At 40.4% G+C, this 57,671-nt stretch carries 50 protein-coding genes, 1 tRNA gene, 1 pseudogene and 1 riboswitch (1 of these 53 only partly in view); of the genes and pseudogenes, 26 read left to right on the top strand and 26 right to left on the bottom strand.

Annotated features, from left to right (window positions below; all coding sequences use genetic code 11):
- The 5 genes from tgt to queA all read right to left on the bottom strand — a co-directional run.
- A protein-coding gene (tgt, locus tag F991_RS05415; protein WP_004669594.1) for a tRNA guanosine(34) transglycosylase Tgt crosses the window boundary here: on the bottom strand, positions 1–463 show its start. It extends 665 nt beyond the left edge of the window; 463 of the gene's 1,128 nt are visible here — the first part of the coding sequence; its start codon is at positions 461–463; its stop codon lies beyond the left edge, outside the window.
- A 126-nt stretch (positions 464–589) separates the two neighbouring features.
- On the bottom strand, positions 590–1,159 hold the full coding sequence (locus F991_RS05410; RefSeq protein WP_004669592.1) for a LemA family protein: 570 nt from the start codon (positions 1,157–1,159) through the stop codon (positions 590–592).
- An 89-nt stretch (positions 1,160–1,248) separates the two neighbouring features.
- A complete protein-coding gene (locus tag F991_RS05405) occupies positions 1,249–2,277 on the bottom strand; it encodes a hypothetical protein (protein WP_004669590.1) in 1,029 nt (342 codons plus the stop codon).
- Between the two features lie 105 nt (positions 2,278–2,382).
- Entirely contained in the window at positions 2,383–3,369 is a 987-nt protein-coding gene (locus F991_RS05400) for a hypothetical protein (RefSeq protein WP_004669588.1), read from the bottom strand.
- A gap of 62 nt (positions 3,370–3,431) precedes the next feature.
- The gene (gene queA, locus F991_RS05395; RefSeq protein ID WP_004669586.1) at positions 3,432–4,466 is read right to left on the bottom strand and encodes a tRNA preQ1(34) S-adenosylmethionine ribosyltransferase-isomerase QueA; all 1,035 of its coding nucleotides are present in this window, start codon (positions 4,464–4,466) and stop codon (positions 3,432–3,434) included.
- 180 nt (positions 4,467–4,646) lie between these two features.
- On the opposite strand from queA, the gene F991_RS05390 reads away from it, so the two are divergent.
- The 7 genes from F991_RS05390 to F991_RS05360 all read left to right on the top strand — a co-directional run bounded on the left by F991_RS05390 (position 4,647) and on the right by F991_RS05360 (position 13,115).
- Positions 4,647–4,733, top strand: a tRNA-Leu gene (locus F991_RS05390).
- 274 nt (positions 4,734–5,007) lie between these two features.
- Positions 5,008–5,370, top strand: coding sequence for a hypothetical protein (locus F991_RS05385; RefSeq protein WP_004669585.1), 363 nt, complete (start codon positions 5,008–5,010; stop codon positions 5,368–5,370).
- Positions 5,371–5,813: 443 nt separating this feature from the next.
- Complete coding sequence (locus F991_RS05380) at positions 5,814–7,085, top strand: sensor histidine kinase (RefSeq protein WP_004669584.1); 1,272 nt, start codon at positions 5,814–5,816, stop codon at positions 7,083–7,085.
- A gap of 86 nt (positions 7,086–7,171) precedes the next feature.
- The gene (gene glnE, locus F991_RS05375; protein ID WP_004669583.1) at positions 7,172–9,919 is read left to right on the top strand and encodes a bifunctional [glutamate--ammonia ligase]-adenylyl-L-tyrosine phosphorylase/[glutamate--ammonia-ligase] adenylyltransferase; all 2,748 of its coding nucleotides are present in this window, start codon (positions 7,172–7,174) and stop codon (positions 9,917–9,919) included.
- A 25-nt stretch (positions 9,920–9,944) separates the two neighbouring features.
- On the top strand, positions 9,945–10,871 hold the full coding sequence (locus tag F991_RS05370; RefSeq protein WP_004669582.1) for a branched-chain amino acid transaminase: 927 nt from the start codon (positions 9,945–9,947) through the stop codon (positions 10,869–10,871).
- A gap of 156 nt (positions 10,872–11,027) precedes the next feature.
- Positions 11,028–12,188 carry a nucleotide sugar dehydrogenase gene (locus F991_RS05365; protein WP_004669581.1) on the top strand — a complete coding sequence of 387 codons (1,161 nt, stop codon included), beginning with the start codon at positions 11,028–11,030 and terminating at the stop codon, positions 12,186–12,188.
- Positions 12,189–12,359: 171 nt separating this feature from the next.
- The gene (locus tag F991_RS05360; RefSeq protein WP_004669580.1) at positions 12,360–13,115 is read left to right on the top strand and encodes a hypothetical protein; all 756 of its coding nucleotides are present in this window, start codon (positions 12,360–12,362) and stop codon (positions 13,113–13,115) included.
- Positions 13,116–13,226: 111 nt separating this feature from the next.
- Here the strand turns inward: F991_RS05360 and F991_RS05355 are convergent.
- Positions 13,227–14,356, bottom strand: a protein-coding gene (locus F991_RS05355; RefSeq protein WP_100222370.1) for an IS3-like element ISAcsp5 family transposase whose coding sequence is annotated in 2 segments (ribosomal slippage) — positions 13,227–14,104 and positions 14,104–14,356 — 1,131 coding nt in all. Because the reading frame shifts where the segments join, the coding sequence is not laid out codon by codon here.
- Positions 14,357–14,444: 88 nt separating this feature from the next.
- Here F991_RS05355 and F991_RS05345 point away from each other — a divergent pair.
- The 3 genes from F991_RS05345 (at position 14,445) to F991_RS05335 (ending at position 17,185) form a co-directional block, all read left to right on the top strand.
- The gene (locus F991_RS05345) at positions 14,445–15,437 is read left to right on the top strand and encodes a Stealth CR1 domain-containing protein (protein WP_081398949.1); all 993 of its coding nucleotides are present in this window, start codon (positions 14,445–14,447) and stop codon (positions 15,435–15,437) included.
- 14 nt (positions 15,438–15,451) lie between these two features.
- The gene (locus F991_RS05340; RefSeq protein ID WP_004669578.1) at positions 15,452–16,210 is read left to right on the top strand and encodes a glycosyltransferase family 25 protein; all 759 of its coding nucleotides are present in this window, start codon (positions 15,452–15,454) and stop codon (positions 16,208–16,210) included.
- Between the two features lie 63 nt (positions 16,211–16,273).
- Entirely contained in the window at positions 16,274–17,185 is a 912-nt protein-coding gene (locus tag F991_RS05335; RefSeq protein ID WP_004669577.1) for a glycosyltransferase family 32 protein, read from the top strand.
- Positions 17,186–17,264: 79 nt separating this feature from the next.
- Here the strand turns inward: F991_RS05335 and F991_RS05330 are convergent, their stop codons facing one another.
- Both F991_RS05330 and F991_RS05325 read right to left on the bottom strand, forming a co-directional pair.
- Positions 17,265–18,152: a hypothetical protein gene (locus tag F991_RS05330; protein ID WP_004669576.1), complete on the bottom strand. Its 888-nt coding sequence runs from the start codon at positions 18,150–18,152 to the stop codon at positions 17,265–17,267.
- 189 nt (positions 18,153–18,341) lie between these two features.
- The gene (locus tag F991_RS05325) at positions 18,342–19,250 is read right to left on the bottom strand and encodes a glycosyl transferase (RefSeq protein ID WP_034595447.1); all 909 of its coding nucleotides are present in this window, start codon (positions 19,248–19,250) and stop codon (positions 18,342–18,344) included.
- A gap of 288 nt (positions 19,251–19,538) precedes the next feature.
- On the opposite strand from F991_RS05325, the gene F991_RS05320 reads away from it, so the two are divergent.
- Entirely contained in the window at positions 19,539–20,381 is an 843-nt protein-coding gene (locus tag F991_RS05320) for a glycosyltransferase family 25 protein (RefSeq protein ID WP_034595446.1), read from the top strand.
- Positions 20,382–20,407: 26 nt separating this feature from the next.
- Here the strand turns inward: F991_RS05320 and F991_RS05315 are convergent, their stop codons facing one another.
- From F991_RS05315 to F991_RS05300, 4 genes are all read right to left on the bottom strand, one after another.
- Positions 20,408–21,283: a lysophospholipid acyltransferase family protein gene (locus F991_RS05315; protein ID WP_004669573.1), complete on the bottom strand. Its 876-nt coding sequence runs from the start codon at positions 21,281–21,283 to the stop codon at positions 20,408–20,410.
- Between the two features lie 5 nt (positions 21,284–21,288).
- The gene (locus tag F991_RS05310; RefSeq protein ID WP_004669570.1) at positions 21,289–21,510 is read right to left on the bottom strand and encodes a hypothetical protein; all 222 of its coding nucleotides are present in this window, start codon (positions 21,508–21,510) and stop codon (positions 21,289–21,291) included.
- Positions 21,511–21,616: 106 nt separating this feature from the next.
- On the bottom strand, positions 21,617–23,395 hold the full coding sequence (gene aspS, locus F991_RS05305; RefSeq protein WP_004669569.1) for an aspartate--tRNA ligase: 1,779 nt from the start codon (positions 23,393–23,395) through the stop codon (positions 21,617–21,619).
- 127 nt (positions 23,396–23,522) lie between these two features.
- Positions 23,523–24,290: a DUF4184 family protein gene (locus tag F991_RS05300; protein WP_034595402.1), complete on the bottom strand. Its 768-nt coding sequence runs from the start codon at positions 24,288–24,290 to the stop codon at positions 23,523–23,525.
- Between the two features lie 135 nt (positions 24,291–24,425).
- Here F991_RS05300 and znuD point away from each other — a divergent pair, with 135 nt between their 5' ends.
- Complete coding sequence (gene znuD / locus F991_RS05295) at positions 24,426–26,498, top strand: zinc piracy TonB-dependent receptor ZnuD (protein WP_004669565.1); 2,073 nt, start codon at positions 24,426–24,428, stop codon at positions 26,496–26,498.
- Between the two features lie 117 nt (positions 26,499–26,615).
- Complete coding sequence (locus F991_RS05290; protein WP_171063399.1) at positions 26,616–28,079, top strand: phospholipase D family protein; 1,464 nt, start codon at positions 26,616–26,618, stop codon at positions 28,077–28,079.
- Between the two features lie 35 nt (positions 28,080–28,114).
- Here the strand turns inward: F991_RS05290 and F991_RS05285 are convergent, their stop codons facing one another.
- Entirely contained in the window at positions 28,115–28,561 is a 447-nt protein-coding gene (locus tag F991_RS05285; RefSeq protein ID WP_171063398.1) for a hypothetical protein, read from the bottom strand.
- A 169-nt stretch (positions 28,562–28,730) separates the two neighbouring features.
- Here F991_RS05285 and F991_RS05280 point away from each other — a divergent pair, with 169 nt between their 5' ends.
- A complete protein-coding gene (locus F991_RS05280; RefSeq protein WP_004669559.1) occupies positions 28,731–29,222 on the top strand; it encodes an RcnB family protein in 492 nt (163 codons plus the stop codon).
- A 152-nt stretch (positions 29,223–29,374) separates the two neighbouring features.
- Positions 29,375–29,740 carry an RcnB family protein gene (locus F991_RS05275; protein ID WP_004669556.1) on the top strand — a complete coding sequence of 122 codons (366 nt, stop codon included), beginning with the start codon at positions 29,375–29,377 and terminating at the stop codon, positions 29,738–29,740.
- A 39-nt stretch (positions 29,741–29,779) separates the two neighbouring features.
- Here the strand turns inward: F991_RS05275 and F991_RS05270 are convergent, their stop codons facing one another.
- The 4 genes from F991_RS05270 to F991_RS05255 all read right to left on the bottom strand — a co-directional run bounded on the left by F991_RS05270 (position 29,780) and on the right by F991_RS05255 (position 34,883).
- Positions 29,780–30,277 (bottom strand): phosphate-starvation-inducible protein PsiE, encoded by a 498-nt coding sequence (locus F991_RS05270; RefSeq protein ID WP_004669554.1) that lies wholly within the window; start codon positions 30,275–30,277, stop codon positions 29,780–29,782.
- Between the two features lie 127 nt (positions 30,278–30,404).
- Complete coding sequence (locus F991_RS05265; protein ID WP_004669552.1) at positions 30,405–32,186, bottom strand: acyl-CoA dehydrogenase C-terminal domain-containing protein; 1,782 nt, start codon at positions 32,184–32,186, stop codon at positions 30,405–30,407.
- Between the two features lie 160 nt (positions 32,187–32,346).
- Entirely contained in the window at positions 32,347–34,149 is a 1,803-nt protein-coding gene (locus F991_RS05260; protein ID WP_004669550.1) for an acyl-CoA dehydrogenase C-terminal domain-containing protein, read from the bottom strand.
- 335 nt (positions 34,150–34,484) lie between these two features.
- Entirely contained in the window at positions 34,485–34,883 is a 399-nt protein-coding gene (locus F991_RS05255; RefSeq protein WP_034595444.1) for a hypothetical protein, read from the bottom strand.
- A 130-nt stretch (positions 34,884–35,013) separates the two neighbouring features.
- Here F991_RS05255 and baeS point away from each other — a divergent pair, with 130 nt between their 5' ends.
- Together baeS and F991_RS05245 are read left to right on the top strand one after the other, a co-directional pair.
- Complete coding sequence (gene baeS / locus F991_RS05250; RefSeq protein WP_004669547.1) at positions 35,014–36,684, top strand: sensor histidine kinase efflux regulator BaeS; 1,671 nt, start codon at positions 35,014–35,016, stop codon at positions 36,682–36,684.
- Between the two features lie 45 nt (positions 36,685–36,729).
- Positions 36,730–37,422, top strand: coding sequence for a response regulator (locus F991_RS05245; RefSeq protein WP_004669546.1), 693 nt, complete (start codon positions 36,730–36,732; stop codon positions 37,420–37,422).
- A gap of 121 nt (positions 37,423–37,543) precedes the next feature.
- On the opposite strand, the gene F991_RS05240 is transcribed toward F991_RS05245, so the two are convergent.
- The 3 genes from F991_RS05240 to F991_RS05230 form a co-directional block, all read right to left on the bottom strand.
- Entirely contained in the window at positions 37,544–38,140 is a 597-nt protein-coding gene (locus F991_RS05240; RefSeq protein ID WP_004669545.1) for a L,D-transpeptidase family protein, read from the bottom strand.
- 15 nt (positions 38,141–38,155) lie between these two features.
- Positions 38,156–39,598 carry a protein adenylyltransferase SelO gene (locus F991_RS05235; protein ID WP_004669544.1) on the bottom strand — a complete coding sequence of 481 codons (1,443 nt, stop codon included), beginning with the start codon at positions 39,596–39,598 and terminating at the stop codon, positions 38,156–38,158.
- Between the two features lie 174 nt (positions 39,599–39,772).
- Positions 39,773–40,942, bottom strand: a complete 1,170-nt coding sequence (locus tag F991_RS05230) for an acyl-CoA desaturase (protein ID WP_004669543.1) — start codon at positions 40,940–40,942, stop codon at positions 39,773–39,775.
- Between the two features lie 211 nt (positions 40,943–41,153).
- On the opposite strand from F991_RS05230, the gene F991_RS05225 reads away from it, so the two are divergent.
- Positions 41,154–41,681, top strand: a complete 528-nt coding sequence (locus F991_RS05225) for an META domain-containing protein (RefSeq protein ID WP_004669541.1) — start codon at positions 41,154–41,156, stop codon at positions 41,679–41,681.
- Positions 41,682–41,711: 30 nt separating this feature from the next.
- Here the strand turns inward: F991_RS05225 and F991_RS05220 are convergent, their stop codons facing one another.
- The 3 genes from F991_RS05220 to F991_RS05210 form a co-directional block, all read right to left on the bottom strand.
- A complete protein-coding gene (locus F991_RS05220; RefSeq protein WP_004669539.1) occupies positions 41,712–42,431 on the bottom strand; it encodes a glycerophosphodiester phosphodiesterase in 720 nt (239 codons plus the stop codon).
- 20 nt (positions 42,432–42,451) lie between these two features.
- A complete protein-coding gene (locus tag F991_RS05215; RefSeq protein WP_004669538.1) occupies positions 42,452–43,039 on the bottom strand; it encodes a cob(I)yrinic acid a,c-diamide adenosyltransferase in 588 nt (195 codons plus the stop codon).
- 91 nt (positions 43,040–43,130) lie between these two features.
- The gene (locus F991_RS05210) at positions 43,131–44,987 is read right to left on the bottom strand and encodes a TonB-dependent receptor plug domain-containing protein (RefSeq protein ID WP_004669536.1); all 1,857 of its coding nucleotides are present in this window, start codon (positions 44,985–44,987) and stop codon (positions 43,131–43,133) included.
- Between the two features lie 36 nt (positions 44,988–45,023).
- A riboswitch (cobalamin riboswitch) is annotated at positions 45,024–45,237 on the bottom strand.
- Between the two features lie 118 nt (positions 45,238–45,355).
- On the opposite strand from F991_RS05210, the gene F991_RS05205 reads away from it, so the two are divergent.
- Positions 45,356–46,015, top strand: coding sequence for a phosphoribosylanthranilate isomerase (locus F991_RS05205; RefSeq protein ID WP_004669534.1), 660 nt, complete (start codon positions 45,356–45,358; stop codon positions 46,013–46,015).
- The gene (gene trpB / locus F991_RS05200; RefSeq protein ID WP_004669532.1) at positions 45,996–47,240 is read left to right on the top strand and encodes a tryptophan synthase subunit beta; all 1,245 of its coding nucleotides are present in this window, start codon (positions 45,996–45,998) and stop codon (positions 47,238–47,240) included. Before F991_RS05205 ends, trpB begins: the two co-directional genes overlap by 20 nt.
- 69 nt (positions 47,241–47,309) lie before the next feature.
- On the opposite strand, the gene F991_RS05195 is transcribed toward trpB, so the two are convergent.
- Complete coding sequence (locus tag F991_RS05195) at positions 47,310–49,085, bottom strand: bifunctional metallophosphatase/5'-nucleotidase (RefSeq protein ID WP_004669529.1); 1,776 nt, start codon at positions 49,083–49,085, stop codon at positions 47,310–47,312.
- Positions 49,086–49,293: 208 nt separating this feature from the next.
- On the opposite strand from F991_RS05195, the gene F991_RS05190 reads away from it, so the two are divergent.
- Positions 49,294–50,289 carry a DUF2804 domain-containing protein gene (locus F991_RS05190; protein WP_004669528.1) on the top strand — a complete coding sequence of 332 codons (996 nt, stop codon included), beginning with the start codon at positions 49,294–49,296 and terminating at the stop codon, positions 50,287–50,289.
- 60 nt (positions 50,290–50,349) lie between these two features.
- Here F991_RS05190 and F991_RS05185 read toward each other — a convergent pair whose 3' ends face one another.
- Entirely contained in the window at positions 50,350–51,225 is an 876-nt protein-coding gene (locus F991_RS05185) for a metal-dependent hydrolase (protein ID WP_004669526.1), read from the bottom strand.
- A gap of 114 nt (positions 51,226–51,339) precedes the next feature.
- On the opposite strand from F991_RS05185, the gene F991_RS05180 reads away from it, so the two are divergent.
- Positions 51,340–52,362: an AraC family transcriptional regulator gene (locus F991_RS05180; protein ID WP_004669525.1), complete on the top strand. Its 1,023-nt coding sequence runs from the start codon at positions 51,340–51,342 to the stop codon at positions 52,360–52,362.
- Between the two features lie 36 nt (positions 52,363–52,398).
- Here the strand turns inward: F991_RS05180 and F991_RS05175 are convergent, their stop codons facing one another.
- The gene (locus F991_RS05175; protein ID WP_004669523.1) at positions 52,399–53,730 is read right to left on the bottom strand and encodes a Na+/H+ antiporter NhaC family protein; all 1,332 of its coding nucleotides are present in this window, start codon (positions 53,728–53,730) and stop codon (positions 52,399–52,401) included.
- A 273-nt stretch (positions 53,731–54,003) separates the two neighbouring features.
- Here F991_RS05175 and trpA point away from each other — a divergent pair, with 273 nt between their 5' ends.
- The 4 genes and pseudogenes from trpA to F991_RS17810 form a co-directional block, all read left to right on the top strand.
- Positions 54,004–54,807 (top strand): tryptophan synthase subunit alpha, encoded by an 804-nt coding sequence (trpA, locus tag F991_RS05170; protein WP_004669521.1) that lies wholly within the window; start codon positions 54,004–54,006, stop codon positions 54,805–54,807.
- On the top strand, positions 54,804–55,706 hold the full coding sequence (accD, locus tag F991_RS05165; RefSeq protein WP_004669519.1) for an acetyl-CoA carboxylase, carboxyltransferase subunit beta: 903 nt from the start codon (positions 54,804–54,806) through the stop codon (positions 55,704–55,706). The genes trpA and accD overlap by 4 nt, the downstream gene beginning before the upstream one ends.
- Entirely contained in the window at positions 55,703–56,989 is a 1,287-nt protein-coding gene (gene folC, locus F991_RS05160; protein WP_004669517.1) for a bifunctional tetrahydrofolate synthase/dihydrofolate synthase, read from the top strand. Before accD ends, folC begins: the two co-directional genes overlap by 4 nt.
- A pseudogene (locus F991_RS17810) lies at positions 56,980–57,671 on the top strand (SPOR domain-containing protein); the annotation flags it as partial. The gene folC and the pseudogene F991_RS17810, both read left to right, overlap by 10 nt.

Here is a 57,671-nt window from a genome sequence, read left to right as displayed (position 1 = left end):
CTTCTTCATGGGTTGCAGGGTAGGGCGTGCACTCATCAAAGATCATAACGATATCTGAATTGAGGACTTGTTGAATTTCCATGGAAATTTCAGGAGATAAGAAGACTTTTGAGCCGTCAATTGGAGAACGGAACGTCACGCCTTCTTCTTTAATTTTACGCATTGCACCCAAGCTAAACACTTGGAAGCCGCCTGAGTCGGTCAAAATTGGTTTATCCCACTTGATAAACTCATGTAGACCGCCATGCTCTTTAATCACTTCTAAGCCAGGACGTAAATATAAATGGAAAGTATTGCCTAAGATAATCTGTGCTTGAATTTCTTCAAGATCACGAGGCAACATGCCTTTAACCGTACCATAAGTACCGACAGGCATAAACACTGGTGTTTCTACCACACCATGTTCTAGAGTGAGTCGACCACGACGGGCGCGTCCCGACTGGCCTAATTTTTCAAATTTCATGTCATAACCCGAGCAAGATCGAAGTACCTTTAAGGAGTACTAGGAGGCGAAAAAACAGTTCGCTGATCAAAAACGGCTATTTTCCTTGATTATGGCGCGCAGTTCTACTACTAAATGTAGCTGGCGTTAAAAATTCGGTTTATAGTCAAAATTACGATCAATCACGGGATCACGGAAAGGGCGAATCGCTTTCTTTGCTAAGGTGATGGTGTTGACCAAATTGTTTGGAAAAACTTGAATGTGATTATTAAACAATTCGACATTGCGGTTAAAGATGGTAATCGCAGCACCGACATTTTCATTCTGTTCTTGAATATCATCCATCATCTTGCTGTATAGCGTATCTGCTTTCAGCTCAGGATAATTTTCAACCACAACATTTAAACTACGCATCAAATCGCTATTTAATTTTTCGATGTGTTGTAACTTGGCAATATCGGTATCATTGATATTGAGATTCATGATCTGCTGACGTAATGCAGTTACTTGCTCTAGGGTAGATTTCTCAAAGACTGTGTACTTACTTAGCGTATCTTCGAGCGCTTCCAGTGTTTTGACTTTCTGGCGCTCAAAATTGGCAACTTCTGCCCAAGCACGTTTGGTGGCATTGAAATACCGCACGATCGTGTTGCGGATATGAATCCCCCAAACGATGAGTACAACAAAAATCCCCAAGAAAATGAGTAAACCTGTCATTGCCATTCCCCTTTATTATTTACCTAGTCGAACTTTTATCGTTCCTCATCCCTTATGCCGTTTTAGTTGTGGATCAGGGCTAGGATGAGTTATTTAATTAAATTAAGCATCATTTCTTGAAATCTTTGATATTGAGGCATGGTCATGGTACGAAGATGGCCACGTAGTGCTGGAATATCATTGATTTGATCACGCTTACTCGTTGTTTGTAATAGGTTTTGTTCACCAACATAACAAAGAATTTGCTCTTGATGATGATAGATTAAATCGCCTTTAAAATGTTGAAAAAAATCATGTAATTTTAAGGTCATACTTGGGCTAATGCTTTTAGCGAGTTCATGTTGGCTTCGCCCAAAAATTTTAAGATTACGATTGACTGAGATATCACTACTTTCCCACGCATGAGCATAAGGTTCAAAAAAACGAGAACGTTGGTTACTGACAGCAATTCCTAAAGCAGGCATTTGAAAAATAAATGCGCCCCATAAGTCTTTATGTATTTCTTTACTGATCTGTTGATTCTTATCCCCATTTCTTAGAATTGGTAGTTCACTGACATAATGATATTGGAAGATCAGCACCTGATGTTCCGTGACACCATCATGCCATGTTGTGGAGGCGTATTGCGTAATGTCATTAGATTCCGTGCCACGATGAAACAATGGGAAAAATTGTTTAAGTCGACTGATCACCAGTGTTGGTTGCGCCTGAATCGGAAGATATGCGGGGAGTTGCTGGAAGTTTAAGTGATAACGTAGGGTCATCAAGCGTTGTTCTAGATATTCTGTTACTTGTATCAAAGGCTGTTTCGGTTCATAAAGCAAATAGGCTAAAAATCCAGAAAGAAATGCGCCTAAAAAGCTCCAGATAAACTGAATGTGTGGATGAATAAAATAGCCGAAGACCAAACAGCATGCACTGACAATCGCAAGGAGTAGGGGTAGTATATTAAAGAAATGCAAGCTATGCGCTTCACCCCAAGGATGTAGTTTGTCGAGCAGTTCTTGATCGGTTGTTGATTTATTTCCAATATCCCAAAGCCGAGCAATATTGCGAAAAACTTGAGCGTTTTTTTTGCGTCTTATATGGAGTGCTTGTTGTACAGTGTCGATCGGCATGGCGATGATCAATTCATTATATTAGATTGATGAGGTATAGATTATGCTTTAAATTTCAGAAACTAAGAAGTGCCTTGTGGGCTATTTTAATCAGTCTGGATGGAATTAGAGAGTCTTGAGCAGACTGGCGAGTGCTTCTTGTAAACGTTGAAGTTTTGGCATTTGAAGTTGTTCCAGCTTTTCAGCAAGTTTATTAACCGTGATTGCTTGAAATAAATAATTATTCTCCGCTAAAGGGGATTCATTGAATAGCCAGCACATCACACTAGTTTGTGGGTGTACATAAAAATCTCCATAAAAAGTCTGCATCATTTTTTCCAATGACAATACTCTTTCTGGCGTTAAAAACTTAACGAGCTCATATTCATTTACGCCAGTTTGCTGATGCTTTTTATTAAAGAGAATATCACTAGATTTCCACTCGATACCTAGATGACATTGATGTTTATAGCGAGCTGAGATACTGATGCCTTTGAATGGAAAATTGTCCATGAATACGCCCCACAGATCACAATGGGTCGTTTCAAAGAACTCTTTGCCTTGTTCATCGGTTGTCCTTGTTTGATAGGTGTAGTGATAGTTAAAAACAGAATAATCATATGTTTTTTGTTTAATCACTAATTGCCCATCTAGCAATATTTTAACAGTATTGTCTTTATTACCTAATTGAAATAAGGGATGATCCAGTAAAGCAGGATTTAAGGGGGTGCTATCAGCATGAAACTTAACCTGATAGGTCTGCTCCAGAACATAGATTCTTAATTGTTCTTTTAGGCTGTCTAATTCAGTTGTCGGAATACGATAACGCACACCAATACTAAACAGAACAACACAAACAATTAGATAGTAGGCAGAGAACAAAAGGCCTGCCAATAAAAAAATCAGACTCAGCGTGCACATTGTCCAGTATAGGGAATTCTTGATATACAGGTTTTGCTCGCCATCCCAGTGTTTTAAGGTATTAATTAAAAGTTCTGGTGAGGGTTGTTTCTCTAGCAATTGGCGAATGGCCTCAATATTTTTTAAGGTCGACTGATTGTGAGTAGATTGATTTTGAAAAGTTTTTTTAATTTTATTGGATATGAATGGCATAGTTTTTTAGATAATCATTCTGAAAAAATAGGCTAAACCATGATTTAGCCTATGAGTGATATTTATGCGAGTTGATCAATCAACATCGCATCGCCATAGCTAAAGAAGCGATAGCGTTGTTCAACTGCATGCTGATATGCCGCCAAAATATTATCCCGATTTGATAGTGCTGAAACGAGCATCAATAGCGTGGATTCAGGTAAATGGAAATTAGTAATCAAACGATCCACCATGCAGAACTGATAACCTGGGTAGATAAAGATTTGGGTGTCGCCTGTCCAAGCTGCAATCTTACCACCATTTGCTTGCGCTGCACTTTCTAAGGCACGTGTCGCGGTTGTGCCAACGGCAATCACTTTATTGCCTCGTGCTTTGGTTGCTAAAATTAAATCAATCGTCGCTTGCGGTACATCACACCATTCACTGTGCATAATATGGTTACTAATGTCTGTGGTGCGAACTGGCATAAATGTTCCAGCACCTACATGCAAAGTGACAAAAGTTTTTTGAATGCCTTTTTCTGCCAATTTTACTAACAAATCTTGGTCGAAATGTAAGCTTGCAGTCGGAGCTGCTACACTGGCAATTTTTTCAGGGTCATGAAAAACCGTTTGATAACGTTCAGTGTCAATCTCTTCAGCTTCACGATTGAAATAAGGTGGAATCGGTAACTGACCGTATTGATCCAACACCGACAAAATTGGCTGTGAAAATTTCACCACAAATAGATTTTCGTGGCGACCTTGTACCGTCACAGGAACTGCATCTTCACCAATATACAGTTCTGCGCCTGCTTTAAGTGAGTTGCTCGATTTGATATGGCAATGTGCTGTATGCGTATCCAACATACGTTCAACCAAAACTTCGATAGCACCGCCAGTGGCACGTTTTCCTTTTAATCGTGCTTTCATGACTTTAGTGTCATTTAGAACCAGTAAATCACCATCTTCCAATAAATCTAAAATATCGGTAAAAGCATGGTCGTGATACTGACCTGCTGCATCAATATGCAATAAGCGTGATGCGCTACGGCTTTCTAGTGGGTAGCGAGCGATAAGTTCATCTGGAAGATCAAAAGAAAAGTCGGAGAGTTGCATACATCTAAAACATTGCAAAAAATTGGGCGTAGTATAGTCTTTTTTGTGTTTTTTCGCTGAGCTTGATGTTTATAGCTAAAAAAATATCTGAATGATTTAAAAGTGAGCAATAAGTGATAGATGGGGTTTGACAATAAAATCAAACAGGTTATCATACGCAACACAAAGCATCGCACTCTTCCCGAGGTGGTGAAATTGGTAGACGCGGCGGACTCAAAATCCGCTGTCAGAGATGACGTGTCGGTTCGAGTCCGACCCTCGGGACCAAGATTCAAAGACCCCAAGCTGGTATTAAAGGCTTGGGGTTTTTTTATGGCGATTAAAAATGTTAGTCTAAGAAGCTTGTTTAATTTTTACTCTAGTTTAGGTCGTGGTTACTTTATAGCCATAGGCGTAAATTTTTTGAAGAATAATCAGGATTTGTTGTCATTTTAATCGATCATTATGTTATGCCTTGTACTGTTTAAGATTGCTTAAGTCGAAAGCACTTAAGTCGCCAGTATTTGTGTAATGTCAGCAGATCCTATGAAAAGGATAAATAATGAAGCCGTATCAAAGAGCCGCACTTGCTTTGGCAGTACTAAAGCTGGAAACCAATAACACAAAACGCAATATCTATGATTATACTCAGTCTTGTTATCCTCGTATTTCAGGTCATGCCGATAAGGAGTGCATAAAGTTTTTTGATTACGATCGAAATACCTATTTTGAGGGACGGTTTAATGACGGTGAATATCGTCTTTATGACTATGGGCATGGTGAATACATCTCGATAAAACAAAAATCTGCTGGTTGTTATGAGGGATATCATTATGGAAGCGGTCGTTATTATTCGATTGCATGTCAGGGAAATAATGTGAGTTTTTATGACTATGGCACTGCGCTTTATTATAACTTTGCATAAAAATATTTTTATTACCTCATCTTTTATAAATTAATAATTTTCAATTGCTTGTCGTTAAATAATTTTTAAACAAACATGAATGGCGAAGAGCAGTGGTCTATGACTGCTTCTTTGCTCATTGATGATATGTGTTATCTGCTTTATTCGTCTGCAAGTTTTAGTGGACTTCTTTCATACATCCCTTGCGGAACTTCAATCGTTCCTCATTCTCTCTATGGGGAAATACAAAGTGGCTAAAAACGATAGAAGAGCGCTTGTGTGATACGGTTCTCTTTAATCAAATGTTCATGTTAAAATTTAATGAAATTTCACGTTTTGTTTCGAAATAATGAGAAGCGTTTATTGCCTTTTATGTTAAACTTTGTTAATACTAAGTGATAGTTGTCACATTTTTCTTAATAAAACGTAAGCAACCGTATAATGATAATATTCGAGAGGCGGGCATGGCTATTCAACTATTAGAATTACAGCAGGCCGAAAAGTTAAGTGCTTGTAAGATATCTTTGTCTTTAGGCATAAACACTGAACAGAACTTGATTGAACATTTCCTGCAATTTAATCGTAAATTGATGCAGGCCAGTACAGCATTGCTCGCTTTTCACCAAGAACCTTATCTTTGGCACCGTTGCCCTGAAAAATTACAAGCAGTTGATTCTACAAAGATTGCAAAAAGTTTAAATACATTATTTGTCAATGATGATCTGATCGATAGTGAGCACCCGCGCTATCCAACCTTGATTGCCTTTTTAAATACGTTCAAGCGAAAAGTTCAAAGTGCCATTGCATTGCATCTCAGACATCCAGATCAAACCTCATTAGGATATGTGGTTTTATTTGATGAGGATGCCCAAGCATTTAGCGAGTTACAAAAACAGCTCTTACAGGCACACTGTGTTAATTTTATGCAACAGCTAGAGTTGAAATTCAATCATGATGAATTAAAAGAATTGTACGAACAAGAAGCGGCTTTGAATGTCAGTAAAACCAAATTCTTTTCGATCATTTCACATGATTTACGCGCACCTTTTCATGGCTTACTTGGCTTTTCTGAAATATTGGCGAAAGAGCGTGATACTTTAGATGAATCCAGTATCCAAAATATCGCAGACTATCTCCATGATACTTCGCAATCGACTTATAACTTATTGGAAAGTTTGCTGAATTGGGCAATGGCTGAGGGTGGCCGTTTCGTTTATCACCCAATTAATTTTAAGTTGCGGCAGATTACCAACATTGTCACTGATATTTTGAAAACGTTGGCTTTGAAAAAACATATCGAACTGGTCAATGAAGTCGATGAGAATCTTAAAGTTTATGCCGATATGAATATGATCACTTCGGTGATACAGAACCTCGTTTCAAATGCATTGAAATTTACCGATGTTGATAGCGCTGGAAAAGTCTTTATTCGAGCGAAAAACAACGGTGACTTTGTGGAAATCCATGTCAAAGACACAGGGTTAGGTATGACTCAAGCACAGATAAAGGAACTATTTCAGCCTCGGATTACCATGAGTTTAAAAGGGACGGCTGGGGAAAAAGGCGCTGGTTTAGGGCTGGCTTTGTGTAAGCGGTTTGTTGAAATGAACCTTGGTGAAATTAGTGCCAGCTCGAAAGAAGGGGAAGGTACGCTCTTTACTGTACGATTGCCTATAGCACGTGAACATGTGGATTCATGTGTTGAACAGCATAAAAGTCAAGAAAAATTAGCCTAAAGAGATTTTAAAGATAAGGGTGTAACTGATATAACTAGAAAGGTCTACAGACCTCATTAAGATGACATCAAGTCGAGCTTTTTTATATGAATGCAGCACAGCTACAAAGAACTTTAGTTGCCAGTCAGTATGCAGAGCAAGTTTTAAATTTATATACATTACAATTAGAACAAGATTATGCTGAAGATCAATTTCTTGGTCCACTTTCGACGGAAAGTATTTTTCAAAAAGTTCAACAGGCCATTGCAGATTTAAGTGATGAACAAGCTTGGATGAAAGCTTTGCGTATCTTGCGTGCCAAACTGATGTTTCGCTGGATTTGGCAAGATGCCAATCAACTGACCGATGTGGTTACCCTGACTCGTGAGCTTTCCGACTTTGCGGATGCCAGTATTTGTGCTGCGAAAGCTTTCGCACGTGTTCCATTAATTGCCAAACATGGTGAACCAATTGGTTATTCAGGTCAGGTGCAAGATCTCATTGTCATCGGTATGGGCAAACTTGGTGCTCAGGAGCTTAATCTTTCTAGCGATATTGATTTGATTTTTGCTTTTGATGAACAAGGCGAAACCAATGGTCGTAAATGTATTGATGTTCAGCAGTTCTGTATTTTGTGGGGACAAAAACTGATTTATTTGCTGGATCAAATTACCGCAGATGGCTTTGTGTTTCGCGTGGATATGCGGTTACGTCCGTGGGGAGATGGTTCCGCGCTTGCGATTAGCCACATAGGTTTAGAAAAATATTTAAGTCAGCATGGTCGGGAATGGGAACGCTATGCGTGGATTAAAGCACGGGTAATTACTGGTGGCAAAGAGGGTGCAGATTTGATGGCGATGGCACGTCCTTTTGTGTTCCGTCGCTATGTCGATTATTCCGCATTTGCTGCAATGCGTGAAATGAAAGCCATGATCGAACGTGAGGTGATGCGTCGTAATATTGAGGATGATATTAAACTGGGCGCAGGCGGGATTCGTGAAATTGAGTTTATTGTCCAAGTTTTTCAGTTGATTTATGGTGGATCAAGACGCGAACTGCATGATCGTCAGTGCTTGGTCAATTTACAGCATTTGGGGCAGGCCGAATTACTTGATCAGCAGGCAGTGACTGACCTAGAGGATGCTTATTTATTTTTAAGACGAGTCGAACATGCGATTCAAGCACTCAATGATCAGCAGACACAATCCTTACCGACTGAACCTGAACTCAGACAACGTATGTTGGATACCTTGGGTTTTACGGATTGGTCATCATTTTTAAATGTGCTGAACCAGAAGCGCGATAAAGTTAAAGTCCAATTTAAACAATTGATTCAAGAAAACGAATTTTCTGAACCTGTTGATGATTTTGAGCAGTTGGAACAGCAACTGAATACAGTATTGGATGATGATGCACAAAAACTGATTCAGAACTTCTGGCATGGACAGGCCTTAAAGAAAATTCCTGCAAGCGCACTCGAACGGCTAAAGAAATTTTGGCCACATTTGATTGAAGCGATTTTACAGTCTGATCGACCACAAATGGCATTGTTACGTTTGATGCCTTTGGTGGAGTCTGTACTGCGCCGTACCGTGTATTTGGTCATGTTGATGGAAAGCCGTGGTGCTTTGCAACGCTTGGTGAAAATGGCAACGGTGAGCCCGTGGATTTGTGAAGAATTAGCACAATATCCAGTGTTGCTCGATGAGTTCTTATCAATGGACTTTGGTTTGCCCTTACGTAAAGACTTAGAGGATTCTCTACGCCAGCAATTACTGCGTATCGAGATTGATCAAGTTGAAGATCAAATGCGTGTGTTGCGTTTATTCAAAAAGAGCAACGTTTTAACCGTGGCTGCCAGTGATGTATTGGCTGAAAGTCCATTGATGAAAGTTTCAGATGCCCTAACCGATATCGCGGAGGTCAGTGTACAAGCCACCTTAAATCTGGCCTATCAAGCGGTTGCACAACGACATGGTTATCCGATGGGGAGCAATGGACAGCGTTGCAGTCTAGATGTGAAAGGCTTCACCGTGATTGGCTATGGCAAGCTCGGCGGAATTGAACTGGGTTATGCCTCTGATTTGGATTTGGTGTTTATTCATGCCTTTGAAGAACAAAGCGAAACGGATGGCAGAAAGCGTATTAGTGGTGCTGAGTTTGCCATTCGTGTGGCGCAGAAATTTATGTCACTCATGACCACGCAAACGCTAGATGGGCGCGTCTATGAAATTGATACTCGTCTAAGACCGTCAGGCGAGGCAGGCATGTTGGTTACTAGCCTAAAGGCCTTTGAACAATATCAGCAAAAACATGCATGGTTATGGGAGCATCAAGCTTTGGTGCGCGCTCGTTCGATTGCAGGTGATACACAGCTTTGTCAGCAGTTTGAAACGGTTCGGTGCAAAATCCTTACTCAAGTTCGTGATGAAAACGTAGTACGTGACGAAGTGATCAAAATGCGCCAAAAAATGAAAGATCATTTGGGTTCATCTTCTGAGCAAAAAAAACATGGCATTTTTCATTTAAAACAGGATGCGGGTGGTATCGTTGACATAGAATTTATGGCACAGTATGCAGTGCTTGCATGGAGTGGGACGAATACAGATCTCGCCCATTTTTCCGACAATGTGAGAATTTTAGAGGATGCTGCTAAAGCAGGCTGCTTATCAAGTGAAGATGCCACAGCATTAATACAAGCTTACCTCCGTGAACGAGCTGAGAGTCACCGTTTAGCGCTTGCAAATCAATCTATGCAAGTCAATGCTGCGGATTGGCACGATACCCGCGAGATCGTTTGCAAGTTATGGCAAAGATTAGTTGATCCAAATGCAATAGCATTGGAAAGTGAATAATAGTGAAAAAAATGGAGTATGTGCGATGAGTTTGGCTGATCGTGATGGTTTTATTTGGCAAGATGGAAAAATGGTTGATTGGCGTGATGCAAAGATTCACGTCTTAACACACACACTACATTATAGTATGGGTGTGTTTGAGGGTGTACGTGCCTATGAAACTCCGAATGGTACAGCAATCTTCCGTTTGCAAGATCACACCAAACGCTTATTAAATTCAGCAAAAATTTATCAAATGAAAGTTCCATTTGATCAAGCGACTTTAGAACAAGCACAAATTGATGTCGTGCGTGAAAATAAATTGGTGTCATGCTATTTACGTCCATTGATTTGGATCGGTTCTGAGAAGTTAGGCATCGCGGCAACGGATAATACCGTTCATGCAGCGGTTGCGGCATGGTCTTGGGGAACGTATCTTGGTGACGAAGCAATGGCACACGGTATTCGTGTAAAAACGTCTTCATTTACGCATCATCATCCAAACGTGACCATGTGTAAAGCAAAAGCTTGTGGTAACTACACAGTATCAATCTTGGCACACCAAGAAGTTGCTCGTGCGGGTTATGACGAAGCGATGCTGCTTGACCCACAAGGTTTTGTTTGCCAAGGCGCTGGTGAAAATGTCTTCTTGATCAAAGATGGCGTGTTACATACCCCAGATTTAGCAGGCGGTGCACTTGAAGGGATTACTCGTCAAACAGTGATGACCATTGCTAAAGACCTTGGCTATGAAGTCGTAGAGCGCCGTATTACTCGTGATGAGTTTTATATTGCTGACGAAGCATTCTTTACTGGTACTGCTGCTGAAGTAACCCCAATTCGTGAATATGATGATCGTGAAATCGGTTGTGGTTCACGTGGTCCGATCACCACTGAAATTCAAAAGACTTTCTTTGATGCTGTTCAAGGCCGTAATGATAAATATGCGCATTGGTTGACTTATGTGAAATAAGTAAATAACCATCGATTAAGCGAAGCTCAGGCTTCGCTTTTTTATTAGCTGCTTTTTAATAGTGAAGCTGTCAACAGATTGCAATCAAAGCATCATCAATCCTTAATTAAACTAGGCTACGTTGATCTCTAGGCACAATTAAAAAATAGAGAAACAATGAAAATTACCGTGGTCGGCGCAGGTTATGTGGGTTTATCCAATGCCTTGTTATTTTCCAAACAACACGATGTGATCGTACTAGATATTGACCAAACAAGAATTAAGCAGATCAATCAAAAGATATCCCCAATCAGTGATGCCTGTATTCAAAGCTACTTAGCCGAATCGCATATTGAAGCCACCAGTGATAAAGAACTGGCTTATCAACAGGCAAAATTGATTATTATTGCCACCCCAACCAATTACAATCCTGAAACCAATTACTTTGATACTTCAAGTATTGAAAGCGTGATCGCAGATATTCAAAGCATCAATCCCAAAGCACTCATGTTGATTAAATCCACCGTACCCGTTGGCTATACTGCTGAAATTTCTAAAAGACTCAAGTTAAAGAATCTGATCTTTTCGCCTGAGTTTCTTAGAGAGGGGCAGGCATTGCAGGATAATCTATATCCATCACGAATTATTGTCGGTGAAAAATCCAAACGCGCAGAAAAAATAGCCAAATTGTATCTCAAAGCAACGATTAAAAAAGATGCTGTGTTGCTCTGTGTCGACTCGACCGAAGCTGAAGCGATTAAGCTGTTTTCGAATACTTATTTGGCGATGCGAGTGGCTTTCTTTAATGAACTTGATACCTATTGTTTGAAGAATAAATTGAGTGCTTTAGATATTGTTACTGGTGTTGCTTTGGATCAGCGTATCGGAGATCACTATAACAATCCATCCTTTGGTTATGGTGGCTATTGCTTGCCGAAAGATACCAAGCAACTGTTAGCCAATTATTACGATACGCCACAAGAACTGATTTCAGCGATTATTCGTTCTAACCAGACGCGTAAACAGGCGATTATTGAAGATATTTTGAGTCGAAAAGTATCCTGTGTCGGGGTTTATAGACTAACCATGAAAGCTGACTCAGACAATTTTAGAGAGTCGGCTGTGCATGATGTGTTGCAAGGTTTGGCTGAGCAAGGTATCAACATTGTGATTTATGAGCCGACCTTGGATGTAAAGGAATATTTAGGTCATCCGATTGAATCAAGCCTACAAAAATTTAAGAGCAAATCTGATTTAATTATTGTGAACCGAATGGTTCCTATGTTTAGTGATGTAATGGAAAAAATTTATACACGGGATTTGTTTGGAGTGAACTAGCTTTTGTAGCAAAAACAAAATGAAATAATCCTAATCGTTTGACGAATTTATAATAATCAATTTAATCATGCCTATGCTAAGATAGCTCAATATTCGGTGCGTACTATTTAAGGCTTGCGATATCGGACGCGCAACGCAAAAAATATTATTTCAGGCATTCAAGGTTATCAAATGGTCGACATTCAACAAAGCTCAGCAACACACGAAGAAAATATCATTTTGTGTATGAAATGGGGAACCAAATACGGTGCTGAATACGTCAATCGTTTGTATAACATGGTCAAACGCCACCTGACTCTACCTTTTAAAATGGTCTGTCTCACTGATCGTACCGAAGGGATTGACCCCAATGTACAATGTTTCCCAATCCCACCTTTAGATTTACCAGCAGGTGCGCCTGAACGTGGTTGGAATAAACTTTCTACCTTTGAGCCTGATTTATACGGCTTGAAAGGTAATGCACTTTTTCTTGATCTTGATGTTGTGATTATTGATAACATTGATTGCTTCTTTCAAGAATCAGGTGAGTTCCTGGTTATCCATGATTGGAAACGTCCTTGGCGTGTCACAGGCAATAGCTCAGTTTATCGTTTTAAGTTGGGTGCTTTTTCTGGCATTTTGCCGTATTTCCGCGAAAACTTTGATGAAATCAGTCATAAATTTAGAAATGAGCAAGAATACTTATCTTGGTTTGTGCATAAAGAAGGTAAATTAAGCTACTGGAATAAAGAATGGTGTAAGAGCTATAAATACCATTGCTTAAGAAAAGTACCATTTGCTTATTTTCAGCCACCAATCAAACCAAAAGGTGCAAAAATTATTATTTTCCACGGTGAGATTAATCCGCCTGATGCAGTCAGCGGCGGCGGTGGGAAATGGTATCGTTATGTATTGCCATCGGATTGGATTAAAGACGCTTGGCAGTAAGTGTAACTGCGATAAGGACAAAAGAGTTTGATTTATGATAGTAATGTGGTTCCGTTAATTAGACCACTCAATTCAGTTTTATAAGTGATAAATCCGCTCTAAATATTTAAATTATGCTGCCATTACTTTTAGTAAATGTTGATCATAAAATTCATCCGGTGTTGCCTTATTCAAACTTGAATGAGGACGTATCATGTTATAAAAATCCAAATATTCAGCAATTGATTGTTTCGCTTGTTTAACCGTATCGTAAGCCTTCAAATAGACTTCCTCATGCTTCACGCTGCGCCATAAACGCTCAATCATTACATTATCCATCCATCGTCCTTTCCCATCCATACTGATACGGATATTTCGCAATTTTAACTCATTCAAAAATGCCTCGCTTGTGAATTGACTGCCTTGGTCTGTATTAAACACCTCAGGACAACCATATTTCACAATTGCTTCTTGCAACGCATCTATGCAAAAGCCTGTTTCCATACTGATCGATACACGATGAGCCAGTACTTTACGACTATGCCAATCTATAATTGCACACAGATAGACAAAGCCTTTAGCCATAGGAATGTACGTGATATCTGTACACCAGACTTGATTAGAGTGATCGATGACCATGTTTTTCAACAGATATGGGAAAATACGGTGTGCAAGATTAGGCTTACTGGTATTGGGTTTTGGATACAAGGCATGTATTCCCATCAAGCGCATTAAACGTCGGACTTTACGCCGACCTATTTGATGCCCTTGACGCTGTAGCATATCTCGTATCATTCGACTGCCCATAAATGGGTAGTCGAGATGAATTTCATCGATCAGGCGCATCAAACTCAAATCAGTTGATGAAATCTCTTTGGACTTGTAATACAACGTACTGCGATTGATTTGAATCAATTGCGATTGTTGTCGTACCGAAAGTTGATGGGTCTTATCGATCATTTTTTGCCGCTCAGCTGCCCTATTTTTCTGAGCGCACCTTCTAAAAAATCAATTTGCAATGCCTGATGTCCTATCTTGGCATGTAGAGCTTTGAGGTCAATCTCTGGTTCTTGTTGTGCTGTTGGTCGTGAAAAAATATTGACTGATTGCTCAAGCAGTTGATTTTTCCAATCGATGATTTGGTTTTGATGTAAATCGAATTGAGTAGAAAGTTCAGCGAGTGTGTGGTCGCCTTTAATTGCTGCGAGAGCAACTTTAACTTTAAACTCTGCTGAATGATTACGACGTTTTCTTCGTGTCATGGTTGACTCCAAAAACAAGCATTTCCCATGCTTATTGGGGAGTAGATTATCACTTATAGGCGTGGTCTAAAATCCTAGAACCACATCAATAGATACCATACAACCTATTGATATCGTGATTGCTTGGGTTGATGGGAGTGATCCTAAGTTAAAAAACAAGCGTCAACAATTTATAAATCCATCTGCACCATCAAATGCTGTAGAAGCCACCCGTTTTGCCAGTAATGATGAAATTTATTTTTGCATTGCCTCAATTCTAAAATATGTGCCGTATTGTGGAACAATCTATGTGGTGACAGATCAACAGTCACCACAATGGTTAGATCAATTTGAACAACAAAATCTTTGTGAAAAAGGTAAAATTAGAATCGTCGATCATACCGAATTATTTGAAGGCCATGAGTCTGCACTGCCGACGTTTAATTCATTGAGCATAGAAACGATGCTTTGGAATATCCGAGGGCTATCGGAGCGTTTTATTTATCTAAATGATGATTTCTTTTTTAATCGTATCTCTAATATCCATGATTTTTTAGATGCAGACCGTATGGTGGTCTATGGTCATTGGCAAAGTAATTTTATAAAAAAAATGAAATACATCATTCGTCGATTTCTCCAAGAAAAAATGGGGAAAATCGCGCAACCGAAATATTCAATTGCACAGATGTTAAGTGCAGATATGCTCGGTTTACCTAAATATTATGAACTACACCACCGTCCGCATATTCTCGATAAAACAATTTTAACTCAGTATTTTCAACAACATCCTAGTGTTTTAGCAAAGCAAATAAGTTTTAGATTTAGACATATCGACCAATTTTTGCCTGTAGGCTTGTCAAATCATTTAGCTATTCAGTCTAATCAAACGATTTTAAATGATGACGTTGAAATTGCCTATTTGAAAGATGGTCGTGATCTAGAACGGTTTATGCAGCAACTGAAAAAAGGCGAAACCAAGTTTGGCTGTATCCAAAGTCTAGATCAGTTAGAGCCAAATGCAGAGCAAACAGTACGTTCAGCATTGATCGATAAATTTAATGATGTTTTGCCGAGTCAGATTCGAGCAAATGTCGCAGTATAAGGTAGAGATCTCATATGAAAGTCGTAACTTATCTGATCAATCTTGAAGGTAGTGACCAACGCTTAGCCAATGCAACAGCCCAATTACAAAAAGAAAATTGGGCGTTTAGTCGTTTCCCCGCATACGATGGTCGAGGCAAAGCACTCACTGAGTTTGAAAATTATGATGATCAAAGCGCTCAAAAAATCTTAGGGCGTAGTTTGATCAGTTCAGAGCTCGGTTGTTATTTGAGTCACTATGGTTGTGCTGAAAAATTTTTAGAAACTGATGCTGATTATCTCGTAGTACTCGAAGATGATATTGATGTTTTACCGAACTTTAAGCAAAATCTAAACTCACTTTTAAGTTATCTCGATCAGCATAAAGAACTTGATTGGTATGTGGTGAACCTTGCTGCGAAAAAGAAAAAACTCGCAAAAGATATTGTTCAAATCCATGAATATACACTCTGGCATGCCTATTATTTCCCGATTCGCGGTGTGGGATTGGTTTGGTCAAGACAGGGGGCAGAAGCGTTTGTTCGACTTGGTAAAACGATGCAAGTTCCTGTCGATATTTTCTTCCAAAGTTGGTTAAGTAAAAATGGTAAAGGATTGGGAGTATGGCAACCCTTTGTGCAGCCGGCGGGTATAGATAGTGATATTTTAGGTACTGTTGCGACACAGGGTATCAAACGTAAAGATTTAGAAAACCGCAGTGCGTCTCATGGTTTAAAGAAGCAGAAGCGAATGTGGCGTGATCGTTTTTATGCTATTCGACATTTGATTTCTTAAAGGTTAGTCACTTGAGTGGATCACAATGCACCACATTATATTTATTTATAGCTGAGTATTTTGATGAAAATTTTTAAAAAATTATTCTATTTAGCAAAATTTCATTTGATGTATTCCTATAAGGTTAGGCATAAGAATAAAAAAATCGACAATTATGCGGGGATGCTCATATTTAACCCAACCGAGAAGAATATTGTTCTACCGAAAAAAATATGGATGTATTGGGAAAATGACATTCCCGAATTCGTTGAAAAGTGTATTGATCGGATGCGTGAGAAAAACCCTGATTATGAGGTTTTTGTGCTCAATCCAGATAATGTCAAGCAATATAGCCAAATTGACTTTAGCCTACTTAAAGATGCAACAGCCCAGCAAAAAGCTGATTTACTTAGATTTGATCTGATGTACCAGCACGGTGGTATTTGGTTAGATGCCAGTATTATTTTGTATGATAGCTTGGATTGGATATCGGATATTATGCAAAAAAATAAGACAGAGAACTTCGCATATTATCGACGGAAAAATACAACAAATTTGAGTTATCCTGTTTTAGAGAACTGGTTATTGGCCAGCGTTGGAAATCATCTTTTCTTTAAACAGTGGTATGATGAATTGTATTTAGCAATTCAACAGACACCCAAAAAATATATACAGCATATTAAAGCAACGGAATCAAATACTAAGGATATATTTCAACAGATCAGTAATCTAGAATACTTGGTGGCCTATGTTGCATGCCAAAAAATTATGAGAAAAAATTTCCCTAGTATTACTTTGATTGATTGTGATGAAAATGCATTCTATTACCAAGTCAAAAATAGATGGGTGAAAGAAAAAATATTAATCAATATGGCAATTAATTATCCAGCAGATGAATACCCGAAATTGATAAAACTGGCAGGGAAAGAGCGTAACTATTTATGCCAGTTTTATAATAAAGGTATGTATTTCGAAGGCTCGTTGATTGATATTTAGTCAGATGCGGTGGATTCTCATTTAATTTGGCTTAAATAGTTCCTGTTGGGTGAGCAGTATTGTATTTGGATGTTTAATTTTAGAATTGTATCTTTTTAAAGGACTCTATCGCACTCTGAGGCGAAAGGTTATAGACTTGAACATTCTGCTCTGAAAGGAATGTTGCGGCTGCATCAAATGCAGGAAAGATTAAATGTAAATATTGGTCTAGCATGGTCGGTTGCTTATTTTCGCTATTTTCATAAAAACGTGGTTGTGAGAAATTGTTCATATCTAGCCCAGCGATATAAATTTCTTTGAAACCAATAGCATAACAAACTTGCAGAGCAACGTAAGGTACAGTCAAATAGTCAAAAACAGCATTAAATATATTGGTTGAGAAGCCAAATTTGTCATATAAATGGAAATATGGTTTTGTTGGGTCAATCTTTTGCTTTTTACCCATAAAAGGTTCTATCGTGTCATCTTGAAGTATGGTCTCGATGATTTTGATTTGACACTTAATCTGACTCGGATCTATTTTATTTAAGATAATACCTAAACAGCGCGGTGTGGTAAAAAAAATACAATCACTTTCAAGTACTTTTAAGACAAGATCAAAGCGTTTAGTTGTAAAGTTAAAATCAATAATTACATAATATTTAAAATGAATATAATCGAGTGAGATGGCACCATTGACACCAATATAGTCATAATTAGGGTTTGAAAAAAAACGATGATCTATCTCTTTGATTGAAGGTCCTGTTGCAACCAATACACAGGTTTTTTTGTCGCTCTTAAATGGTTTTGTATGGTCGGCGATCAATCTTTTGTTGAAGAATAATTGCTCTAGGTCACCCTCGTCATTGCGAATGGCTTTGTAATACGGCCAATAACGTCGATTATGTTTATATGCTTTGGAATGAAAAGACTTATATAGGAATTTGAGAATATTCTTGGTGATGTGATTAAAAAAAAACTGTTGCATTGAGGATACCCAGTAATAAGTTTATCGCTGTAGCAATGGAGGCGAACCATGACTAACAGGTTAATTATATTATATCTTTAATGCAAAGAGTGCTCAGCGTGTCAAAAAATCTATATTGAATATTTTTCAATCGATGAACGGTACTCAGACATATATGGTCAACAGTACCGTTTTAAAGTGTGGGTTCACTCAATCATCTAAAGAAAACTTCTTCTTTTCTTTAAACGTAGACTTAAGATATTTGATCGATCGGCTGAACCAGTTCCCGTCATCTTCAGGGCGAGTTACCTTGTTACCCTGATAGTTAACTTGGGTGGCTTTTTGAAATGCGCCAAAAGGTTCCACTAGATAGTTTTCAGGTTTAAAACCATGATCCAAAGCTTCTTGATAGTATTGATCAAATAGCTCAACTAAATCCTGTCTTGGATGAGGCATGATTTTACCATCAAACCAATGTTTTTGGCCCGCAGCTTCAAGACGTGGTAGCGCATATTTGTGGCTAAATTGCGTCCCCATATCTGAGTAATGCAAAATTTTAATCTGTTCAATAGTTAAGCCTTCACCATCAATATTATTATAGGAATCTTGATAAGGTTGAACTAACTCAGGTTTGTCTTTCAAAAGTTGCATTAATTGTTTGTGGCTATTTGGATCTGCTTGGATCGCTTTCAAGGAAGGGAGGTATTGCTTTGCTTTTTCACAATCCCAAACACATGTACAAAGACGAGCTGTGCTTTTACCGCCTTTGGCAATCACGATGGCATCATGATGCATTGGGTGAGACCATAATTCAGCAATATCACAGAGTACAATGACATCAGCATCCATATAGATCGAACGACCTTCAAAGTTTGATGACTCCGCAACAGCCCAGCGGAAACCAGAAAAGGGTGTTGCCCATTTCTCAGTATGCCAGCCTTCATCGGCTTGTGGGTTGGTATACCATGGGCTTTGTGGATCGTGACTGAGTTGCATCCAAACAATTTCGACTTGATGTTGAGTATGTTTACGAATGCTGTAATCAAGCACCATCATTTGCTCGAGATCACAGTTATTGGGATCACAGCCCACAAAAATTTTAATTACTTCACTATTCATATCTGCAATACACTTCATAATATATAAATCAATGCAGTAGATAGAAATGGATCTCTAAAAATGCACTGCATGACGAATTAAAGCTAACATTGTAAGTCTATATTTTCAACATGACTAGGGTTGATGTGTGTTGAAACAAATTAGTCTAGAGGTTTCATATGGGGCATGGTTTTTAGGTAATACAAATGAGATATAGTTTGTGGTTGAATTTACAATATATAATATGAATAATACGTTAGATTTACTGCCTTAATATTGTGACCTGTTGTGGTTGATGAAGATTATACTATGAAAAATTTTGTGATTAGTCTCACGTTTGCTAATCAGCGTCGCGATCATATTCTCTCTATTTTTGAAAAACAATCGATCGAATTTAGTTTTTTTGATGCGATAACACCAATCACTCTGGAACAAGTTGCCAAGGATCTAGATTTAGATATTACAAAAACAGACTTAGCAAAAAGTGAAATAGCTTGTTTATTAAGTCATGCGGCATTGTGGAAAAAGGCAATTGATGAAAACCTGAGCTACATTGCTATTTTTGAAGATGATATACATTTAGGTGAAAATGCTGATCGCTTCTTGACGAAAAGTGATTGGATACCTGAAAACTGTTCAATTGTTAAACTAGAAGCTTTTTATCCCAAAGTTGGCGTGGCTTCATCCTCCTTTAGACCATTGCCAATGGAACGTAATCTATCATCATTAAAAACGGTACATATGGGCTGTGGTGGATATATTTTATCTCAGCAATCAGCTCGTGAATTACTATCACTATTAAAACAGTACGATAAGTTAATTCCTGTCGATCATATTGTTTTTAAAGATTATATGATGAAATTCCCTGATGGTATTTTTCAAATGTTACCTGCTCTCTGTATCCAAGATCACCTATTGGCGATGAGATATAATCTAGAGAACGAGCATAATAATTTCTCAAGCTTTTTAGAGCAAGACCGAAATATTCGTAAAGGTGAATATGAATATAAGGCTAAAAATAAGATGAAACGTAGTCTAACGCATAAAATACGAAGAGAAGGATTGCGCCCTGTTATCCAAATCATGAAGTGCTTTAAAGTGTTAGCGCGAAAGTTGAGAGGGGAGAGACTGGTAAAAGTTACATTTAAATAATTGTGTAACTTTTGGGTTTTAAGTAATCAGCTCTTTTTATAGAGGTCCTTAGAGCCTTTACCACCCTTAAACCGTTTATATCCCCACATATATTCACTAGGAAAACGGTTGATCATCTGTTCAACTGCTTTATTCAATGCTGTCGTTGCAATCTCGATATCTCGATCATAAAGTTGAGGATCATTTAGATCATCACAATACACCTCAAAACCTTCGCCATCTTCACGACGGAAGCAGCTTAATCCAACTAAACGACATTGAGTTTTTTGTGCCATTTTGCTGGCAAGGGTACTGGTCAAACACGGGATACCGAAAAACGGAACCACGACACCACCTGAAGGCTGAGGCACATGATCAGGCAGAATCACGCTAAAGCCACCCTGTTTGAGGTTTTTAAACAGCGCCTTCACACCATTGGCATCAGTAGGAACAAGTGTTGCATTGAGCCTCTGGCGAGCATGTAAAGCAAATGAATTAAAGCCACTATCTTTCATTGGCTTATACATGATGGTTGGGATGCCGTATTGATGTACCCACGCATTCATCATTTCCCAAGTTCCGAGATGCGGTGTAATGATCAATGCGCCTTTAGGGTCTTTTAAGGCATCTGTTAAGACATCTAATTGATGAACTTTCTGGATTTGTTGGATGCTCCATTCGGGCGACATAGCCCAACATTTTCCTGATTCGATATAGCTTAGACATTGTTTGACCACACTTTCTCGAGCCAGTTGTTCTTGTTGTTCAGGAGTTAATTCAGGATAAGCTAAACCTAGATTGATTCGCGTTTTCCACAACATGCTTTTGTTGGGATTTTGATTGATCAAATACGCTGCCACTTTTGCAATATTACGCAAAAATGGCAAAGGTAAAAGACGAAGCAGTGCGCTATAAAAGGACATTTGAATTAGTCTTTTTTATCTGCATTGCCTTTGAGCACCATGTATATCAGTGCGGCAAAAATCACTAATGCACCTGCTAGACTGCTGACGCAAAAATATAAAATTCGTTGATAGGTAGTCATATTGAAGAGTTCATTCGACAAGATGTAACGCATAAGAAACCATTGCGCAAGTGAAAACACAATAAGGACAATTGTGTGTCGACGCACATCTGGACGCATGGCCATGGGCAGATACCTTCAATAAAAAACTGGTTTATTATGCCATTAAAGAGAATCAATCTCAATTTACAAAAAAGGCGCTGTAAACAGCGCCTTTTCCTTGCTTAACGTTTTAAGCTTCTTTCTTTTGTTGTTCGCGTAAACGAATACCCAAATCACGCAATTGATTTGCTTCAACTGGTGCAGGTGCTTGAGTCAATGGACATTCAGCCGTTTTGGTTTTCGGGAATGCAATCACATCACGAATCGAAGATGCGCCTGTCATTAACATCACCAGACGATCTAAACCAAATGCTAAACCGCCATGTGGAGGTGCGCCATAACGTAATGCATTAAGCAAGAAGCTGAATTTTTCTTCTGCTTCTTCATCAGAAATACCTAAAGCTTCAAAGATCGCTTTTTGCATTTCTAAGTTATAAATACGTAATGAACCACCACCGACTTCAGTACCGTTGAGCACCATGTCGTAAGCAACCGAAAGTGCAGCACCTGGGTTATTCTTCACTTCTTCAACACTTGATTTTGGTAGTGTGAACGGGTGGTGAACCGAGGTCCATTTACCATCATCCGTTTCTTCAAACATTGGGAAGTCTACAACCCAAAGAGGAGCCCACTCACACGTCGCAAGATTCAAGTCATGACCGATCTTGACACGAAGAGCACCCATCGCGTCATTGACGACTTTAGCTTTATCCGCACCAAAGAACACGATATCGCCATCTTGAGCGCCGACACGTTCTAACAGTTCAAGTACGATTGGCTCGATGAATTTAACGATTGGAGATTGAAGACCTTCAATACCTTTTGCCAATTCATTGACTTTGATATATGCCAAACCTTTCGCGCCGTAGATGCCGACGAATTTGGTATATTCATCAATCGCACTACGTGGTAATGATGCTGCGCCTGGAACACGTAAAGCAACGATACGACCTTTAGGGTCTTTAGCAGGCCCCGCGAACACTTTGAACTCAACTTCTTGCATCAGATCAGCAACATCGATGAGTTTCAACGGAATACGCATATCAGGTTTGTCTGACGCATAATCACGCATTGCATCCGCATAAGTCATACGTTGGAATTTATCGAATTTAACACCAAGAAGTTCATCGAACATCTTCACTGTTAAGACTTCCATCAAATCCATGATGTCATCGTCACTCATGAACGATGTTTCAACGTCGATTTGGGTAAATTCAGGCTGGCGATCAGCACGCAAGTCTTCATCACGGAAGCATTTAGCGATTTGATAGTAACGATCAATACCACCGACCATCAGTAATTGTTTAAACAATTGTGGTGATTGTGGCAGAGCGTAAAAGCTACCATTTGAAACACGACTAGGCACGAGATAGTCACGCGCACCTTCTGGTGTTGCACGAGTGAGAATCGGTGTTTCAACGTCCAAGAAACCATTGTCTTCGAAATAGTTACGAATTAAGTTGGTTAATTTAGAACGGAAACGCAGACGGTCTAACATTTCTGGACGACGAATATCCAAGAAACGATATTTCAAACGAATTTCTTCAGAAATATTGGTATTTTCATCATTCAAAGGGAAAGGCGGCGTTTCTGAAGCAGCAAGTACTTCAATCTCTTTCCCTAAAACTTCAATTTGACCACTCACCATATTGGCATTTTCAGTGCCTTCATAGCGGCGACGAACGCGACCAGTAATTTTTAAAACAAATTCTGAACGTGCTTTATCCGCAGTCGCAAAAGCTTCTGGAGTATCTGGATCAATGACCACTTGCACGAGACCATCGCGGTCGCGCATATCAAGGAAAATCACACCGCCATGGTCACGGCGACGATGAACCCAACCACATAAAGTTACGGTTTGATCGATTTGGGCTTCAGTTAAAGAGCCACAGTAATGAGTGCGCATCATATTGAATTATTTATCCAAACTATATTGGCTGTAAAGGTGAATGCGTAAACAGCGCAGCACCAATGAAGAGGGAGATTATGCCTTGTTGAGCGGATTGTCTCAAGTCTTAAGCGGGTTTATTGGCACTTCACAAATGCTGAGGTGATTTTCGATCGAAAAATAACAATAATAAGCAAGAGAGTGTGAAGATCGTTAGTCCTGTTTGAGTAAATTCATTGATTGATTTACCGATGAAAAAATAAGGCTCTTTCATCCAAATCTCGGATGCGATATGACGATTATAATCCCAAAGTGATAACAGTCCGCCAATGATTGAAATGACCAGACTAATCCATACAAAAACTTTAAACGCCTTTGGAGCAACCCAATTTTGCTTATGTTTTTGGTAATAACCTAAACACATCCAAAAGATAAAGGGCAGTGCAATAATGGATGAGCCAATCTGTAAAACGAAATGTAATGGATAATTAAAGCCAAACAATGAGATTTGCTGAGCAAGCATTGTTTTAAATGCAAAAGTACGGAAATCTAAATGGGTGAGTCCATCCCAAATCAGATGTGTTGCAGTTCCCACGATAACCGCAAAACAACTCATCAAACTAAAGGAAATAAAACGGTCAAATGAGTGGATATGTAAAGGATCTTGGATCGCAAACAGACGGTAGATCACTGGACGATAAAGTAAATACCACAGGATGCAAAAGAATAGGCCAATTGGAAGATTTGGAAATAAAATGCCGCTCCATTGGTGGGTCAGTGCAATATTTCCTTGTGTAAATAAACGATAAAGATCTGGTGTCATGCAGCCGATGGCTAAAGCTGCAATGGGCAAATGACCTTTACTGATTTTTGATAACGGTGGTGCAAGAACTGCATGAGACAGGGTAAAAGGCATATCGTTAGAAAACGAGTTTTTTAAAATCATGGAGCGACAGTGTAGCAAATGTTTTTTTCAGCTATGTTTTTTATTGCAAATTAAGTGAAATGTTATAGTATAACAATTAATATTTGAGCTGATCCGAGACACGGTATGTCATTTTCAAAAAGTATTCTGACTTTATCTATATTAGCTGCTGCATCAGTTTCATCATTTGCAGCAGAAAATGAGCAAGTTAAAACATTAGAAACAATACGAATTAAAGCGCATCCGCTTGAGCAAACTTCACAGGACTTTGCGGTTGCAGATACGGTGGTTGATCAAAAAACTTTAGCGCAAGGTGCAGTTACCATTGGGGATGCATTAGCCAACGAAGTTGGTATTTATTCTAACCAGTTTGGTGCTGGTTCAAGCCGTCCTGTGATTCGTGGACAAGACGGTGCACGTGTTAAAGTGTTGCAAAACTCCTCTGAAAATATTGACGTTTCAACCCTTTCACCTGACCATGCTGTGACTGTCGATCCAGCATTGGCTTCGCAGGTTGAAGTGATTCGCGGGCCATCAACATTATTATTTGGCGCTGGTACTGTCGGTGGTTTGGTCAATGTAACGGACAACAAAATCCCAACCCAAATGCCAGAAAAGGGTTATGAAGGCAATGTGGGTCTACGTTTCAACACGGGCAGTGATGAAAAACTAGCAAGTGCTGGTGTAACTGTCGGTTTAGGTGACCAAGTTGCCCTGCGTGTTGAAGGACTCAAGCGCGAAGCAAATGATTATATCGCTCCTAATTACTTCCATGAGGGTGAAAGGGAACGTCGAGTCGACAATACTTTTGCGGAAGGTCAAACGGTAAATGTCGGTTTGTCTTGGATCTATGATCGTGGTTTTACTGGTATTTCATATAGTAACCGTCAAGATAAATATGGTTTGCCTGGACACAGCCATGAATATGAAAGTTGTGATGCGCACCTAACGGGACGACCTCACTTACATTGTGGCGATCATGATCATGGACATGGCGGTCATGATGACCACGACCACGACCACGACCACGAACATGCACATGGCGGGCCATGGATTGACCTAAAGTCTGAGCGTTATGACTTCCGTACAGAATTAGATGACCCTTTTGCAGGCTTTAAAAAGATGCGTGCACAAGCGAGCTATACCGACTATCGCCATGATGAACTTGAAGAAGATACCATCACAACCCGATTTAAAAACAAAGGTTATGATGGGCGTTTTGAGCTGGTTCATAATCCACTCGGTGCATGGGAAGGGGTGATTGGAACGCAATACAGTCAGCAAAAACTTACATTAACGGGTGAAGAAGCGTTCTTGGCACCAAATACCACCAAGAAATGGAGTGTATTTGCTTTAGAACACGCACAATTCAATGATGTCCATGTTGAACTCGCAGCACGTGCGGATAAACAAAAGATCGATATTGATGATTCAAGCAAGAAAGATTTTGATGGCTCAGCTTATTCATTCTCTGGTGCAGCCAACTGGGAATTTGCCCCAGATTACAAGTTGTCTTTTGTTGCCTCTCATCAACAACGTTTGCCAATGGCGCAAGAGTTGTACGCAAATGGCAAACACTTTGCGACCAATACCTATGAATTGGGTAATGATCAGTTGAAGAAAGAGAAATCAAACAATGTAGAACTTGGTTTCCATTATGACAATAACACCTTTGATTACCATGTACACGTCTACCATAACTGGTTTGATGACTACATCTTTGCACAAACTTTAGATCGTTACGAAGATTTCCGTTTGGTTGAATATACGCAAGATAAAGCGCGTTTCTACGGTGCAGAAGCTGAAGCAGGCTATCAAATCTCACCAATCTATAAAGTCAGCTTATTCGGTGACTATGTACGCGGCAAGATCGACAATGAAAATGCACCACGTGTACCCGCTGGTCGTGTCGGAACTAAAGTAAAAGCTGATTTTGGTGATGGATACAGCGGTTCGGCTGAGTACTATCATGTATTCCAGCAAAATAAGATTGCAGCATATGAAACAGATACCCAAAGTTATAATATGTTGAATCTTGGTGTGGCGTATTCAGGTCAATATAGTAATGCTGGGGATTATCGTGTCTTCCTAAATGCCAATAACGTTTTGGATGAAAAGGTGTATCAACATGCTTCATTCTTATCGACGATTCCACAAGTTGGGCGTAACTTTACTGTAGGTGTAAACTTTAGCTTCTAAGCTTAAGTAAAATTGAGTATAAAATTTTGATTTTATAAACGATCACCAAATTAGCATTGAAAAATCAAAGCATAAGCTCTAGCCTTAATCCATTAGGCTAGGGCTTTTTCTGTTTATATGCGTATCTTCCAACGAATCCATCAAAAATTAAACTGGTCAGGTCGGCGTTACATGGCAGTCATATTGAGTATTTTGGTGATTGGGTATCTTGCTTCTGCAATTTACCATACCGTAAAACCACTTCCGAAAGGATTGGATTTTACTGGTCAACTACGGCATGCCAATGTGAAGTTCTTAGCTGATCAGACCTATCTAGATGCTCAGGGTCAGCAGCAAGTTGATCAGCAGATTTTTAAAGCAGTGTTTCAGTTGATTGAGGATGCCAGAAGCACCATTGTTTTGGATATGTTTCTATTCAATCAAGAAGTGGGCGCATCTAAAGTAAAGCAGTTTACCTTGATGCAACAGTTGACTGACGCTTTGATTGCCAAGCGCCATGAAAATCCATTGATACAAATTGTGGTGATTACCGATCCCATTAATTCTGTTTATGGTGGGCTTAAACCAAAGCATTATGAACAACTCCGTCAAGCTCACATTGAAGTCATTGAAACCGATTTAAAACCATTACGTGCATCGAATCCGCTGTGGTCGGGGTTTTGGTATATCTGTTGTCAAGATGTCGGCAATAATCCAGAAAAAGGCTGGCTTAAAAATCCATTTGGTGAGCATAAGATCACGCTACGCAGTTATCTCGCATTGTTTAATTTTAAAGCCAATCATCGTAAAACCTTAGTGGTGGATACTGAGGATGGTTGGAAAAGTCTAGTGACTTCTGCAAATCCGCACGATGGAAGTTCACATCATAGCAATGTGGCGTTAGTGGTGGATGGTGCTACAGCAATTGATATGCTGCAAACTGAACAGGCTGTTGCGCAAATGTCGCAAGGGGGCAGTCCAATTGTGATCATGGGTGAGCTAACGGAAGATAAAAGCTTGCCACAGGTTCAGGTGCTGACTGAAAAAGCAATTTATGATGCAGTATTGGAAATGATAAACACGGCTAAACAAGATGAACATTTGGATATCGCGATGTTCTACTTGTCTGAACGGAAGATTATTTCAGCATTAAAGCAAGCTAAACAGCGTGGTGTCCGCATCCGTATGGTGCTTGATCCGAATAAAGATGCATTTGGTCGTCAAAAGAATGGTATGCCAAATCGACAAGTGGCTTCTGAACTCAATGCTGTTGGTATTCCAATTCGCTGGTGTGATACGCATGGTGAGCAATGCCACAGTAAAATGCTGTTGAAATACAATTCTCAACAAGCTGAGTTGATATTAGGTTCTGCAAACCTAACGGCACGCAATCTGAAAAACTATAATCTTGAAACCAATATGCGTGTGATTGGTTCAGCTCAAGCGCAGGTGTTTAAGGATGCGGGACAGTATTTTGATTCTTCTTGGAACAATGCGAATGGTCGTCAAGTGACGCTTGACTATAAAAAGTATGCTGATGATTCGAAATCGAAATATTGGCTGTATCGTTTTATGGAATGGTCGGGGCTATCGACTTTTTGAAGAAAAAAGAAAAGAGGCGTAATGCCTCTTTTTTATTATGGGCTAGGCGGAACTAAGGCATCCAAATCTTTATCGCTTAACTTTTCTAATTCATTGAGATCGGTTTTAATCGCCCACTGCTTTTCATCATCAACAGGATTCGGCAAACGACCTTCTAACCAGTCACAAACGACATCCGGCGTAAAGTCTGCATGATTACATTGAATCACCCAAGCTAAAAAGTCTTTGGCTTCACCATTCATATACGGTGGGGGCGATACAGGAAAGAATTGTGTCGGTAAACGTTCATTGGTGGATAAATAATTCAGTACATGCCCTAGTTCTTGAACCGTTTGCCAAGCGAGTGGATGTTGTACATCAATGCTAAATTTAAACCACCACGCATGTTTACCATCTGAGCCATGCGCAACAATACGAGACTCTTGAACGCTAGGAACATGACAAAAAAACTGATAGAGACGATCAAAGTTCATTTCCGACACAGCTATTGACTCAAAACTGAAAAATGGATTCTAGCATATTCTAAAAGTGAGCTAAAAATGGCCTCCTTATTTCATCCTCAATCTGCGCTAAAAAGTATAGAAAGGTAACAGTCGCTGCTGCTTTTTTGTTCTAAAATAAGACAATAGTACTCAATATGGGGAGAGCGCAATGCTGCAATCTAAATATTATCATTATGCTTTGATTGGTGTGTTCAGCTGTTTCCCTACACTGCTGTATGCCGACAATGCTTGGGGTGGTTATAGTGGGGTAGAGCGTCGTTCATACCATCAAACGTCGCCGTCTTATCAAGCGCCTGCGCAAGACCCATTTGCATTTTCAAATCAGCGTTATACTCCGACAGCACCGCCGAAAGGATATTACTATCAGCCTTACCAAAACAGCCATCCTTATCCTCACTATCCACAGCCGCGAGTACGGATAGAGTATTATCCAGATACTCAAACTGAGTACCGCTATAGTCGAGAGTCTTTCGTCGTTGGCAATGCCTTGCCGAGTGAGTTTCGTAGTGAGCGTTATGTGGTTCGGGATTGGGGATATTATTCATTGCGCGAACCACCAAAAGGGCGACACTGGGTGATGGTTGATGGTCGTTACTTTCTGGTCACCAATGATAACTTCACCATTGAGATTATTCGTTGATAAATAGAAGTGCTGGAGATTCGCTCAGGCGATAGCTCTCCACAATTTCTTGGATATCATTACAAAGCTTTGCAATGTCCTTTGTTTTATTCATGGTTTCTCCTTGAGTTTCTTTTAATCTGAGTTCAGATCAAAACACAGAGGATCAAAGAATGAAAAAGACATTGGTATTGCTTGTTTCAGCCCTTATGCTAGGCATGTCAGCATCTGCGATGGCGGACTCATCAAATCGTTGGAAAAACGAGCATAAAGATCGTTACGATCAACGCTATGATCACCGTCAAGACCATCGTAACCCGCCTCACTGGTCAAATGCCAACAAAGGGCATCATTATGGTCAACGCATTAGCTTTAAACGTGGAGAACGTTTACCATCACAGTTCCGTAGTAGCCGTTATGTCGTATCAAACTATCGCCAGCATCGCCTGTATCAACCACCGCGTGGTTATAAGTGGATGCAAGTACAAGGTCGCTATGTGCTAGTCGATTCCAAATATCGTGTGTATCGTGTTGCATAAGTATGGTCAAAAATCCAAGCAGGCATTTGCCTGCTTTTTTTATGCCAGTTCATCATCTTGTGGTTTTGGTGTTTTGTTGGCAGCTAAAGCTTGTTCTTGATCTTTACCGCGAAGCACAGAAGGATAATGCCATGATGCAAAACGCACCACTAAGATGGCGGCTGCCAAAATTAAAATAGAGCCAGTAATGATCACTAAATCCATGGATGCTTTATGATTATGTTGAATATCGGCAATCAGAAGGCGAGTCAGTGCGGTAATGGCGATATAAATCAGAAAGCGCACAGGCATGTGATTGGTTTTGAAATAGATACCGACCATGGCACCGAGTTCAAGATAAATAAACAGCAGTAGGATATCGTCAATCGTTGCGTATTGTTTAACCGTCAGCATTTCGATGATGGTATGCACTGCTGACCAAGCAATCATACAGCCGATAATAAACAGCGCAGTATAATGAAAAGCCTCTACCGCATAGTGGCCTAGACGATCGAATAAGCGGTGATAGCTTGCAAGTTTATCTTTTGAGTTCGGCATAGCAATAACGACTCTCAGCATGATGATAAGAATGTTATGCAAGTTCTGTGCTGCTTTTATGAAAAGTGGATATAAAAAAACTGCCTAAACCAAATGATTTAGGCAGTTTTGATTAGCTTAGTAAAAATTAAGCTTGATTGGTGAAGTAATCTTCACTGAAGTTCATTAGCAAGTCAGAACCTGCTTCAACTTTCTTAATGCGTGAATCTAACTCAGGCAAGATACGCGTTACAAAGTATTGCGCTAAGGCAAGTTTGTTTTGGTAGAAATCACCAGACTTGTCTTTAGCTGCCGCAGCAATCTTAGCGAACATATAAGCAAAGCTGAGTAAGCCAACCGCATGCAAGTAATCAACTGCAGCAGCATTAGGGAAGTCTACATTTTCAGCCGCTTGTTCAATAATGAACTGGGTAACTGCTTCAATTTCAGTTGCAGCATCTAGTGTTGCATCTTTAATGAAGTTTAAATCAGCATCTAAGGTATTGGCAAAGTCACGGATTTCAGTGATGTATTCTGCAATGAATGCACCGCCACATTTAATGGTTTTACGACCAATTAAGTCTTGAGATTGAACGCCGTTGGTACCTTCGTAGATTTGAGCAATACGAAGATCACGAATACATTGTTCCATACCCCATTCACGAATATAACCGTGACCACCAAAGACCATTTGTGCATCTAAAGTCGCTTGGAACGCGGTATCCGTAAGGTATGCTTTTGCGATTGGTGTTAACAATGCAACACGGTTGTTGGCTTGCTTTACTGCTTCAGGATCAGTCGAGAACTTGGTGATATCCAGTTGTTGACCGACATAGACTGCAAATGCACGAGAAGCTTCATTGTTAGCACGTACGTTGAGTAGCATACGACGAACATCGCCATGTACTAAGATGCTATCAGCAGGTTTGTTTGGTGATTGAGCACCGGCAGCGCTGCGACCTTGTAAACGGTCAGTCGCATATTGTGCTGCATTTTGATAGGCAAATTCAGAAGCGCCAAGACCTTGGATACCCATCGATAAACGTTCGTAGTTCATCATCACGAACATTGCTGCAAGACCTTCATTTTCTTTGCCAACGAGGTAACCTTTTGCACCGTCAAAGTTCATGACACAAGTTGCAGATGCTTTGATCCCCATTTTGTGTTCGATAGAGCCTGGACCAACTGGGTTACGTTCGCCTAAAGAACCATCTTCATTTACAAGGTACTTCGGTACGATGAATAAAGAAATACCGCGTGAGCCAGCAGGGGCATCAGGGGTTTTCGCAAGCACGAGGTGAATAATGTTTTCTGCTAAATCGTTATCACCACCAGTGATGAAGATTTTAGTACCCGTAATGTTATAAGTACCGTCTTCGTTACGTTCAGCTTTAGTTTTGATAATACCTAAATCAGTACCTGCATGTGGTTCTGTTAAGCACATGGTACCTGACCATTCGCCAGAATAGATCTTAGGTAAGTAAGTTTCTTTTTGTGCTTGTGATGCATAGCTGTTTAACGCCATACCAGCACCCACAGAAAGCAGTGGGTAAAGCATGAACGATGGGTTGGTTGCAAATAACATCTCATCAGAAAGTACAGTCAGCATCTTTGGCATTGCTTGACCGCCCCATTCTTCTTCAGCACCTAAACCGATCCAACCGCCTTCAGCGTATTGACGGAAAGCTTCTTTAAAGCCTGTAGGTGTGAATACTTCACCATTTTCCCAACGCGCGCCTTCTTCATCACCTGTGCGGTTAAGCGGGTGAGTGACGTTTTGAGCAAATTTAGCCATTTCTTCTAAAATTGCTTCAGCGGTTGCAGCATCTACATGAGCAAGTTTCTCATTAGACTGCCAAAATTGTTCTGCTTTAAATACATCATTTAAGATGAATTTCATGTCTGCTAAAGGCGCGTTGTAAACTGGCATAATCGTTCCCTTATACGCACAACTTATGTGCAAAGTGATCAAATAAAACGAAGAAATAAATCAATGCTATAAATTTAGCACTGATTAAACAAAAAAAGGACGGTCAAAACTGACCAGTCCTTTTTTTGTGATGAACGTTGCATCCCATTCTAATCTATGATTAGAACGCGAAGTGTTCCGCATCGAGTTCAAACAATGGCTCAACACCAGTTGAAAGTACGTCTACGTGAGAACGAACGCGTGGCAAGATCTTCTTGAAGTAGAAGCGAGCTGTCGTGATTTTCGCATTGTAGAAGTCAACTTCGGTTGTACCTTCAGCCAATTTCTCTTGAGCAACAAGTGCCATACGTGCCCATAAGTAAGCAAGTGTTACATAACCAGCGAAGTATAAGTAGTCAACCGCAGCTGCACCAACTTCATCAGGGTTTTGCATCGCACGCATACCGATTTGCATGGTGATGTCGCCCCATTCTTTGTTCGCCGCAGCCAATGGTGCAACAAATTCTTGCATAGCAGCATTGTCTTTGTTTGCTTCAACAAATTTATGGATGATCTTGGTGAAGTCTTTCAGCATTGCACCTTGAGTTTGCAATACTTTACGACCTAACAAGTCAAGTGCTTGAATCTCAGTTGTACCTTCGTATAAGCAAGCGATACGTGTATCACGTACGATTTGCTCCATACCGTGTTCAGAAATGAAGCCGTGGCCACCAAAGACTTGTACACCGTGCTTCGCAGATTCAGAACCAGTTTCAGTTAAGAATGCTTTAGCAATTGGCGTTAATAAAGACAAGATGTTGTCAGCAAACTTACGCTCTTCTTCAGTTTCGCCTTTTTCAACGATATCTGCATATTGAGCCAATAAGTAAACAAGTGCGCGACCACCTTCAGCAAATGCTTTTTGCGTTAAAAGCATGTTACGAACAGCAGGGTGAACAATAATTGGATCAGCGTCTTTTTCAGGTGCTTTCGGACCTGAAAGTGAACGCATTGCTAAACGATCTTTCGCATATGCTAAAGCACCTTGGAAAGAGCCTTCAGATGCAGCAAGACCTTGAACTGCCGTACCAATACGTGCAGTGTTCATGAAGGTGAACATGCAGTTTAGGCCGCGGTTTTCTGGTCCAATTAAGTAACCTTTTGCTTGATCAAAGTTGATCACGCAAGTTGCGTTACCATGGATACCCATTTTGTGTTCGATAGAACCACAACGTACAGCGTTACGCTCGCCAACTGAACCGTCAGCATTTACAAGGAACTTAGGTACGATGAAGAGTGAAATCCCTTTCGTGCCTTTAGGTGCACCTGGTAAACGAGCAAGTACGATATGGATGATGTTATCCGCCATGTCATGTTCACCAGCAGAGATAAAGATTTTCTCGCCAGAAATTGCATAGCTACCATCATCATTTGGTTCTGCTTTAGTACGAATAATACCGAGGTCTGAACCAGCATGAGACTCTGTTAAGCACATTGTACCTGTCCAAACACCTGATACAAGGTTTGGCATATAAGTCGCTTTTTGCTCATCAGAACCGTGGTGTTCAATTGTACGAACAGCACCATGAGAAAGACCTGGGTACATACCCCAAGACCAGTTTGCTGTACCAACCATTTCAGAGATGGTAATCCCTAATGAGTTTGGTAATGCTTGACCGCCAAACTCTTCATCAGCAGAAAGAGAAGGGAAGCCTAATTCGATATATTTTTGATACGCTTCTTTAAAGCCTGTAGGTGTAGTAACAACACCATCATTCCAAGTACAACCTTCACGGTCGCCTGTTTGATTAATTGGAGAAAGTTCATTCTCACAAAAATCAGCCGCCGCTTCTAGATATTGATCAACCAATTCACGGCTTACTGTGTCTTGAAATGCAGGAAGTTTCGCGTAATGTGCTTCAGCGTTTAATAATTCGTGCAATACGAACTGCATATCACGTAAGGGTGCTTTGTATTGTGGCATAGCGGGTTCCTCAATACTGGTTAAACCAGAGTTATAATCTTAGTCAATGATAAATGTGCCCAATGGCACCATTTTGTACCGCTAATCGTGCAACAAGTTATAGTTCGGTACAAGCTCTTGCAGGTCATTTCTTAGTGACTGCTAAGTCAAAGTTTGTCATGTCACCTGCTCAAACCATTAGATTGTAGCGGTTTTATTGTTTTTTACTCCAACTGCTTAGTGAAAATCGTAAGCAGCTGTGTATCAGGTATTGGGCCTTCATTTATTTATGCTAATCAATGGTGCACACCAAAAAGGCGCTTAGTGCGCCTTTGAGGAAATCCAAATTAAATTGTTTAATTACTTTGACGTTTATATTGCGTTTTTTCAGGGCTAAAGCGCATTTCACATTTGCCTTGAATGGTACGTTGTTGCCATCGTACGTTAACCGTTTGCCCTGCTTTTTTGCCAACACAGGCTTTTTCAATTAATGCGCGCTGTTGTTGGCGTTCTTGACGGATTTTCCCTTGTTGATGTTGGCGGTGATCACGTTTTGCTTGCCATTCTTTACGTTGTTCTGGTGTAAGCTGTGGGCGTTGTTTGTGATCACGATAGTCACCGTCTCGTTGCATTTGATATTTACCATGATGGTGTCTTTCATCTGCATATTTGCTTGGTGGTGTTGATTGGCATGCGGTTAAAGCAAACATGGAACCGAGTAGTGTAGTCATAAAGGCAACTTTTGTTTTGTTCATTGTTTTATCCAGCAAATAGGTTGTGATTTGATGGTTAAAGATTAGATAATAAACATGAAGAAACAATGGAGAGTTTTTTTGGACCATGTTGGTTACAATCCATAAATAGAACACTATTGAGACTTAGCTTTTGAATGTTCGTCGTATTCCGATAGCCTTACGTTTATTTCTGACTGTGCTACTGACCACTTTGTTGATCGCAACGATCAGCTTGGGTGTTTTGCATTGGACCATGCAAAAGAACTTTGCACGTTATGTTGCTGATGTAGAAATGCAGAAGCTCGATCGACTGATTGCCAATTTAGCCAATGTGTATACGATTTATCATGATTGGGGCAATGCGGTTCAGGCACAAATTTTACAGATTGAAGGTACTGCTGCGCCTGACGATTATGATCGTTTATCTCAGTGGTGGTTGCGTCGTCAATATGATATTGCACTGCAACAGCGCTATTTTAATGAGCATACTCTATTAAACCTTTCTCCAGCTTTGACTCAAAACAATACTGAAATAAGAAATCGTCAGATTTTCAATGAAGAAGAACTCAGTGTTTTAAAGCAGAATTTGCCTTCTGAATACCAACCCTTTGAGGGGTTACGCTTTCCGCTCAGTCCGAGTCAATTTCGCCTAAAGAAAGAAGGCTCAGAAGGTGAACAGGAAAGTAAATCGAACAATGTGAATGCACAAGGGAAAAAGCGCTTTGTATCCATTCCTGATCGTTTGGGGCTAAGTTCTCGACTATCTTTATATAATGAAAAACAACAATTTATTGTGGGTGAGCCAACCACAGATCAAATTTCGTATCGTCCGATTATGGTTGAGCAAAAGGTGGTGGGCTATCTCGGCTTAAAGCCTGTGCTAGATCAAGATGATGCATCAAGTATTAACTTTTTTAGCAATCAAAAGCGCTATTTACTTTTAGTATACGCATTAACCGTGTTATCCAGTATGGTGGCTGCTTTACTGATGGCCGCTTACTTTAGAAATCCGATTCGTCGTTTGCTTGATGCCACATTGGAACTGACGCGAGGCAATTATCAGTACCAAGTTAAGATTAGGCGAAATGATGAATTGGGTGATTTGTCCAATCAGTTGAACCATTTGGCTGATATTCTGCATCAACATGAACAATCACGCCGTCAATGGGTCGCCGATACTTCACATGAGCTAAAAACCCCATTGGCTGTATTGCAAGCGCAAATTGAGGCGATGCAAGATGGGATTCGTAAAGCGACACCAGAGCATTTAGATGCAATGATGCGACAAGTCGCCAGTTTAAAGAAGCTGACACAGGATTTGGCAGATTTAGCACAAGCCGAAGCACAACAATTGAAATGTTATTTTGCTGAAGTGAATCCTTGGGATGTGGTGTTACAAGAAGTTGATAATTTTAAGTCAACTTTTGAACAACATCAGTTGGAAGTGTTGCTTGCAGGAGAGGATGCAACTTTATCTTTAGATCGAGATCGGTTTAAACAGATTATCGTGAATTTATTAGGCAATTGTGTTCGCTATACAGAACAGGGTGGAAAAATACAGATTCACACTCAACAAGATGAGCAACAATGGATATTGTATGTGGACGATAGTCCATTTGGGGTCAATGACGAACAATTGGCACGACTAGGAGAGCGTTTCTATCGCGTCGATGACTCACGTACCCGCAGTACAGGTGGAACAGGTTTAGGCTTGGCACTTTCATGTAAATTGGCACAGGCATTGGGTGGTTCGTTGACTTTTGATCATTCACCATTAGGTGGATTGCGTTGTGTGCTGACTTTTCCCAAACAAATGAAATAACGTTGAGACCCTCTTTTGCTTGAGGATAATGAATAGGATGAAGACATGAAACATATTATGTTGGTTGAAGATGAAGTGGAACTGGCGCAGTTGGTTCGTGATTATTTGGAAGCGGCTGGTTTTGAAGTCAGTATGTTTCATGATGGTCAGGAGGCTTATACGCATTTTCAACAACGCAAACCAAACTTGATGATTTTAGATTTGATGGTGCCACGGATGGATGGTTTGACCATTTGCCGTAAAGTGCGTGAACAGTCAGATTTACCCATCATTATGGTGACAGCCCGTACTGAAGAGATTGATCGGGTACTGGGCTTAAATATGGGGGCGGATGATTATATTTGTAAACCATTTAGCCCGAAAGAATTGGTCGCACGTGTGCAAGCGGTTTTACGCCGTTTAGAACGTAAAGCCGAGCCTGAGCAAAATGATTTATTCCGTATTGATAAAGCACAGCAACGGATTTGGTATCAACAAAAAGCGTTAACTTTGACCCCAACAGAATTCCGTTTATTGGAACTGTTTTTAGAGCACTTAGGACAGGTGTATTCACGTGCGCAGTTATTGGATCACATCAACCCGGATAGTTTTGATGTGGCAGACCGTGTGATTGATAGTCACATTAAGAATCTGCGCCGCAAGATCTCTGATGCTGCCGAAACAGGGAATCGTCATGAATGGATTCAAGCTGTGTATGGCGTAGGCTATCGTTTTGAATACCCTGATGAGAGTAAATAAAAGTTTATCCTGTGGGTAACCCTTGCGCCACTACAATCGTGGCTCATATCCACAGAAAATGTGGATAGTTTTCTTTATATAGTGCTGCATATATCTACTGCTAATCTAGATTGTTTCGATATTATGGGTGAATCTTGATTTTGGTATTGTTATCCACCAATTGCCAGATTTCATCCATATCAATATTGCGTACAGCGATACAACCTAAAGTCCAATCGCCTTGCGGCATATAAGTTGCGCTAGAAGGGATGGATGTTCGATCTTTGGGAACTGTGCCGTGAATCATAATATCGCCACCCGCAGATTGACCATGTTGCTGTGCATAGGCAAGGTCAGCTTGATTGGGGTAAGAAATATGCAGTGATTTATAAAAAGCACTTTGTGGATTGCGCCAATCAATTCGGTATTCACCTTCAGGCGTTTTTCCATCACCTTCAAATTGTTTATGCCCAATTGGATCAAAGCCTAAACGCATTGGATAATCACGTACGATCTCATCATGGTGTTTAAGATGAAGACGACGTTTTTCTTTAAAGACTTCGATCTCGGTAATTGGCTTGCTTTGTTTAAGTTGCTGAATATCTTCGGTTGAAAGTGCTTTGGGCACGAGTGTTTGCTGTGTCGAAATCGAACTGGGGAGGTATTGTTTATAATGATAAACCACAACGCCAATGATGATTAGAATTACAAAAATGCACAGTGCCAGCCAAACTTTCATTAATCGAACCTCTTTCTAAGATGAACAGCTCACCACAACTTCAGGCACATCACTTGGTAATGGTGCGATATCTTGTTCAGTTTCCAAATCAGATTGCTTCTGATACGGCTGATTTAAAAGTTTGAATAAGCGATCTACCTCACTAAAATCACCGCGTTCAGCCAGTTCGATGGCTTTTTGCGCCATATGATTGCGTAAAACATAATGTGGATTTACTTGTTGCATCGCCTGATCTAATTCAACAGTATCTTGATGCTGACGAATGTTTTGATAACGTGTGAGGAAGTCATCAAACTGCTGCACATGAATACAATCATCTCTCAAAGCTTTGTAGTCGTGTTGCTGCAAACGAATAAAGCTTTGGGTGTAATCCAGTTGCTCTGTTTGCAAAATTCCGAGGAAAGCAAAACTACAATCTAAACTGTCTTTATGAAAATTGGGTAGTCCCATTTTTTGACATAAACCTTGACTATAATATTCTAAAAATGTCGGTTCATATTGTTCTAAACATTGCGCCAAATCATGTTTGAATTGCTCTTTATCTTCAGGCTTTGCCAATGGAATCAGTGTATTTAACCATTTCCAAAGATTCCAATGTCCAATACTCGGTTGGTTTTGATAAGTATATCGTCCTTGATCGTCCGAATGATTGTTGATCCAGTTTGGTCGGAAGCGTTCCAAAAAGCCATAAGGCCCAAAATCTAGGGTTGAACCAGTAATGTTTAAATTGTCGGTATTCATGACACCGTGTGCAAAACCGACAAGTTGCCATTGGGCAATCATCAGTGCGGTTCGATCAATCACCGCTTGAGCAAAAGCGAGAATTGGCTGTTCAGCATTTAAACATTCTGGATAATGCCATTCGATACATTTTTGTGTGAATTCTGGCAAAAGTTCAGGTGCGTATTGATTGATCCACTCAAAATGCCCAAAACGAATATGACATTCTGAGGTGCGTAATAACATTGCCCCCAGTTCTAATGTTTCACGTTGGACCCCTTGGGTCGAGGTGGTAAAACCAACTGCATGACTTGAGGCGATACCCAAGGCATTGAGTGCGTGACCAGCTAAGTACTCACGAATGACTGAGCGAAGTACCGCGCGACCATCACCCATACGAGAGTAGGGGGTCGCACCCGCACCTTTGAGGTGTAGGTCTATGGTTTGACCTTGCTGATTTAAAATTTGCCCGATCAACAAACCACGACCATCTCCAAGCTGCCCAGCCCACTGTCCAAATTGATGACCTGCATAGACCATTGCCAATGGGGTGAATTCGGAAAAAGTTTTTTGCCCACTACAAATCTCAACCCAGTTGGCTTTATCTTCTTCACTCCATTGCAATTCGTCAGCTAAGCTTTCATTGAAATGTCCTGCTTTCGCACCACGTAAGGGGGTGGGCTGTTGCTGATGATAAAGCTTGGAATCGAGAGACGCATAACGTGGGTTAAAATGCATAAGATAGAAATCTTGAAAGGGCAGAGCAAAGACTATAGCAAATTTTGATATGAGCCGCGATTGTAGCGGCGCAAGTGGGGCTTGCTGTAGTGTAACGAATAAAGTTGTTGTGCAGAATTGATCGGCATAAAAAATGGCCCCATAAAGAGACCATTTTAGAAATTATTTAGTCAGTTATTCAGAAACAGGCGCTTTTTTGATGTTGCGCATTAGGGTTTCTAAACATTCACGATGGTGACTTAAACGATGTTCAAGCAATTGGAAATCGACTTTCAGCTTGTGGTCGATTTGATGGATTCTTTCAGCCATCGCTGCTTTTTTCGCTTGAAGCTCCTGTTCTTTCAATTTTGCCCAATCATTTAAGGTATGGGTAAATGCTTCATATTCTTGAGCAATACGTTGTTTCATTTGTACGATGTCAGTATTGACGTCATGCCCATAAATCGCCAAATCCTGTTCAGCATATTTAAAGCGCATTGCAAGCTCAGCTTTTTTGATATTAAAGCTTGGAATACGACGTAAATTTTTGGCTAAACCGAGTTTAGAACTGGTCCAAATCAACCATTTTGTTGGGTCATACTGCCACCATTTCACGCCGTTACGATAATCGTATTGGAAAATGTGGTGATAGTTATGATAGCCCTCACCCCAAGTGAAAATAGCCAAGACAAAATTGTCACGTGCAGTATTTTCATCGGTATAAGGACGTTTGCCCCACATGTGGCATAGCGAGTTAATGAAGAAAGTAACATGATGGCTAATGATTAAACGTAGTAAACCACCAAGTAAAACTACACCCCAAATGTCGCCGACAGCCCAACCAATACCACCTAAGACACCAACATGGACAGCAATCACCAGTGGGACATAGTATTTATGTTGGAACATCACCAATTTATCATTCAATAAATCAGGTGAGTTTTTATAGTCAGGTTCAGATGGTGAGTGATCACGAATCATCCAGCCTAAATGAGCATACCAAAAGCCGCGTTTAATTGAATACGGGTCTTGATCAATGTCATCGACATGACGATGATGAGTACGGTGACCTGAAGCCCAAAACAAAATACTGTTCTGAACTGCAAAAGTACCGCCAATCATCAGTAAGATTTTGAGTGGTAATGCCGCATCATAAGCACGATGTGCCCAAAGACGGTGGTAACCTGCTGTAATTCCTAAGCTACTTAAAGCCAAAAGGAAAAACAAACTGACCCAAGCACTTACACTAAAATCATAATAATAAGCATATAAAGGGATTAAAATAGCAGCAAGAATTGGAGTTCCAATTAAGGTAATGCTAGCAGTCCAGTTAATGGGTGCTTTTTTGAGTGGGGCGGAATTCATATCCGTCAGCGCTCCTAATAACCTTGTTCACACAAGATAATAAAACTAAACGAGATAGCAAGACCAATCATGACGATATATTGCTATTTTAGTCCTGATATTAACATGCTCAAATCAATAAGCACTAGTATTATTCTACAGTTGTATCGAAAGAACCGTAACAGAATTCGTTTACCACATCGGCTTATCTATTAAAAGGTGAAACAAATCAATGTCTGAGCAAATTATCGTGAAAAATCCTATTTACGCTTTGAAGGCATATGTTCACAAAACTTTAATACTTTCTGCTGTTTTGATGCTTGCCGCTTGTCAAAGCCAACCGACTAAAGTGCAAAAAAACACCTTACAACCCAAACACGCTAACCAACTTCCGACTTTGCAGGTTCGTAAAAGTCTTGATGGAATTCAAGATGTTGATTGGCAAATTACCATGATCCAAAACAAACGTGCATTGTTCTTTAATCAGTATCCGAGTTTTTCGCTGAACTCAATTGCTAAAAGTGTTTCTGGGCATACAGGCTGTAACAATATCTATGGTCGCTATACCTTTGATTTTGCTCAACGCAAACTTGATTTTGATGTAAGGGCGGGACATTTGAGTTGTAATAAAGCCTTGGCACAAGAGGCTGATCTGTTGGATGCGATCCAACGTGTTGAGCGCTTTCAATTTGATGGCACAAACTTATATTTGCTGGATGCGAAAGGGCAGCGTTTGATTCAGGCACAAAAGAAAAAATAAAGGAAAATGGTGGAATTTATTCCACCATTTTTATAAGGATAAATGTTGCAACATGGTGGTTGGAATATCAGTAATTAAACCCTGAATACCTAACTGCTGTAAGTGTTTTGCTCGTTCAATATCATTAACGGTCCAAACACTGATACTTAGATCAGCTTGCTGAGAGATTTTAATGATTTCATCCGTTGCAAGCTGATCTTTCCAACCAATCTGATGGCATCCATATTGCTGAGCCAATTCGATTGCATGTTCAGCAATTGGTATCTCGACCAATAAGCCACGTTTAAAATGACTCTGATACTGTTGTAATGCCGCTAAAATTTTGAGATCAAAACTGGTAATAGTTGCTGTTTGCTCAAAGCCTTTTAAGTCTTGATGTAACTGAATAATTAGTTTCTCAGCTGCGGCATCATTTGCAACGGCTTTGATTTCAACCTCGATATGTTCAAAGTCGGTTAAGCACGCCATAACTTGTTCTAAACTCGGCGTATATTCAGGTTCAGCCCAAGTTTGCCATAGATGGCGATGATCGAATTGTTGAGCTTGAGCTAAGCTGCAACTTTCGACATGCTGCGACAGACCTGTGGTATGAATAAAGTTGTCATCGTGAATTACAACCAGTTGCTCATCTTGGAGTTGTCGAACATCAAATTCGACAGCACGAACACCAAGACCATGCAGATAATGAAACCCACCTAAGGTATTTTCTGGTGCTTCACCACGTGCTCCACGATGACCGATGATTCGCATTTATGTGCTGCCTAATATGGTTATTCTGGATCAATACTGTCATTAATATTTTTCTGCCACAACACTTCACTACCACCTTCAGCACGTTGTAATGCACGAGAAGCGACAAATAACCAATCTGATAGACGATTGAGTAATTGTAATGCGGTTGCTTGGATATTTTGGTCACGTGCATGCACTGACATCAATGCGCGTTCTGCACGACGACATACCGCACGTGCTTGGTGTGCATAGCTACACGCTAAAGTACCTGACGGTAAAATGAACTCTTTCAACATCGGTAAAGATTCATTCATGCGATCAATTTCTTTTTCTAGAAATTCGATACAAACAGGTTGAAGTAGGTGATAGTTTGGAATACAAACCTCTCCGCCTAAATCAAATAACCAATGTTGAATCAAGCTCAGGCTTTGGTCCCATTGGTTTTTATCACTGATTTGACTCGCGCTAATTTGTGCGCGAAGTACGCCAATCGTTGCATTGAGCTCATCGACATCACCCAAAGCAGTGATACGTAAATCATCTTTGGCAACACGTGAACCGTCACCTAAACCTGTTGTGCCTGAATCACCTGTGCGTGTATAGATTTTACTTAAACGATGTCCCATCGGATTTCCTAAAATAAAAAAGAGGCAATGCGGTCAAGACATTACCTCGAAACTGGAGTTAAGAAAATATGTTTATGATGTTATCGCAAGATTAATAACGGAATGTGACACCCGCTGAAGCTTGACGACCGCCGTTGATGTAATACACCCCGTTACCGTTATAAGCTGTTTTATAATTTACATCACCAATGTTTTCAATATTTGCAAAGAGTTTGACCATTGGAATAGGTTGCCAATACACATTTACATTCGTTGTTACATAACCTGGTGTAGTTGTTGGTGTAGTTGATGGCCAGTCTGCAAAATCCTTCGAATTCGATTTAGCAACGATAGAAGTTGAAACACCGTATTCTCCATCATCCCATCCAGTTGTTAGGCTTAAGCTTTGGCGTGGACGACGTGTTAAGTCTTTTTTAGTTTCATCATCTTTTGCTTGTACATAAGCATAAGTTGTACTTAAAAATAGTTCGTCTTGTTGCCACTTGAACGATACTTCACCACCTGTAAAAGTTGCTTTCTTAACATTTTCAAGTTTTCCAGCTTTAGAACTAATCAAGTTATCAACTTGGTTGCGGTAAATAGATAAACCAAGATCAATATTGTAGTTTAACTTTTGATCGATACCGATCTCATAGGAAAAACTTTCTTCAGGCTTGAGGTCTGGATTTGCACCCCATGAAATCGCATACAAATCATTAGTTGTCGGTGCGCGAAATGCTGAACCTATATTGGCGTAAATGCTAGTAAGCGGCAGTAATTGATAGCGAATAGCACCTTGACCAACAGTATGTGTACCAAACTTATCATTATCTTCAACACGGACACCAACTTGTGTTTCTATACCATTATGTTGATATTGGTGTTGCGCAAAATAGCCAATTGTATCTACAGACTCTTTATATTTAACATCTTGACCACCCCAAAGGTTTTTAGAGTAAACATCACCTTTGATGTCTTTATATGTTGAACCCACTAAAATATTTTGAGTTGGAGTTATTTGCCATTTCGTATAAAGTTCAGCTTCTTGTGTTGTGCTGTAAACATAATCTGGTGAGTTATTTTGGTTCAAATCATCTTTGAACTGTGATAAACGAGCATGAATAGCTAGATTATCAAGAACATTTGCACGACCTTTGACATTGATAACTTCATTCTTGAAGTCTTGAGAAACTAGGTTGCCATAGTTGTCATAGTCACTATAGCCTTCGTTTTCACTATAATCGACAGAAGCAGAAAATAGCTCTTTTTCGACACCAATTTTTGCGCTATAGCCCTTTTGGTCAAAACTGGCTTTCTTGCTGTTTTTTGCGTTTGTTACAGATGTGCCATCAGTCTCTAGACGTTGCCCACGAATTTGGGCATAGAAACCATTTTCAGCGAGATCTGCACCAATGACTGATTTATAGGTTTTATTTTCACCAATTTCGCCTGTGATAAAAGCGGAAGTTTTTTCAGGTGTTTTTGAAATCAGTTGTACCACACCACCAATTGCATCAGTGCCATATAAAACAGAGGCAGGACCTTTTAATACTTCGATCTGCTTAATATCTGTTGTATCAATAAAAGGTAAGGATGCTGCACCAGATGTGTTTGAATTAAGACGAACACCGTCTCTTAAAAGTAAGGTGTGATTTGAGTTTGTACCTCTTAAAAAAATCGAAGCAGTTTGCCCATAACCACCGCTTTGGACCATATTGATCGAAGCATCTGTTTGAAGCAATTGCGGTAAAGATGCAATTGGAGATTGCTCAAGGATTTTTGGTTCAATAATGTTAATTCGAGCAGGTACTTCACTGATTTTCTGTTCAGTACGAGAAGCTGTTACAACGATGGTATCAAGTGAGGCTGTTTTTTCACTAGATTGACTTTGAGCAAAAGCAGGAGAGGAAAACCCCATCGCAATAGCGATAGCACCAACTAAACGAGTCGGTTGAAAAGTAGTAGACATGATGTTGCTCCATACATTCACCCTTCGTGAATGTTTGCGTAGAAGATAACAACAAGCAGGTCTCCGGACTTCACTATATCATCACAATAATGATGCTATTAATCATCTTCCCACATCATACAGATGCAGTGATTTGGCGTAGAGCTAAGATTAATAATACGGTGTTACCGTTGCGAGGGCAGTGTTGGACTTACACCAACTTCCCTATAAGCAAAAGAAATTGCTTTAGACTTGTTGCAAAATTTATCAAAGTATAAAGTGTTAACGTTTTTTAAACAATCGCATTTCGGAATGAACTTTGCCCTATGAAGGTCAAATTGCATTACAATACGATGGTTTAAAAGTATTCATTTAAAATTGGACATGACATGCGCCAAATCCAACTGCGAACTCGCGCCAAGATTTGTGGAATTACCCGAACACAAGATATTCATGCTGTTGTGCAAGCTGGTGCGGATGCGATCGGTTTGGTATTTTTCCCACCGAGTCCACGTCATGTCAGCATTGAACAAGCTCAATTATTAGCAGTGCTCGTTCCGCCATACGTGCAATTGGTAGGCTTATTTGTCAATGCAAGTCCCGCAGAAATACAAACGGTGCTTGATTCAGTTCCTTTGGATGTATTACAACTACATGGTGATGAAACACCCGAACAATGCCAACAGATTGCTCAACACTGCAAGCGTCGTTGGTATAAAGCGATTCAGGTAAAACCAGATATCGATGTTGTGACCGAAATTCAACGTTATCAAGCTGCGGGTGCTAGTGCAGTCTTATTAGATGCATGGCATCCTGAGCTAAAGGGTGGAACAGGGCACAGCTTTGATTGGAATCTATTTCCACAACTTGATATTCCACTAATTTTGGCAGGCGGACTAACCCCTGAAAATGTGAGTGAAGCTATTGATACTACAGCTGCTTTTGCTGTGGATGTCAGCGGAGGCGTAGAGTCCGCAAAAGGTATAAAAGACCAACAACTCATTGAAAAATTTATGCAAGGAGTCCAACGTGGATCAGCAAAATCTTAGTCAAAAAAATCAGGCAATTGACTATACCCAGTTTCCAGATGCTCGAGGGCATTTTGGTATTCATGGTGGACGTTTTGTGTCCGAGACGCTGATGGCTGCGCTTGAAGATTTAGAAAATCTTTATGGTCGTATGAAAAATGATGCACAGTTTTTGGCAGAATTTGACCGTGATCTTGCGTTCTATGTTGGTCGTCCTAGCCCACTTTATCATGCAGAGCGATGGTCGCAGCAACTCGGCGGTGCGCAGATTTACTTGAAACGTGAAGACTTGAATCACACAGGTTCACATAAGGTCAATAACACCATTGGTCAGGCCTTGTTGGCAAAACTATCAGGTAAAAAACGTATCATTGCAGAAACAGGCGCTGGTCAGCATGGCGTTGCGACGGCAACGATTGCAGCACGTTTAGGCCTTGAGTGTGTAGTATTCATGGGTGCGGAAGACGTTAAACGTCAAGCGATGAATGTATACCGCATGCGTTTACTTGGTGCGAAGGTTGTGCCTGTGCAAAGCGGTTCAAAAACATTGAAAGATGCTATGAACGAAGCGATGCGTGACTGGGTCACCAATGTGGATAGCACTTATTACGTGATTGGTACCGTGGCTGGTCCACATCCATATCCGCAGCTAGTTCGTGATTTCCAGTCGATTATTGGTCGTGAAGCGCGCCGTCAAATCCAAGAGCAAGCAGGGTGTTTACCTGATGCTTTGGTGGCTTGTGTTGGTGGCGGTTCAAATGCAATGGGCTTGTTTTATCCATTCTTGAATGATCAAGATGTGAAAATGTACGGTGTTGAAGCTGCAGGTTATGGCATTGAAACAGGTAAGCATTCGGCACCATTGAATGCAGGTCATGTCGGTGTATTGCATGGTAATCGTACTTATTTGATGTCGGATGAACAGGGTCAAATCATTGAAACCCATAGTATTTCGGCAGGTCTTGATTATCCAGGTGTAGGACCAGAACATAGTTTCTTAAAAGATATGCACCGTGTTGAATATGTGCCGATCAATGATGAAGAAGCGTTACAAGGTTTCCGTGATTTAACCAAGATCGAAGGGATTATTCCTGCGCTTGAAAGCGCTCATGCTATGGCCTATGTCACCAAACTTGCGCCAACGATGTCTAAAGATCAAATCATTATTGCCACTGTTTCAGGTCGCGGTGATAAGGACTTGATGACCGTTGCACGTATTGATGGTGTTGAAATGGTTGAGATGTAAAGCACTTCAGTTCTTTACAAGCAAAAAAGGGAAGCAATATGCTTCCCTTTTTTTATTGTTTAAAACCGATTATGGAATCAGCTTGATACGATCTGTTGCAGGTGCGCTGAGTGGTGAGTTTTGAGTCACGTATTTCTCAAAAACATCAATATCTTGTCCGCCACCAATTGGGTTCTTCCCTTGTTTTAAAACGGTGAAGTTATCACCACCATCGGCAATGAAGTTATTAACCGTGACACGATAGATTTGAGTATCGACCAGCGCTTGCCCAGAGACAAAGATATTACTCGCTCGAGGTGTGGCGGTCGCATCTTTTTTATAAGAATAACTGAACTCTTTTGACGGTTGTAAGATGCGAGGCGTTGTTGCATTCGCGCCAGACCATTGTTGTTCTAAGAGTTCACGAATTTGTTTGCCAGTGAGACTCAGCGTGACCAATGAATTACCAAATGGCTGTACGCTAAACACATCGCCGAAAGTAATTTGATTACTACTATTAATCAGTAAGTCTGCGCGTACACCACCCGCATTCATCAATGTAAAATCCGAACCTTGATTGCTGGCTGCAAGTGCTGCCGCTTGTTGAGCATCGGCGATCAAATTACCCAGCGCGGTTTCGCCACTTTCAGTACGATTACGATCAATAACAGTGCTTGCAGAACCCACCACGCGTGCGGAAATTGTCGCAACGGCTGGACGATATTTATCTAATATCGCTTCAATACTTGGCGTTTTACTAAACTTTTGGTACAGATCGGTTAAGTTGACTGTCGTTGTGCCTGAGGTATAGCTTTCACTTTGTACTGGTACTTGTGTGGCATCTTTTTTGATGACATCACCAGTTTTTCCATCCAGTTCGAGTTGGATATTGGTAATGGCTGTACCGTATTGTCCCGCAGATGTGAGTAAGAACGGTTTTTGTGGATTCTTGGTTGCATAGTCACAGATATAAGATTGATGCGTATGACCAGATACCACAACATCAACCGCAGGATCTAAGCGTTCCAATACATCGATTAATGGACCACTCAACCCATCACAGGTTTTCTTATTGAATTTGGTACTTGGCGCAACGCCTTCATGCACCACCACCACAATCGCTTCGATCCCTTGTTTCTTTAACTCAGGAACCAATGCGTTGACGGTATCTGCTTCATCATGAAAGTTGACATCGGTAATCCCAGCAGCAGAAACGATGCTCGGAGTTGCCTCTAAAGTTAGCCCTACAAAGGCAACAGGAATACCACCATAGGTTTTAACTTTATAGGCAGGGAAAAGCGTCTTGTTTGGATCAGCTTTCATCGAAACATTGGCAGCGAGAAAGTTAAATTTTGCGCCAGAGAAGTTTGGGTTGATTTGACAGGGTTTAGTACTGGTATATTGCTGACAGCCGCCATTTTGTAAACGGCGAAGTTCATCGGTTCCACGATCAAATTCATGATTTCCCACCGCATTAAAATCGATTTGAATATCGTTCATTGCTTCAATGGTCGGTTCATCTAAGAATAACGATGAGATTAATGGAGAGGCACTAATTAAGTCGCCAGCAGAGACGACCGCATTATTGGGATATTGTGCCCGTAATTTTTTGATTGCATCAGCAAAATAACTGACACCACCGACAGGTATTTGTACCGTTTTACTATGATCATGGGGATCATCTGCTTCAATGAAGCGTTTAGGTGGTTCTAAATTGCCATGAAAGTCATTAAAGGCAAGAATATTGATACTTTGATTTTTTCGTTCAGTTTTGGGTGGTTGATTATCATCACTATCATTACAGGCGGTTAGCGCCAACAGCATTACACACATTGCATTTACTTTAAAAAGAGTACGCGTCTTCATGATTTTTTGATCAAGTGGTATAAGATTGTTTTTAAAGATAAAACTTATGTATGAATATTTGATGAAATATTGAACTTTAATCTCAGTGCAAAGACCTTAGAGTGAAGTTGAACTGTACTCAAAAAATTGTGGTCTGGTTTAGGTAAATGTTATGAATTAGCGGCTATGATAGGCAGGATGCTCTCAATCGATCACGGAACCAAAAATCATGGATTTGATACAAGCCAATGGTCAGCCACGTTATGGACGTTTTGATCAGCTACCCTCCCGAATTAACCTAGATGACTATATTTATAAAACGCCTTATGGTCATCCACTCAAAGGCTGGCGTAAGCAATTAAAATATAAGAAATTCAAGTTTTGCGGTATACAGCATGAGCACTACAGTATCGGCGTTGCCATTGTTGATTTATCTTGGGCGGGACATGCTTTCTTTTATATCTATGATCATCAAGCTGAACAAGTGATTGAATGCAATTCAATTCAACCTTTTGGTTATCAAACCAAACTGGATGAACAACCGTTATTTAGTCAAAGCTATTTTAAAAAATCAGGCTATTGTTTCAACATGAAACATGCCAATGGCGTGCGTTATATCCAAATTACTAGACATGGTGAGGTCCAGCTTAAAGCGCGTATCTTTTGTGCGGGGACTGATGCACTGAGTTTATGTAGCCCGACTGGGATCAATGGTTGGACGTATACACAAAAGCAAACCACTTTAGCGGTTGAAGGTTTTTTTATCACTCCTGATCAGCAACAGATACAATTCAATGCGCAAAGTCTTGCATCATTAGATGATACCTGCGGTTTTTTACGCCCAGAGACAGCATGGTTTTGGTTGTCTTGTCAGTTCCGTGATGCAAATGATCATCGCATTGGGCTTAACCTTGCTTCTGGTGTAAATGAAAGCTTTGGCAATGAAAATGCCTTGTGGGTTGATGGGCGTTTATATCCACTTACGGATGTTTTATTTGAACAACAAGATGAAAAAAATTGGACAATTCGTTCTTTGGATGCCCGATTAAACTTGTTGGTGCAAACAGGGTGGTGTCGTTTTGAAAATATTAATTTGCGTTTGATCGGAAGCCAGTTCAATCAATGGCAAGCCAAAGTGAGTGGCACGATTGAGCAAGAAAATGGTGAATTGCTGGTGTTGAATGATCAGTATGGTTTATTGGAACAGCATTATGCGAAGTGGTGATGGTTGAGAAATCCTCCCAAACCTCCTTTTAAAAAGGAGGGGGATTCTTCTCTTTAAATATTATAGCCCTGCTTGCCAAAAAGCCTCACCCGCTGCAATCGGGTCATTGGTTTTAGCTAAAGTATCAATCCAAACATCGTATTGACGAATCACAGGATGCTGATTCGGATGGAAGTCTTTTTTAAACCAGTCGCTATATTGCGCTCTTTTTGCCGTCAAAATACCGTTACGACCAAAGAACCAAGGTAAGCCTTTACGCGCCATATCAAAACGTTGTCTTAAACTGAAACCATCAGTTTTAAGCATCACATCGGTACGATAAAGGGTAAATCCAAACATTAATACGGTTGTAATCACCAATGCTGATTTACGGGTAAACTCAGGTACTTCGCCGACTTCTCTCATCACATCAAAAGCCACATCACGATGTTCCATTTCTTCAATCGCATGCCAAGCAAACAGGGCACGAACAAAAGGGTCTGCTTCTGCCAAAGTTTCTTTTTGACTATAGAAGGTATCGGCCATCAGTGCAGTTAAATGTTCTGCTGCCGCAGTCATGGCAATGTTGTATTGTGGAGAACGATTTTTCAATTCAAATTTAAATATTTTCTTTAAACGATGGGTGAATTGATCAACAGGCATACCTTGTTCTTTCATGACTTGGTTCATTTTGTCATGCGCAATCCCATGTTGGGCTTCTTGACGAATAAAATCAGTAACACGTTCCTGTAACTCAGGATCATTGATTTTGTCACGAAATAAACGAACACATTCAATGAAATAGCGCTCACCATCAGGGAATGTGAGGCTCAAGGCGTCAAACATACGGGTACGGAACGGATCGCCTCCAAACCAAAAACGAGGTGCTTCATTTAAGTGGAAGTCTAAGTTCGTTCTTACGACTGGATCAACCTGATAGGATACATGTGCATTCATCGGTGTTCTTCCTTTTCTTTTAATGTACTCAGTATGGGGAAAGTTCGATGAAATGTTTTGACAGTTACAGCCAAGTTTTATACAAATAGCGACAGATTAGGATGAGATTGGCGCATGTCAGTTAAAATAATTATTGGATACTTACGATTGTTGAATCGTGTTTTACAACAAGAACACATTGATTTGTCTAAAGTTGTTGCACCTGAACTTTGGCAAGCTTTTGCTGCGTGTTTAGAAAACCCAGATGAACAAGAGTTTGATGTCGAGCGTTATGTCGTACTATTACGCGCTGCTCAACCTTATTTTACCCGACCAATTACGCTTGTTTTAGCTGAACATGCCAATTTACAAGATCTCGGTTTAATGGGGTATTTGGCTTCAACCAGCTTAGACCTACAGCAAGCGTTACAGTTATTACAGCGTTATTATTCTCTGATTTTTAAACAGACCAATTTAGAACAACTCGATGTACAACAATTTTCAGATTATATTCAAATTGTATGGAATGCCTCATATCCTGATTATCGCGAGATGTATGAGTTGAACTTGGCGCTGATTTTTAAAATTGCCGAATCAATTGCACAAGATACGCTCATTCCACCACAAATGATTCAATTTGGTTATGCGCCGCATACTGCATTATTTCATTTTGAAAAGTTTTATGGATGTTCAATACAAGTTCATGCTGGACAATACGCTATTCGCTTTCCTCATCAGATTTTAAAAGCCAAGAGTATTGCCGCAGATCAACAGCTCAATCAGGTTTTATCGAGTCAAGCACAGCAATCCCTGAATAGCACCAGTTCCGTTGAAATTCAGCAACAACAATTTAAACAGAAAATACAAAGTTATATTGAGCAAGGTTTATTGCAGCAAGAAGAGGTTTTGCAACGTTATGTCGCCAAGCGGTTGCATTGTTCCGAACGGACTTTGCAGCGTCAGCTCAAAGGGTATCAACTGAATTTTCAAGATATCTTAGATCAATATCGGTTGGAGCAAAGTAAGCTTTATTTGCAGCAAGGTAAATCATTTTCTGAAATTGCCGAACGTTTAAATTATGCGGATCAAAGTGCATTTGGACGGGCGTTTAAGCGTTGGACAGGTTTTACACCGAAACAGTTTTTAAAGTCTCTTTAGTTTTCAGAACAAAACTAAAGAGACTCATATGAATTTTTAAGATGTTCTTAAGCGTGGGTAATTAAAGACGATCGCAAGTATCGCAAAGATAGCTAAAATCCAGCAATAGTAGATATGTCCAATCAATTCTAAGGGCGAAAGTTTGGCAATCGAACACGCGAGAAGCAACTGCGCACCATAAGGAATAATCCCTTGAGTCACACAAGAAAAAATATCAAGTAAAGCGGCACTACGCTTCGGATCAACGCCATATTCTTTGGCGACTTCACGTGCCATATCTCCCGATAAAATAATCGCCACAGTATTGTTGGCAACGAATAGATTTGAGAAGACCACAAGGAAACTAATGCCTAATTCACCTGCACGTTGTCTCCCAAATTTAAATAAGCGAGTAATCGCGTAGATCCGTTGGATTAACCACTGTAAACCGCCTTCTTTTTGCATCAAAGCCGACAGTCCCCCGAGGAGCATGGAAAGTAATGCCACCTCAAACATGCCCACAAAACCGTTATAAATTGAATTATTCAATTGCAGCAGGTTGAATTCTGGCTTTTCAATGAGCCCTATAACACCTGATAAAATCACACCAATCATTAAAACAGCAAGTACATGTAAGCGACTAAATGCGAGCAAGAAAACGGCTAGATAAGGCAGAATTAGCCATAAATCATATGGCTTGGATTGAATCTCCTCAGCATGCTGGCTCAATGAAATATAAACGATCAAGCTGATCAATGCAGCAGGTAAAGCGATCCAAATATTGACACGGAACTTATCTCTTAATTCAACATTTTGGCTGCGTGTTGCGGCAATGGTCGTGTCTGAAATCATTGATAAATTATCGCCAAACATTGCGCCACCCACCACCGCACCAATCGCATAAATCGGGGCAATATCGGTCGCTTGAGAAAAGCCAAACGCAATCGGGGCACAGGCTGCAATTGTACCCATCGATGTGCCCATTGCTGTGGCAATAAACGCGGAGATGATAAACAGCATCGGCAAAACATACGCTGCTGAAATCAATGAAAGCCCTAGTTGGACCGTAGCATCGACACTGCCAATGGTATTGGAAACGCTGGCAAATGCGCCCGCCAACATAAACACCATAAACATTAGAATCAGATTGGGATGACTTGCGCCCTGTAGGAAATCTTCAATTGCAGTATTGAGTTTTTGTTTATAAATAAGTAAAGCAAGAATCACGGCTGGAATAGCAGCAATAGGGGCTTTGATCTGATAAAAGGCAAATTCTGTCCCAATCATTGAATGATAAATACCACTCCCGAGAAAGATGACCAAAAATACCAATAGTGGTAGCAAAGCAAGTGCATTGCTTTGTACTTTTTCCTGAGAGTGGGCAGACATAAAATCAAAAGAACATTCAAAAATTGCGCATAGTATAAAGGAGCTTGGCGGATTTCTAAAATGTAGTGCGATTGGGCTAAAATTAGGAAGCTTTGATCATTGAGAAAAAGTCCAAAATATAGATAAATGTATTAGGGCTGTTGTTGGTGGTCATAATCAGCACGTGCAATCACGTCAAACGCTGTTCAATGTACAAAAAATAGCGTTACAATGCAGTGTTTTTTGTACGACTACAAACAACTCCTCAACATAAATCAAGGAAAGCATAATCCTATGTCACGTCTTGCCACTCGTTTTGAACAGCTTAAATCTCAGCAACGTAAAGCGCTTGTTTCTTATGTGATGGCAGGTGATCCGCATCCACAGGTAACCGTTCCCTTACTTCACCAAATGGTTGAAGCGGGCGTTGATGTCATTGAATTGGGTTTACCTTTTTCTGACCCAATGGCAGATGGTCCAGTCATTGCCTTAGCCGCTGAACGTGCTTTAGCAGGTGGAACAAATACCTTAGATGCTTTGAATATGGTGAAAGAATTTCGTCAAAAAGACCAAACGACACCGGTTGTTTTAATGGGTTATTTAAACCCTGTTGAAGTGATTGGTTATGAAAAGTTTGCAGCTTATGCGAAAGATTGTGGCGTTGATGGTGTTCTTCTCGTGGATTTACCACCAGAAGAATCACAGCAGTTGGGAGACATCTTAAAACAAAATGAGATGGATCAAATCTTCTTGCTTGCACCAACTTCGACAGATCAGCGTATTCAACATGTGGTCAATCAAGCCAGTGGCTTTGTTTACTATGTGTCCCTCAAAGGTGTGACAGGTGCAGCAACATTAGATACCTCAGAAGCAGCAGCGCGGATTGCAAAAATTAAATCTAAAACCAATGTGCCAGTCGGTGTGGGTTTTGGAATTAGTGATGCTGCATCTGCAAAAGCCATGGGACAAGTTGCCGACGCCGTAATTGTAGGTAGTGCTTTCGTTAAATCTTTTGCAACATTGCCAGTCGATGAGGCTGTGCAACAGACGGTGAATAAAGTGAAGGAGCTTCGAGCTGCGCTCGATGAGTTAGTATGAGTCAAGACGTAGAAATCATAACAGGGAAAGTACTTCACCCTGCAACCCCTTGGACGGAGCGTGAAGTTCCTGGGATTCAGGTCGCGGATCAACAACAGATATTCAAAGCGACCTTTACTGAACCGACGATTGAATGTCCTGAGTGTCATGCACTGGTTACTCGTACTGCGATGTCATTCAATGCTTATGTTTGCCCACAATGCGACGAACACTTACGCATGCGTGCACGTGATCGTTTGAATTGGTTTTTTGATCAAGTCAACACTGAGTTAGGTCAAGAGTTTAGCGCCAAAGATCCATTGAAGTTTGCAGATACTAAACCTTATCCAGATCGTATGCGTGAAGCACAAGATAAAACGGGTGAGACAGAAGCACTCGTGGTCATGCAAGGTTCTCTGAAAGGTTTAGATTTGATTGCTTGTGCTTTTGAATTTGATTTCATGGGCGGTTCAATGGGTACAGTTGTGGGTGATCGCTTTGTACAAGCGGCTGAACGTGCGATTGAACTGCATCAACCTATGATTTGTTTTGCTGCTTCGGGCGGTGCACGTATGCAAGAAGGGATGTTGTCTCTCATGCAAATGGCACGTACCTCGGCTGTGATTCAAAAAATGAAAGAAGCACGTGTACCTTATGTGGTGGTATTGACGCATCCAGTTTATGGAGGCGTAACTGCATCATTGGCGATGCTGGGTGATGTGCATATTGCTGAACCGAAAGCCATGATTGGTTTTGCGGGCAAACGTGTGATTGAACAAACGGTACGTGAAAAACTGGAAGAACCATTCCAACGCGCAGAATATTTACTCGATCATGGTGTGATTGATCAGATTGTTCACCGTCATGCGTTACGTGATACTGTATATCGACTTGTTGCAAAGCTGATGAATTTACCTTGAAACCGCACGACCCACATTCAAAAGATACCCTAACAACATGGCTCGATTATTGGAGCCATGTTCATGTTACAGGCATTGATTTAGGCCTAGAACGTGTCATTCCAGTCGCTGAAAAGTTAGGTGTGATGCAGCCCGATGCGAAAGTATTTACAGTCGCGGGTACCAATGGTAAAGGTTCAACCACAACTACTTTAGCCGCTATTTTAAATGCACAAGGCTATAAAGTCGGTCTCTATCAGTCACCGCATATTTATCGTTTCAACGAGCGTGTGAAGTTGGCTGGTGTGGAAGTCGATGATCAAACTTTGATTGATGCTTTTGTTTTGGTCGATCAAGCCCGCCGTGAATGCGGTTTATCACTTTCTTTCTTTGAAGCAACCACTTTGGCTGCTTTTGTTATTTTTAAACAACAACACTGTGATGTTTGGGTGCTTGAAGTCGGTCTTGGCGGTCGTCTAGATGTGGTCAATGTCATCGATCCTGACATTGCAGTCATTACCAATATCGGTTTAGACCATACTGATTGGCTTGGTGATAGCATCGAAAAAATTGCGTTTGAGAAAGCAGGCATTATTCGCCCGAATATTCCCGTCATTTTTGCAGGACAACAACAACTGCCTCAAGCAGTGCAAGATAAAGTGACCGAGACTAAGGCTCACTTGTCTGTTTTAAATCGAGATTATTTTTATCAGCTCAATGATGATGGTCAAACATGGTCATTTGCATCATCAGGAACGACATTACAGCTCCCAGTCGGGCAGTTAGCGCTTGATAATATTTCTACGGCTGTTGCTGCTGTGCTCTTGAGTGGCATAGAAATATCGCAAACAGCAATCGCACAAGGAATTCAGCAAGCGTGTTTGCAAGGTCGTTTTGAAATACGTCAAATTCAAGGTAAAACGGTTGTTTTTGATGCAGGTCACAATCCGCATGGTGTTGAATTTTTATTGAAGCAGTTGCGAAAATTCCTAAAATACAATAAACAGTACACAGAAGTTGTTGCGGTATTTTCAATGTTGGCAGATAAAGACATTGCATCGGTCACTGATTTACTAAAAACAACAGTAAAAAATTGGTTTATTGCTAATTTAGATGTGCCTAGAGCCGCGCCTGTGCAACAGTTACATGATGCATTGCACGGTCAACAGGTGCATGAGTTTGGCAGTATCCAACAAGCTTTTGAAACTGCGCTGAACAAATGTAATAACAATCAGCTGATTTTAGTCTGTGGTTCGTTTCATACCTTAGAAGCGGTCTGGGAGTATTTAGAACAATGTCAATGAATAACAAACAACGCTGGATGGGCGGCGTTGTTTTACTTGGAGGTGGTGTTTTATTGGCAGCATTACTTCTCAAAGGTAATGAAGAAATAGAACAAGACAAGACACAAACTCAGATTGAACACCCAAGTGCTCAAACTGAGTCTAAACCAAAACTTGCACAGCCTGCGCAAGACAGTGAAATGGTATCGTTACAACCCATGGCTGTTGACATTGAAACCGAAAAACGTCTGCTTGAAGAGCAGCGCCAAGCGCGTGAAAAAGCCGTTGCTGAACAAGAAGCGCTTGCTGCTGATTTTTTAAAGATGCAACAAGAAGCAGAAGCTGCTGCAGCACGTAAGGCAGCGGAGGAATATGCTGCAATTAATGCCCGTCGAAATGCTGCACAAGAAAGCTCGGATAATATTCCACCAGAGTTGATTGAAGATGACAAAGTCAAAGCACAACGACTTGCGGAAGAAAAGCGTAAGTTAGAAGAGAAGCGTAAAGCGGACGCAGACAAGAAAGCCGCTGATGATAAACGTAAAGCGGAAGCGGACAAAAAAGTAGCTGAAGATAAACGTAAAGCCGAAGCAGACAAGAAAGCTGCTGAAGATAAACGTAAAGCCGAAGCAGACAAGAAAGCTGCTGAAGATAAACGTAAAGCGGAAGCGGACAAGAAAGCTGCTGAAGATAAACGTAAAGC

Origin of the sequence: Acinetobacter sp. CIP-A165 (genome assembly GCF_000367985.1) — a bacterium.
Lineage (GTDB): Bacteria > Pseudomonadota > Gammaproteobacteria > Pseudomonadales > Moraxellaceae > Acinetobacter.
The sequence above is the reverse complement of the archived record's forward strand: the minus strand, read 5'-3'. Positions and strand labels throughout refer to the sequence as shown.

Coding starts and splice junctions, on each gene's coding strand:
- F991_RS05410 (WP_004669592.1), bottom strand. CDS start 1,159: ATGACAGGTTTACTCATTTTCTTGGGGATTTTTGTTGTACTCATCGTT.
- F991_RS05405 (WP_004669590.1), bottom strand. CDS start 2,277: ATGCCGATCGACACTGTACAACAAGCACTCCATATAAGACGCAAAAAA.
- F991_RS05400 (WP_004669588.1), bottom strand. CDS start 3,369: ATGCCATTCATATCCAATAAAATTAAAAAAACTTTTCAAAATCAATCT.
- queA (WP_004669586.1), bottom strand. CDS start 4,466: ATGCAACTCTCCGACTTTTCTTTTGATCTTCCAGATGAACTTATCGCT.
- F991_RS05385 (WP_004669585.1), top strand. CDS start 5,008: ATGAAGCCGTATCAAAGAGCCGCACTTGCTTTGGCAGTACTAAAGCTG.
- F991_RS05380 (WP_004669584.1), top strand. CDS start 5,814: ATGGCTATTCAACTATTAGAATTACAGCAGGCCGAAAAGTTAAGTGCT.
- glnE (WP_004669583.1), top strand. CDS start 7,172: ATGAATGCAGCACAGCTACAAAGAACTTTAGTTGCCAGTCAGTATGCA.
- F991_RS05370 (WP_004669582.1), top strand. CDS start 9,945: ATGAGTTTGGCTGATCGTGATGGTTTTATTTGGCAAGATGGAAAAATG.
- F991_RS05365 (WP_004669581.1), top strand. CDS start 11,028: ATGAAAATTACCGTGGTCGGCGCAGGTTATGTGGGTTTATCCAATGCC.
- F991_RS05360 (WP_004669580.1), top strand. CDS start 12,360: ATGGTCGACATTCAACAAAGCTCAGCAACACACGAAGAAAATATCATT.
- F991_RS05340 (WP_004669578.1), top strand. CDS start 15,452: ATGAAAGTCGTAACTTATCTGATCAATCTTGAAGGTAGTGACCAACGC.
- F991_RS05335 (WP_004669577.1), top strand. CDS start 16,274: ATGAAAATTTTTAAAAAATTATTCTATTTAGCAAAATTTCATTTGATG.
- F991_RS05330 (WP_004669576.1), bottom strand. CDS start 18,152: ATGCAACAGTTTTTTTTTAATCACATCACCAAGAATATTCTCAAATTC.
- F991_RS05325 (WP_034595447.1), bottom strand. CDS start 19,250: ATGAATAGTGAAGTAATTAAAATTTTTGTGGGCTGTGATCCCAATAAC.
- F991_RS05320 (WP_034595446.1), top strand. CDS start 19,539: ATGAAAAATTTTGTGATTAGTCTCACGTTTGCTAATCAGCGTCGCGAT.
- F991_RS05315 (WP_004669573.1), bottom strand. CDS start 21,283: ATGTCCTTTTATAGCGCACTGCTTCGTCTTTTACCTTTGCCATTTTTG.
- F991_RS05310 (WP_004669570.1), bottom strand. CDS start 21,510: ATGGCCATGCGTCCAGATGTGCGTCGACACACAATTGTCCTTATTGTG.
- aspS (WP_004669569.1), bottom strand. CDS start 23,395: ATGATGCGCACTCATTACTGTGGCTCTTTAACTGAAGCCCAAATCGAT.
- F991_RS05300 (WP_034595402.1), bottom strand. CDS start 24,290: ATGCCTTTTACCCTGTCTCATGCAGTTCTTGCACCACCGTTATCAAAA.
- znuD (WP_004669565.1), top strand. CDS start 24,426: ATGTCATTTTCAAAAAGTATTCTGACTTTATCTATATTAGCTGCTGCA.
- F991_RS05290 (WP_171063399.1), top strand. CDS start 26,616: ATGCGTATCTTCCAACGAATCCATCAAAAATTAAACTGGTCAGGTCGG.
- F991_RS05280 (WP_004669559.1), top strand. CDS start 28,731: ATGCTGCAATCTAAATATTATCATTATGCTTTGATTGGTGTGTTCAGC.
- F991_RS05275 (WP_004669556.1), top strand. CDS start 29,375: ATGAAAAAGACATTGGTATTGCTTGTTTCAGCCCTTATGCTAGGCATG.
- F991_RS05270 (WP_004669554.1), bottom strand. CDS start 30,277: ATGCCGAACTCAAAAGATAAACTTGCAAGCTATCACCGCTTATTCGAT.
- F991_RS05265 (WP_004669552.1), bottom strand. CDS start 32,186: ATGCCAGTTTACAACGCGCCTTTAGCAGACATGAAATTCATCTTAAAT.
- F991_RS05260 (WP_004669550.1), bottom strand. CDS start 34,149: ATGCCACAATACAAAGCACCCTTACGTGATATGCAGTTCGTATTGCAC.
- F991_RS05255 (WP_034595444.1), bottom strand. CDS start 34,883: ATGAACAAAACAAAAGTTGCCTTTATGACTACACTACTCGGTTCCATG.
- F991_RS05245 (WP_004669546.1), top strand. CDS start 36,730: ATGAAACATATTATGTTGGTTGAAGATGAAGTGGAACTGGCGCAGTTG.
- F991_RS05240 (WP_004669545.1), bottom strand. CDS start 38,140: ATGAAAGTTTGGCTGGCACTGTGCATTTTTGTAATTCTAATCATCATT.
- F991_RS05235 (WP_004669544.1), bottom strand. CDS start 39,598: ATGCATTTTAACCCACGTTATGCGTCTCTCGATTCCAAGCTTTATCAT.
- F991_RS05230 (WP_004669543.1), bottom strand. CDS start 40,942: ATGAATTCCGCCCCACTCAAAAAAGCACCCATTAACTGGACTGCTAGC.
- F991_RS05225 (WP_004669541.1), top strand. CDS start 41,154: ATGTCTGAGCAAATTATCGTGAAAAATCCTATTTACGCTTTGAAGGCA.
- F991_RS05220 (WP_004669539.1), bottom strand. CDS start 42,431: ATGCGAATCATCGGTCATCGTGGAGCACGTGGTGAAGCACCAGAAAAT.
- F991_RS05215 (WP_004669538.1), bottom strand. CDS start 43,039: ATGGGACATCGTTTAAGTAAAATCTATACACGCACAGGTGATTCAGGC.
- F991_RS05210 (WP_004669536.1), bottom strand. CDS start 44,987: ATGTCTACTACTTTTCAACCGACTCGTTTAGTTGGTGCTATCGCTATT.
- F991_RS05205 (WP_004669534.1), top strand. CDS start 45,356: ATGCGCCAAATCCAACTGCGAACTCGCGCCAAGATTTGTGGAATTACC.
- F991_RS05195 (WP_004669529.1), bottom strand. CDS start 49,085: ATGAAGACGCGTACTCTTTTTAAAGTAAATGCAATGTGTGTAATGCTG.
- F991_RS05190 (WP_004669528.1), top strand. CDS start 49,294: ATGGATTTGATACAAGCCAATGGTCAGCCACGTTATGGACGTTTTGAT.
- F991_RS05185 (WP_004669526.1), bottom strand. CDS start 51,225: ATGAATGCACATGTATCCTATCAGGTTGATCCAGTCGTAAGAACGAAC.
- F991_RS05180 (WP_004669525.1), top strand. CDS start 51,340: ATGTCAGTTAAAATAATTATTGGATACTTACGATTGTTGAATCGTGTT.
- F991_RS05175 (WP_004669523.1), bottom strand. CDS start 53,730: ATGTCTGCCCACTCTCAGGAAAAAGTACAAAGCAATGCACTTGCTTTG.
- trpA (WP_004669521.1), top strand. CDS start 54,004: ATGTCACGTCTTGCCACTCGTTTTGAACAGCTTAAATCTCAGCAACGT.
- accD (WP_004669519.1), top strand. CDS start 54,804: ATGAGTCAAGACGTAGAAATCATAACAGGGAAAGTACTTCACCCTGCA.